Genomic DNA, 55,475 nt, shown 5'->3' on the forward strand with positions numbered 1-55,475 from the left:
CATCGTGTCCGGCCGCACCGAGGACGTGGAACGCTTCGCCGAGCTGTAGGTCCTGCCCCCACGGGGATCCGGAAAGAAATCCGACCACAGATGGTTGGGTCCCCCTGAGGCGGGAAGGGCAGGCAATTCATGTACGTCGACCGTGAGGAGGAGCCGTAGTGCTCACCCTGACCGCCAACGCAGCCCAGGCCATCCGTGACCTGACCGCGTCCGCACCTGAGCCTGAGCAGGGCGGCATCCGCATCTCGTCGCAGGGAGAGGGCTCGGGTTCGCTCACCCTTTCGCTGGCGACGCAGCCGGAGCCCGCCGACGAAGTGGTCGAGACCGAAGGCGCCCGCGTCTATCTCGACCCTGTGGCCGCCACCGTCCTGGAGGACAAGTCCCTGGACGCCGGCGCCGACGACAAGGGGGCCGTGTCCTTCCTGGTGACCGACCAGAACGTCTGACCGCCGATCGCCGGGCCCGGTGCGGCGGGGGGCCGTGCCGGGCCGGCGGCGACCGGCTTCCGGATCAGCCGTCCGCGAGCAGCTCGCGCAGATGGCGCAGCTGCTTCTCGCGCTGGAATCCCGCCCCGCCCTCGTGGCCGTTCCACGGCCAGACCGTGATCTCCTTCGGCCCCTGCCAGTGGTTGTAGGCGCCGAAGACCGTCGACGGCGGGCACACGTCGTCCATCAGCGCCACCGAGTACAACGCGGGCACCCGGCCTCGGGCGGCGAAGTTGAGCCCGTCGAAGTAGGCCAGCGTGGCGAACACCCGCTCGGCGCCGTCCCTGCGCGAGGCCAGGAACCGCACGATCTCCTGGTACGGGTCGCGATCGGTGATCTCGACGGCCCGCCTGAAGTCGGTCAGGAAGGGCACATCGATGAGCGCCCCCTTGACCGAGGGGCGCAGCGCGGCCGTGGCCTGCGCGATGCCGCCGCCCTGGCTGCCGCCCGACACCACGATGCGCGCCGCGTCGACGGCCGGATGCGCGGCGGCCGCGTCGACCGCCCGGACCGCGTCGGTGAAGACCCGCCGGTAGTAATAGGTCTCGGGGTCGAGGATGCCGCGGGTCATCATGCCCGGCGCCTGGGCGTGGTCGCCGCCGTGGGGGTCGCCCGTCACGCCGGGATGCTGCGGGCTGGCGCCGCCGTGACCGCGCGTCTCCATGACGAACACCGCGTAGCCCGCGGCCGGCCAGAGCAGGTGGTCGTGCGGGAAGCCGCGGCCGCCGCTGTAGCCGATGTAGTGCATGACGCAGGGCAGCGGCCGATCGGCGCCGCGCGGGGTCAGGAACCAGCCGTTGACGCGGTGGCCGCCCCATCCGGCGAACGACACGTCGTACACGTCGACCGCGGCCAGCGGCAGGTCGTACGGGGTGAACGTGGCGGCCAGGTCGAACTCGCCCGCCTCGGCCAGGGTGCGTGACCAGAAGGCATCGAAGTCGGCGGGCTCGTCCCGTTCGGGACGGTAGGAACGGAGCCGCTCGATCGGCAGGTCGAAAAGCGCCACGACAAACTCCCAGTCAGTAGATGAATTGCTGATATTTCATCGCATGTCCGGTGCAGGTGCCATCCAGTGCTCTGAGGCGCCCGCTCAAGGCCGGCGCGTACATGACGCCCGACGGCGAGGTGGTCGACGCGTGCGTGTGGAGCGTGCGGGAGACCGTGCGGCGGGGCGGGCGGGTCACCCTGCGGTTGGGCCGCCCGCTGACGTGATATCGCCCCTCGGGGAGAGCTTTGTACTAGTTTCGCCGTGTGCGTGTTCTCGCCCGGTGGGTCGTCCGGCTGCTGACCGGGCTCGGGGTGCTGGCGCTGGCGCCGGTCCTGGGCCTGGCGGCGCTGGCCGGGACGGCGATGCTCGGCACCGGCCCGGACGTCTTCGCAGCGGCCGGGCTGGCCGTGTTCGGCGCGGTGTTCTTCGTCGGCCTGCTGCGCTGCGTGCCGCGGCCCCAGGTCGCCTGGGGGCGCTGGGCGCGCGCCGGGGCCGTCCTGGCCGTGGAGGCGCTGGTGGTCTGGCAGGTCACGTCCGCCCTCATCCACCCTCCCCCGCCGGACGCCGCGCCGTCCCGGGTGTCCGGGCAGAAGGAGTGGCGGCTGGACACGGGGTCCCGGCTGGCGTACGTGCGGGTGGCGCCCAAGCGGGTGACCCGGGCCGAGCCGGTCGTGTTCCTGCACGGCGGCCCCGGGCGGGCCGACCTGGCCCGCGACTCGGCCTTCTACGGCGGGCTCGCCGCCGACGGCTACCAGGTGTACGTCTACGACCAGCTCGGAGCCGGCCGGTCGGCGCGGCTGGCCGACCCGCGAGGCTACGGCCTGGAGCGTGACACGGCCGACCTGGAGGCGGCCCGCCGCGCCATCGGGGCCGAGCGGCTCGTCCTGATCGGCCACGGCCACGGGGCCCGGCTCGCCGCCGCCTACCTGGCCGCGCATCCGGACCGGGTGAGCCGGGTGGTCCTCACCGACCCGGCGAGCCTCGACTCCCCCGCCGCCGACCGGGCCACCGCCCTGCTCGGCTCGGCCGGGTCCGGGGCCGGGCCGCCCACGACGCGCATGCTCGCCGTCTACACGCTGCTGCGCGTCGATCCGGCCGCCGCGCACGCCTTCGCGGGGGACGACGAGCTGGACGCCCGGCTTCCCCGGCCCGCCGGTCCGCCCTGTCGCGCCGCCTCACCGGCACCTCGGGGATCGCGCCCGACGGCGACTCCGGCGCCGCCCGCGACCGCGCGCCCGGCCGCACGCCCGTCTTCGTCCTCGTCCTCGCCTTCGTCTTCGGCTCCGTCTTCGGATTCGCCCTCGCCCTCGTCTGCGGCCTCGCCACCGCCCGGCGAGCTCGGTGGGTACGCGCACCTGGCCGCGCGGCCCCTGCCCCGGGGCGTGCGGCCGGGTATCGCCGGGCTGTCCGTGCCCGCCCTGGTCGTCAAGGGCGGCTGCGACGAGCAGAACTGGTCGTCGGCCGTGGACTACCGGAAGGCGCTGCCCGGCGCGCGGCTCGTCCACCTGGACGCGGCCGGCCGGGACCGGCCGTACCTGAACGTCCTGCGATCGTTCCTGAGGGGCGAGCCGGTGCGGGAGTACACCGCCGACACCCCGCCGCCCGGCTATCGCGGCCCGCACTGACCGAGCCCGCCCGGACCGGACCCGCACCGCCCGGACCCGCACTGATCAGACCCGCACTGATCGGACCCGCACTGATCAGACCACTGACCAGACCCGCACCGGCCAGGGCGGCCGGGAGCCCGGGTCAGCCGGCGGAGGTGGCGATCTTTTGAAGCGGTGGGTGGCCCGCTGGTGTCCCGCCGCCGCGCCACGTTCGTCGGCGACGGCCGCCGGGCCCTGGAGACCTGCGCCGACCACGTGGTGGACGGCCTGGTGTTCGCGGTCAAGGCGATGGGCATCGTGCTGCCGATCGCGGGCTACTTCTTCATCGGCAACGCCGACTTCGCCGGCCGCATCATGGGCCTGCCGGAGGGAGCCCAGGCGCCCAACTTCCTGTTCGACCTGGTCAGCGGGGCCCAGCAGGGCATCCCGCAGAACGGCTTCCTGATGACGTTCGCGATCCTGATCGTGGGCATCATCACCGGCCTGGACGGCTCGGGCTTCTCGGGCCTGCCGCTGACCGGTTCGCTGTCCGGCGCGCTCGGCCCGGCCGTCGGGATGGACCCGGCGACGCTGGCCGCCGTGGGCCAGATGGGCGCCATCTGGTCCGGCGGCGGGGTGCTCGTCGCCTGGTCGTCGCTGATCGCGGTGGCCGGGTTCGCCCGGGTGCCGGTGCTGGACCTGGCCCGCAAGGCGTTCATCCCGGTGATGGCGGGGGTTCGTGGCGGCCGTCTTCGCGGTCGTCGTCTACTAGCCGGGTCGATGATCCGGCGCGGGCGCCGGTGCGTGTGACGCGTCCGCGGGCCGGCCGGGCGGCTGTGCCAGCCGCTCCGGCCGGGTCCAACCGGCCCAGCCACGCTCGCGCAGCAGGGCCAGCAGCCGCTCCGACCTCGGGTCGGCCTCGACGAGAAGGGCGTCGACCAGGTCGTACGCCAGATCGTCGGGCAGCAGCTCGCCGGAGGCGTGCGCCTGCTCGGCCAGGCCGGCCAGGATGTCGGCGATCTCCTCCAGACGCGGGTCGTCGCCTGTGCCGCTTTCCAGGAGCGCCGACCCGACCTGGTAGAGCCGAACGATGTGCGGGTCCTCGAGCTGCGCGAGTTTGCCGGGCATGATGTCGCGGACGTAGCCGGGCCAGCGGGCCGCGACCAGGATCCACCCGTCCCGCTCAGCCTCGACCATCCGCTCTGACGCGCCGATCTCCCGAAGCCGGTCCAGAAAGAAGGTCACCTCCGGCGGGAGCGCCAGACTGTCCCCGGTGGCGAGCCGCGCGATCTGCGCGCGGCTGGTCTCCAGCCGTTCGATCTCCTCGCGCAGACGGCCGTCGATCCTCCGGACCGCTTCGGCGAAGGCCGGCGGATCGGCGTCGAGCATCTGACCGATCTGGGACAGCGGCACGCCGGCGCCGGCGAGGCTGCGGATCTTGATGAGGGACACGACCGCCGTCGCGCCGTATCGCCGGTAGCCCGAGGCATCCCGCTCCGGCTCGGGCAGGAGGCCGATCTGGTGATAGTGCCGCACCGCCCGCACCGTGACACCCGCGTACGCCGCCAGTTGACCGATCGTCAGCATGCTCTGATTCTGCTCTCGACTCGCCCGGACCCGGTCGACGCCGGCTCAGGAGATCCTGCGCCGGTAGGTGAGGCCGGCGAAGAGGTAGGCCACGACGAGGATGCCGGCGCACCAGGCGAGGGCGGTCCAGACGTCGGCGCCGACCGGCCGCTGGGCGAGCAGGTCGCGGATGGCGTTGACGATGGAGGTCACCGGCTGGTGTTCGGCGAAGGCGCGCAGCGGGCCGGGCATGGTGTCGGTGGGGACGAAGGCCGAGCTGATGAACGGCAGGAAGATGAGCGGGTAGGAGAACGCGCTCGCGCCGTCCACGCTCTTCGCGGTGAGGCCGGGGATGACGGCGATCCAGGTCAAGGCCAGGATGAACAGGATGAGGATGCCGGCGACCGCGAGCCAGGCCGGCACTCCGGCGCCCGAGCGGAAGCCGATGAGCAGGGCGGCGAGCACGACGAGCGCGAGCGAGATCAGGTTGGCGGCCAGTGAGGTCAGCACGTGCGCCCACAGGACGGACGAGCGGGCGATCGGCATGGACTGGAATCTCTCGAAGATCCCGCCCTGCATGTCGGTGAAGAGGCGTAACGCGGTGTAGGCGATGCCCGAGGCGATCGTGATGACCAGGATGCCGGGCAGCAGGTAGTTCACGTACGAGACCGTCCCGGTGTCGATCGCGCCGCCGAACACGTAGACGAACAGCAGCAGCATGGCGATCGGCGTGATCGCGGTCGTGATGATGGTGTCCAGGCTGCGTGTGACGTGGCGCAGGGTCCGTCCGGTGAGGACGGCGGTGTCACCCAGGAAACGCGTGGCCATTGTCGTTCCTCACTTCTCGGTCGACCGGATTTCGTGGTGTGTGCGGCCCCTGCCGGCGGCACCGTCCGTGTCGCCTTCGCCGGCATGGCCGACGACCGCGAAGAAGACGTCTTCGAGGGAGGGCTGCTTCTCGACGTACTCCGCCTTGGCGGGCGGCAGCAGCCCTCTGAGCTCGGCCAGGGTGCCGTTGACGATGATCCGGCCCTGGTGGAGGATCGCGATCCGGTCGGCGAGGTGTTCCGCCTCCTCCAGGTGCTGGGTGGTGAGCAGCACGGTCGTGCCGCCCTCGGCGAGCTCCTTGACGGCCCGCCACACCTCGACGCGCGCCTCGGGGTCCAGCCCGGCCGTCGGCTCGTCGAGGAAGATGACCGGCGGACTCCCGGCGAGACTCATCGCGAGGTCCAGGCGGCGGCGCATGCCACCGGAGTACGTCGCCACCCTCCGGGCGCCCGCCTCGGTCAGCGAGAAGCGCCTCAGCAGGTCGTCCGCGACCGCGCCAGGGTCCTCGACATGCCACAGTCTGGCGACCAGGACGAGGTTCTCCCGCCCGCTGAGGATCCCGTCGACCGCCCGAACTGCCCGGTGAGACTGATGGACCCGCGTACGCCGGCGGCCTGCGTCACGACATCGAAGCCGTTCACGCGGGCGGTCCCCGCGTCGGCCCTGAGCAGCGTGGACAGGATCCTCACCACCGTGGTCTTGCCCGCCCCGTTCGAGCCGAGCAGGGCGAAGACGCTGCCCCGCGCCACCTCGAAGTCCACGCCGCGCAGCACCCGCAGCTCCTTGTACGCCTTCTCCAGGCCCCGCGCGTGGATCGCCGGCCCCTGAACCTCATCGGTTGTCGGAAGGATGCTCATGACGGCCAGCATGGAGGGTTGACGCAGCGTCATGGTCAAGCCCCCGGCGCGGATTCGACGCGGCCACCCGAACGGAGGCCACGGCCGGCGACGGCGGTCCCGGGCAGGACGCCGAGAGTACGGTGGTGCCCGGAGTCCCCGCATTCGGCCCCAGGAGTTCATCGCGGTGAAGAACCGGCCCGAGGTGCTCGTCGTCATGGCGGGCGAGACGTACCAGCAGCTGTTCGACGAGCCTCGCCGGGACCGGCTCACGCGGCTGGCGGCGGTGCGTGACCCGGTCCAGGTGGCCGAGCTCGGCTCGGCGGCGGCGCGCGAGCGGCTGGCCGAGGCCGAGGTGCTCATCACCGGATGGGGCTGCCCGCCTGTGACGGCGGAGGTGCTGGCCCGCGCGCCGCGGCTGCGGGCGGTCCTGCACGCGGCCGGCAGCGTCAAGGGGCACGTCACGTCCGCCTGCTGGGACCGGGGCCTCATCGTGACGTCGGCGGCGGCGGCCAACGCGATCCCCGTCGCCGAGTACACGCTGGCGGCCGTGCTGATGGCCGGCAAGCGCGCCCACCGCTTCGCCGCGCTCTACACCGGCCACCCGGGCGTCTGGGGGCCGTGGCGCGACTCGCCGCCGAACCCGTCCAACTACCGGCGCACCGTCGGCATCGTCGGCCTGTCCCGCGTGGGCAGGAGGGTCGCCGAGCTGCTCCGCCCGTTCGACGTCCGCGTGCTCGCCACCGATCCGTACGCCTCGGCCGCCGACGCGTCGGCTCTGGGCGTCACGCTGGTGGGGCTGGAGACGCTCCTCGGCGGCAGCGACACCGTCACCCTGCACGCTCCAGAACTGCCGGAGACGCGCCATCTGCTGGACGGCGGGCGGCTGGCCCTGCTGCCGGACGGCGCGACCGTGATCAACACCGCCCGCGGCAGCCTGGTCGACACCGCCGCGCTGACCGCCGAGTGCGCCGCCGGGCGGCTGGACGCGGTCCTCGACGTCACCGACCCGGAGCCGCTGCCCGCCGGCTCGCCGCTGTACACGCTGCCCAACGTCGTGCTGACCCCGCACATCGCGGGCGCGATGGGCACCGAGACGCACCGGCTGGCCGACGCCGCGCTCGACGAGCTGGAGAGCTTCGCCGGCGGGCTCCCGCAGCGGCACCCGGTCGGCGGCGGCGACCTGGCCCGCATCGCCTGACGGCGCCCGCGCCCCGGGCCGGCCACCGGCTGTGGCCGATCAGCCCAACCACCGGCGGCCCGTTGGGCTGATTCGACGATGCACCGCCGGGGGCGCGGACGGACACTCGCGGCATGATCAGACGCCTGTTAGGCGCGCTGGCCCTGGTGGCGGTGGGCGTGGTGGCACCCGCCTCGACCGCCCAGGCCACGGGCTACACCGCGACCATCCGCTACACCGAGTACGGCGTGCCGCACATCACGGCCACCGGCTACGGCGACGCCGGATTCGGCCAGGGCTACGCCATGGCCAAGGACAACCTCTGCACCCTCGCCAACGGGTACGTGACCGTGCGCGGCGAGCGGTCGCTGTTCTTCGGCCCCGACGGCGACGCGTCCGGCGTGAACTCCGAGCCGCTGCGCGTGCCCGCCTCCAACGTCTACTCCACGGCGAGCAAGAACATCGACAGTGACGTCTTCTTCCGCGGCCTGTTCGCCACCGGGAAGCTGGAGGAACTGCTGGCCAAGCCGTACCCGCTGGGCCCCAGGGCCGAGGTGCGGGAGATCATCCGGGGCTACGTCGCCGGCTACAACAAGCTGCTCTCGCAGGGCGGTGTCACGGACGCGCGGTGCGCCGGCAAGCCGTGGCTGGGGCCGATCACCGAGAACGACGCCTGGAAGTTCGTCTACGCGCGGCTCATGTACGGCGGCCTCGGCCAGTCGGCGGCGGGCATCGCGCGGGCCGACGCGGCACGCGGCACCTCGACCGAGCAGACGACCGAGCAGGAGGCCGTCGCCGCCGCCCAGAAGATGGTCTCCGAGCGGCAACTCGGCAGCAACGCGGTCGCCGCCGGCTCCGCCCTGTCGGCGAACGGCCGCGGCCTGCTGCTGGGCAACCCGCACTTCCCCTGGCACGACGGCCTGCGCTTCTGGCAGTCGCACCTGACCATCCCCGGCACGCTCGACGTGTCGGGCGGCTCGCTGCTCGGCCTGCCGGGCGTTCAGATCGGCTACACCTCCGGCGTGGCCTGGAGCCACACGGTGAGCGCGGCCTACCCGTTCGTCGTCCACAACCTCAAGACCGTGCCCGGCTCGCCCACCTCCTACCTGGTCGACGGGCGGATCGAGCAGATGACCAGCCGGTCCTTCGCGGTGCCCGTGCTGGGCGGCGGCGCCGTGACCCGCAGGCTCTGGTACAGCCGCTACGGGCCGGTCACCACCCAGGTGGGGCCGCTGCCGCTGCCGTGGGGCGCGATGCTGGCCTTCTCCGTCGCCGACGCCAACCTCGACAACCTGCGGGCGGTCGTGCGTGCCGGGCGACGACCCGGACGCCCTGGTGCCGGGCACGTTCGGCCCGGCCAACCAGCCGTCGAAGACGGTCCGGACGTACGTGCAGAACTCCAACGACAGCCCGTGGCTGGTCAACCACCACGCCTCCGACTGGTTCACCACCCTGCCCCGGGCCATGGTGAAGACGAACATCGCGCAGGACCTGCGCACCAGGCACGGGCTGACGGCGATCCCGGCCCTGGGCGCCTCGCTGACCCGGGCGTCGATGGAGGGGCTGGTCTTCTCCAACAGGTCGCACGCCGCCACCCTGACCCTCGCCGACACGGTCGCGATGTGCCGCAGCATGCCGCTGGGCTTCGCCCCGTCCGACGCCGGCCCGATCGCGGTGGGCGACTCCTGCGACGTGCTGGCGAACTGGGACGGGCGCAACGACGTCAACAGCCGCGGGGCGCTGCTGTTCCAGCGCTTCTGGGAGCGGGCCACGCTCGGCGCGACCCTGGTCGAGCAGGCCACGAAGAACCCGTGGAAGAACCCGTTCACGGCCACCGACCCGATCGGCACCCCCAACGGCATGGCGGCGGCGGCCGGGCACCGCATCGACTTCGGCAACGCCCTGCGGGACCTGGCGTCGGCCGGGATCGCGTACAACGCCAGGTTCGGCGACCACCACTACGCCACGCGCAACGGCACCCGGATCCCGATCCACGGCGGCGGCTCGACCGGCGGCATCTACAACGTGAACATCGCCCAGTGGGACCCGGCCAAGGGCTACACCGAGATGCTGCACGGCTCCAGCTACGTCCAGGCGGTGTCGTTCGACGGCGACGCCTGCCCTGACGTGCGCGGGTTCCTGACGTACTCGCAGTCGGAGAACCCGAACTCGCCGCACTACGCGGACCAGACCGTGGAGTTCTCCGCCAAGCGCTGGATCACGCAGCGCTTCTGCGAGGCCGACATCCTGGCCTCACCGGCCCTCACGACCGTGACCGTCACCGGCTGACCCGGCCGGGGGCCGGAGCCGTGCCACCTCCGGCCCCTTGCGGCACGGCTGGTCAGTCCTTGTTGAGGACGTACGCCCGCGCCGGGTCGATGGTGACCGTGACATTGGTGCCCTCGGCGGGGAACCGGGACACGACTCGGAACAACCTGCCTGGGAGGGATGCTGATGTGATCTCCATGTCGCCTCGCAGCGAACATATCAGCACACTTCACCCAGCCAGCGGAACCTGAGACCGACGCAGGTCGTGGACCTACACCCTTAGGTATGAGTGTCATGCGTGAAGAGCTACATGACCTGGTGGACCGCCTGCCGGAGTCGGAGCTGCGGCCCGCGCTGGAACTGATCCGTGGGCGCCTGGACGATTCCGTTACCGCAGAGCGTGATCTTCCGTTCTTCGCATCGTTTGAGGCCGAGTCGACCCTCGCTGAGCGGCATGAGGAGATTCTCCGTTCAGAGCTGGGGCGCTGACGTGCTCCTATGCGACACGGGTGTCCTTCTTGCTGCGGGCAACATCAAGGACCAGCATCACCACGCCTGCCTAAAGCTACTTCGCCATGCAGAGGGACCACTGCTCGTGCCGTCTCCCGTGATGGGTGAGGTCGGTTATCTGCTCGAATCGCGCGTTGGCCCGCAGGCAGAGGTGACGGACCCGCGTGCACTTTCAGCGCCGAAGTGCACGCGGGTCCGTCACCTGCCTGCTCGCCCACGCTGGAGCCGTCTATGACGGCTGATGCTGGAGCCTGCCGTAGCCGAAGCCGCTGCTATCCGCCGACGCGTGGGTGGATCGTGGGCCACCAGCCGGGCACGGCCGCGCGGTAGCGCTCGTAGTCGGCGCCGAATCTGCGGCGCAGCGCCGGCTCCTCGTAGAAGCGGGCGAACAGCACCACGGGCACCGCCACGGCCACGGCGTAGAGCAGCAGCCTCCCGTCGCCGAACAGCATGGCCTGCCCGACGACGCAGCCGAGGACCGCCACGTACATCGGGTTGCGCACATATCTGTAGAGGCCGCCGACGACGAGCCGTTCGGGCGGCGCGATCGGGACAGGCGTGCCAAGGCCCTCGACCACGAACCGGGCGAACGCGTGGACCAGCACCGCCAGCCCCGCGACCACGAGCAGCGTCCCCAGCACGCGCAGCGGGACCATGACCCAGGACGCGAACGGCTCACGCGCCTGCCAGCCCGAGACCCACCACGGGCCGAGAAAGGCGGCAGTGCCGGGGGCGGCGGCGAAGAAGGCGGCGCTCACCACGGCCGCGGGTGTCCTGCGCATGACCGCACCTCCCGGCGCATAATTCATTATGCGATGAGTTTAACCACCGGGCCGGCCGAGGGTCAACGACAGGGACTCCGTCACGTCATGTACCGCACGATCGTGTCGCCCCCCACGCCCCACAGCAACGTCCCTCCTGCGGTCTGGGTCACCGCGGTGATGGGGCCAGGCGGCCGGACGGAACGCCATGGTCCGTCTCCCCGCGTCAACAGGCGATAGCCATCGGGGCCTTCAGGTGTCCAACGGGTGGTGGCTGCCCAGAGCGCTCCGCGGCTGTCGCGTGCCAGACCGGTTATCTGCCCGCCGCTCACGTTGACGGCCTGCCAACTACCGCCGTTCCACTGGTACAGCACTGGACGAAAGGCGCCGTCCGGGGTCGTGAAGCCGCCCGCGGCCCACACCTTGTCGCCGTCAACAGCCAGAACCGCTTTGAGTGTCGTGTCGAAGCTGACTGCCGACTCCGCCACGGAAAGCGGCGTCCGCCGCCAGGATCTCCCGTCGAAATACGCGGCGGCCGGGACACCGCAGGTCCCCCTGCCACATGGCGTGGAAACCTCACCCACCGCCCAGATGCTCTCCGGCGACAACGCCTGAGCGGCTTGCACGTTGATGGGGATCGGGTGGTCGGTCCAGCGACTCCCGTCGAAATAGCGCGCCTTGCGGCCGAACGTCCATGCACGACCGCCGGGCAGAGCCAGCACTTCCTCCTGCCGCATCCCAGGCGTGTGGGACCATCGCTGCCCGTCGAAGTGGAGCAGCCCGTCCTCGCCGCCTTCGGGATCGTGAGCGATGACCCACACGTTGCCGGGGTCGGAGGCATCCACCCTGGTGAGGTGACACATACGCACCTCCTTGGGCAGAGCGTCCATGACCTTGCGCCAGCGCCTGCCGTCCCATTCCGCCAGCAACGGCTCGTGCCCGGCAGTGCTGTAGGCCCGTTCGCCCACCGCCCAGGCTCTGTCTTCGCCCACCGCCGCGACGTCGGTGAACATCACCGACTGAAACACTTGCTCCCTGTCGTCGCCTTTTTGACGGTAGACGACCTTCCATCGGCCCGCTGACCGACTCGTCTGGGCAGGGACGGGAGTCTTCGTCGTCCCGTCCCTGCCGAGCTGTTCTCCAAGAGACGGGCGAGCCGAGGGCGGCTCATGGGGCGCGGCCGCAGAGCGACTCGGCGTGCCGGAGCCGGAGAGCTCACCGTTGGCCCCACACGCGGCGACCAGTGACATGATCACGCACACGGCGACACGCTTCATTTCCGTGATCTTAGACTGCCCCACTCACTGGCGCAGTCTCGGGATCGACTCCAGGAGGGTGCGGGTGTACGGGTCCTGAGGGTCGGACATGACGGCGTCGACCGGGCCCTGCTCGACGACGCGGCCCTGGCTCATGACCGCCACCCGGTCGCTCACGTACCTGACGACGGCCAGGTTGTGCGAGATGAACAGCAGGGTGAGACCCAGCTCGCGCTGGATCTCGCGCACCAGGTTGAGCACCATGCCCTGCACCGAGACGTCGAGCGACGAGGTGATCTCGTCGGCGATCACCACCTCGGGCCGCGCGGCGAGCGCCCGCGCCAGGGCCACCCGCTGGCGCTGCCCACCGGACAGGTGCCGGGGCAGCCGGGTGGCGTGCTCGCGCTCCAGGCCGACCAGTCCGAGCAGCCGGGCGACCTCACCGGCCGTCCGGCCGGACCGGGGCAGCGCCTCGGTGATGGCCGCGCCGATGCTCATGCGCGGGTCCAGCGAGGAGTACGGGTCCTGGAAGACGAGCTGGACGGCCCGCCTCCGGTCCGGCGTGATCCGGCCGGAGGCCAGCGGCACCAGCCCCACCGCCGCCCTGGCCAGCGTGGACTTGCCGCAGCCCGACTCCCCCACCAGGCCGGCGACCGTGCCCGAGGGCACCTCAAGGTCCACCCCGCGCACCACCTCGGCCGCGTGGCGGCCGCGGCCGAGCCGGACCCGCACGTCGTGGAACTCCAGCGCCGTCACGATCCCACCTCGTTCCCTCTCAGACCGTTCACCCTCGGATCGTTGTCCCTCGGATCGTTCACCCTGAGATCGTCCCGGCCGGACTCCCCGGCCCGCATCGCGTCGCTCGCCACCGGCCGGTCCACCGGGTGCCAGCAGCGCACGCCCGCCTCCAGGGCGGGCAGTTCGTTCCGGCAGCGTTCGTCCGCCCGCTCGCACCTCGGCGCGAACGGGCAGCCCGCCGCCGGGTCGGCCGGTGACGGCATCCGCCCGGGGATCGTGGCCAGCGGGAGCGAGCGGTCGGCGGCCATGTCCGGCACCGACGCCAGCAGCGCCCGCGTGTAGGGGTGGGCGGGCCCGGCGAGCAGCCGCTCGACGGTCAGGTCCTCCACGATCACTCCGGCGTACATGACGAGCACCCGCGAGCACAGCTGCGCCACCACGGCGAGGTCGTGCGAGATGAGCAGGATCGCCGCGCCGGTGGTGGAGCTGACCTCGCGCAGCAGGTCGAGGATCTGCTTCTGCACGGTGACGTCCAGCGCCGTGGTCGGCTCGTCGGCGATGATCACCCGCGGGCCGCCCATCAGGCCCATCGCGATCATCGCGCGCTGGCGCATGCCGCCCGACAGCTCGTGCGGGTACTGCGCGGCCACCCGCGCCGCCGCCGCGATGTGCACGTCGTCCAGCCGGGTCACCGCCCGCTCCCAGGCCGCCCGCCGGGCCAGCCGCCCGTGCGTCCGGGCCACCTCGGCGAGCTGGGTGCCGACCCGCAGGGCGGGGTTGAGCGAGGTCATCGGGTCCTGGAAGACCATCGCGGTCTCGCCGGCCGTGATCGAGCCGGACACCACGCCGGGTGGTTCGACCAGGCCGGAGACGGCCAGCGCGGTGAGCGACTTGCCGGAGCCCGACTCGCCGACGAGGCCGACGCGCTCGCCCGGCGCGACCGTGAACGACACGCCCTTGACCGCTGCGGCGTCGCCGTACGAGACGCGCAGGTCGGTGACCGTGAGGGCGTCGCCGGGCACGGGCCGGGCCGAGCGGCCGGACGGGCGCGTGACGGCGGCACGCCCGCCGAAGACCTGGGCGGCGAACTCGCCCAGCACGTTGAACGCCAGCCCGGCCAGCACGACCGCGACGCCGGGGGCGAGGGCGGCGGCCGGGTTGAGGTAGACGCGGTTGAGGCCCTCGTTGAGCAGCAGCCCCCAGTCGTAGTCGGGCGCCTGCACGCCGAGCCCGAGGAAGGACAGCGCGGCGAAGGCCAGCAGCGCGCCGCCCGCGCCGAGGGTGGCCTGCACGATCAGCGGCTCCCCGATGTTCGGCAGGATGTGCCGGACCAGCATCCGGACCCGGCCGACGCCGAGCACCCTGGCCGCGGCCACGAAGTCGCGTCCGGCGACGGAGGCGGCGAGCGTCTGCGTGAGCCGGGCGAACGCCGGCACGCTCGCCAGCCCGATCGCCAGCGCCGCCGACCGGCCGCCGGTGCCCAGCACCACCGCGAGCACCAGCGCGATCAGCAGCCCGGGGAAGGCGACGACCAGGCCGATGAATCCGTTGACGAGCCGCCCGGCGCGGCGGCCGAGCACGGCGGGCAGGCCGCCGAGCAGCAGCCCGCCGGCGACGGCGACGCCCGTGGCGAGCAGCGCCAGGCCGATGGTGGGGCGCGCGGCGACCATCACCCTGGCCAGCACGTCGCGGCCGAGGCCGTCGGTGCCCATCGGGTGGGCGGCCGACGCGCCCTGGGTGAGCGCCAGCGTGTCGGTCCTGACGGCGTCGTCGGCCCAGATGACGGGGCCGAGCACGACGGCGAACAGCAGGAACGCCAGCGACACGACCGCCGCGACGCCCAGCGGGCTGCGGAGCCTGCGCATTCAGTCCTCCCGGATCGTGGAGCGGGGGTCGAGCCTGCCCAGGGCCACGTCGACGGCGAGGTTCACCAGGAGCACGGCGCCGCCGTACACGAGCACGACGCCCTGCACGACGGGGTAGTCCTTGGCCTTGATCGCGTCGACCAGGGCACTGCCGAGGCCGGGCCAGGCGAAGACGTTCTCCACCAGGACGCTGCCGGCGATCAGCCCGGAGATCAGCAGGCCGCCGATGGTGAGGGCGCCGGTGAGCAGGTTGGGCAGGGCGTGCCGCAGGTGGATGAGCCGGGCGGGCAGCCGTTTGGCGCGGGCGGTGCGCATGTAGTCGGACGACAGCACGCCGAGCGCCTCGACCCGGACGATCCGGCCCAGCGCGGCGGCCGGGCCGACGGCCAGCGCCAGCGTGGGCAGCACGTAGAAGCGCGGCCCCATCTCGCCGGTGACGTCGGCGACCGGCAGCACCTCCAGCGTGATCGCGAACACCACGATCAGCGCGACCGCGAGCAGGAACTCGGGCACGACGGCCAGCAGGCCGCTGACCCCGGTGAAGAGCAGCTCCGCGCCGCGCCGCCGGCCGCCGCGGGTCCAGGCGGCCATCGCCATGCCGACCGGGATCGCGGTGATCATCACGACCGCGAAGGCGACGAGGGCGAGCAGGGCGGTGTACGGCAGGCGGTCGGCGATGGTCTGGGCCACCGGAAGGCCGGAGACCATGGACTCGCCCAGGTCGCCGGTGAACAGGCCGCCCAGGTGGCGCGCGTACTGCTCCCAGATCGGCAGGTCGAGGCCCAGCTCGTGGGTGCGGGCGGCGACCAGCTCGGGTGAGGCGGTGATGCCGAGCGCCGCCCTGACCGGGTCACCCGGGATGACGTGCACCATCGCGAACGTGGCCGTGATCAGTAAGGCCAGGGAGAGCAGGAAGCGGAGGAAGCGGCGGCCCAGGTACGCGGCCCAAGGGTGCCTCGGATGCACGGCCATGGCGGGCATCCTGCCATCCACCCCGCCGATCCGGAATCGTACGAATCGCCCAGTTAACGGGGCGAAGTATGTACGCCCCCACAAGGAGTGGTCCAGATATACGGCGAAATTTCGTGGCTTTGTCGGATCCCACGATGACCAGGTCAGCCACGGGGACCACGCTGGCCGATATCGCAACGGATGGATAGGAGATGATATGCGCGCTCGCCTGCTCGGGGTGCTCTGCGCGGTGGCCCTGGCGACCGCGGCGTGCGGGAACTCCGGCTCCGGCTCCGGTGACCCCGGTGGGGAGGCCAAGCCCGCGGGCTCCGGCCGCTACGCCACGGGTGCCACCTTCACCATGGCCATCATGGAGCCCGGCGACCTGAACCCGCTGATGACCGCCCTGTCCGACCCCCGGGGCGTCGACTTCTTCCTGTACGACACCCTGGTCTCCTACCAGGACGACGGCACGGTGCAGCCCGGCCTGGCCTCGGCCTGGAAGGACACGGCCACGTCGGTCGAGTTCACCCTGGCCAAGGGGGTGACGTGCGCCGACGGCTCGCCGCTGACGGCCGCGGACGTGGCCGGCAGCGTCAACTTCATCGCCGATCCGAAGAACAAGTCACAGTTGCTCGGCCTGTTCGTGCCCGCCGACCTCAAGGCCACGGCCGACGACGCGGCGGGCAAGGTGACGATGACGGTCGAGACGGCCGACCCGTTCCTGCTGCGCAGGCTGTCGTCGGTGTTCATCGTGTGCGGCAAGGGCCTGACCGACCCCGCCGGGCTCAAGGCCGGCAAGCACGGCACCGGCCTGTTCCAGATCACCGAGTCGGTGGCCGACGACCACTACACCCTGGCCAAGCGCCCCGAGTACGCCTGGGGTCCCGGCGGCGTGACCGGCGGGCAGGAGGGCCTGCCGGACAAGGTCGTGCTCAAGGTCGTCAAGAACGAGACGACGGCCGCCAACCTGCTGCTGTCCGGACAGCTCAACGCCGCCCACGTGATCGGCCCGGACCGGGCCCGGATGGAGGCCCAGAAGCTGTTCAAGAGCGAGATCCGGCTGATGTTCGGCGAGTTCACCTACAACCAGGCGCAGGGCCGGCCCACCCAGGACGAGCGGGTCCGTCAGGCGCTCACGATGGCGCTCGACCTGAACGAGCTCCAGCGGGTGGCGACCAGCGGCACGGGCGCGACACCGGAGGGCCTGAGCATGCAGCCCCGGGTCTGCCCCGGCGTCACCACCACCGCGCTGCCCCAGCACGACCCGGCGAAGGCGGCGGCCCTGCTCGACCAGGCGGGCTGGACCAAGGGCGCCGACGGCGTCCGGGCCAAGGACGGCAAGAAGCTGAAGCTGACGTACGTCTTCCTGACCGAGCACGGCGACCCCGGCAAGTCGGCGGCCGAGCTGATGAAGCAGAAGTGGACGGAGCTGGGCGTCGACACCGAGCTGAAGCAGATCCCCGGCACCCAGCTGGCCAGCGTGAGCGACGGTTCGATGGACTGGGACGCGGGCTGGATCCAGGTCAACGTGCCGCTGCCGAGCATGATGGTGCCGTTCCTGTCCGGTGAGGGCCCGCCGAAGGGCGCCAACTGGTCGACCATCAAGAACGCCGACTACGACCGCCTGATCGGCGAGGCGGCCAAGGCCACCGGCGAGGAGAGCTGCGCCAAGTGGAACGAGGCCGAGAAGGCCCTGTACCAGAAGGCGGACATCGTGCCGTTCGCGGACACGACCACGCCGCTCTACGGCAACGGCGCGGAGTTCGCCCGGCTGGGCGGCTCCTTCGCCCCGAGCACCATCCGGATGCTGGCCAAGTGATCGCCTGACGAGTGCCGCGCCCGGCCTGACGGGCGCGGCACTCGCGCCCGGTGCCAGGGGGCTCGCCGTCAGGAGTGCAGCCGCATCTGCAGACTGACGGCGAGACGGGCGTCGGGGTCGTCGAGGTCGAGCCCGGAGATCGTGGCGAGCCTGCGCAGCCGGTAGCGGAAGGTGTTCTGGTGCACCTGCACCGCCTTGGCCGCGGCGTGCACGTTGCCGAGCGCGTCGAGGTACGCCTTCAGGGTGCCGACCAGGTCCGTGCCGTGTTCGGCGTCGTAGGCGACCAGCTTCTCGTACGGCCCCGCCGGCGGCTGCTCCTCGGCCGCGACCAGGTCGCCCAGCTGCAGCAGGAGCGACTCGAAGTACACGTCGGCGTAGGCGGCGGCCACCCCCGACACCCCGCGGGCCCGCAGCACGCGCAGCGTCCGGGCGGCGTCGGACCGCGACCTGCCCACTTCGGCGAGCGTGCCGACCTGCCGTCCGACCCCGATCGCGGCCGGGAAGCGGCGCCCGGTCCTGGCCAGGAAGCTCTCCGCGACCCGCACCGCCCGCTGCTCGGCGTCGGCGGCCTGGGCGTGCAGGGGCAGCACCGCGTAGGCGACGCTGCCGATCAGCGCGGCGGCGGCGTGCGGGTGGATGGCGCCGACGTGCAGCGCGAGCGCGTCGCAGAACCGCTGCCGCTCCCCCTCGCGGCCGGCCACGTCGGCGAACGCGCTCTCGTCCAGCCCGGCGGCCAGCACGCAGACCCGCTCGGTGGCGATGCCGAGCCGGGCCGCCGCGTCGGCGGCGTCCCGGCCGCCCTCCAGCACCGTGGAGAGCAGGTCCGCGCGCAGGCGGCGTTGCGCGTCGGCTCCGGCGCGCTGCCGTAACAGGTGCAGCGCCACGATCTTGGCGGCGTCGCCGAACGCCCGGCGCCGGTGCTCCGGCAGCGGTCCCGGCACGGTCGCCCACATCGAGCCGAGGATCTCGTCCCCGGCGCGCACCGCGATGGCGGTCCTGGGCAGCATGCCGCCGCCGAGGTCGAAGAAGATCGGCTCGCGGTTCTGGTACAGCTCGCGGTAGATGCCGCGCTCCTCCTGCAGCCGCTGGTACTTCTCCGGCACCTTGCGCCCGAGCACGGTCTCCACCCGGGCCTGGTCGGCCTCGTCCTGCCGGCCGGAGAACGCCAGCACCCGCGACGACCGGTCCTCGATCGTGATGGGCGCGTCCAGCAGCTCGCAGACGGCGTTGGCCAGCGTGAACAGGTCGTCGCCGGACCCGGCCGGCTCGCCGGGCGAGCCCACGTCGCCCTCGGCCAGGATCGACCGGAGCAGCGCCGCCACCTGCGCCCACGACGCGGCCCTGGTCAGGCCGAGCAGCACCACCCCGGTCTCCAGGACCTTCGCGCGCACCGTCTCGTCCACCGCGACGGGCGACTTCACCACCAGGCCGGCCGCCCCCATCGGGCCGAGCGTGGTGAGCAGCTCGCGGATGCGGTCGGCGCCCTCCACGCCCACGCCCAGCAGGATCGTGCCCGGCGGCACGATCTGGTCGTCCAGCGGGTCGTAGATCTGCACGGTCGCCACCTCGACGTCCATCTCGCCCGGCGAGGCCACGATGTCGAGAAAGGTGGAGCCGAGATCGTCCAGAATGCGGCCAAGGGTGCTCAACCTAAGTCTCATCTCCCAGGAGATACCAGCCCTCGCGGGCGACGTCGACGATCACAATGCCCAGTTCACGTGCTGTGAGGAGCGCCTCCCGTACGCATGCGCGCCAGCGCTGGGCGGTGCCGGGCGCCATCGTGCGCAGCCGCTCGATGTCGTGCGGCATCGCGACCGCCAGCCGGGTCCCGTGCTCGGGGGTCCGGCCGGTGCGGACGGGCTCGTCGCCGTCGCGCCCGACCAGCACGAGCGCGTCGCGCGGATCGGCCTCGGGACGCGGGACGGGCGGGGCCGACAGGTCCCACACGACGTAGATCCGGTCGGTCGCCTCGCCCGCGTTGATCGCGTCGCGCATGGTGCCGTAGAAGTCCGGCAGGTAGGAGCCGGCGCGGGCGCCCAGCTTGTGGAAGTTCAGGTAGGCGTTCCGGCTGACCAGCGGGTCGAACGTCCACGACACCAGGCTCACGCCCCTGGCCAGCGCCCACTCCCGCTGGTGGCGTTTGAGCGCGTAGCCCGCTCCCCCGCGAGCCCCCGGCAGCACGCCGGTGATGTGCGAGTGCAGGTGGCCGTCCTGGGCGAAGAAGCCGATGGAGACGCCGATCAGCTCGTCCCCCGCCCAGGCGCCCGCGACGTACCCACCGACGTGCGCGATCGTCCGGATCAGGCCCGGTTCCAGCAGCTCCCTGCCCCAGATCTTGGTGATCAGGTCGGCGGCCCGGTGGTGCTCGGCGACGGTGGTCAGCTCGGTGATGGTGAGGGTCACGGGATCTTCGGGGTGGAACGCACACCGAAGTACAGGTACGGCGAGCCGTCCGCCAGGGTGTGGAACACCGCCTTGGTCCACAGCCGGTCGCCGGAGCGGCGGGCGAGGAAGACGGAGTCCCCGGCCGGCACGAGCTCGAACTCCAGCGGCGACTGGAGGTCGGCGTACTCGCCGGTCGACTCGTAGGTGAGCCGCAGGTCGCGCACGGTGATCCGGGCGCCGGTGCGCTCGTACACGCCGTCGTGCCGGCCCGCCTCCACCGCCACCGGGGTCTCGGGCGGCCGCGGCGGCGCCGGCGGCCGGACCCCGCACAGCGCGGGGAAGAGCTGCTCGGCCACCGCCTGGATGAGGCCGTCGGTGTCACCACCGTTGCACAGCAGCGCGACGACGACGTCCTGGTCCGGCAGCACCCAGAGCATCGCCGCCTGGCCGATCGTGTTGCCGCCGTGCAGCCTCACGGGCGTGCCGTCCCACGTGTCGAGGATCCAGCCGAGCCCCCAGTGCGTGCCGTACACCCGGCCGGGCAGCTCGATCTGCGGCTCGGCCATGGCCTGGACGCTCGCCCGGCTGAGGACGGCGGGCTCGACGAAGGCGCGGCCGAAGCGGACCAGGTCGGCGGCCGTGGCGCAGATCTGCCCGGCGGGGCTGTTGGAGCGGGTGATGCCCCAGACCCCGGTCGGCTCGTTGGCGTCGCCGAGGTGGCCGGTGGCCGCGCGGAAGCGGATCACGTCCTCGGGCAGCGTCCAGGTGTGGGTCAGTCCGAGGGGGTCGATCAGCTGCTCGCGCAGCGCCGTGTCCCACACCTTGCCGGTCACCCGCTCGACGACCCGGCCCGCGACGGAGAAGGCGCCGTTGCTGTAGGAGTGGGTGGCGCCGACGGGGTGGGTGAGGGGCCGGCTCGCGATGGCCGTGACGTACTTCTCCAGGCAGTCGTCGCCCCGGCCCGTGTCGTGGAAGAAGTCGCCGTCGATCCCGCTGGTGTGCGAGAGCAGGTGCCTGACCAGCACGCCGCCGCCGATCTCGGGCAGCACCTCGGCCACCGGGGTGTCGAGCGTCAGCCTGCCCTCCTCGACCAGGAGCATGATCTGGGCCGTCGTCCAGACCTTGGTCACCGAACCGATCTGGAACAGGGAGTCGGGCGTGGCCGCCACACCGGTGTCCAGGTTGAGCAGACCCGCGACCTCGCGGTGGGTCTCGCCCTGGTGCCAGTAGGCCAGGGAGGCCCCGGGCACGCGGAACTCCTTGATCAGTTCTGCCAGCCGAATCGTCATGCTGGCACGCTAGGCGGTCCGTCGGCCGCCTCTCTTCGTCGCATCGGACCAACACGGGCCACCTTGTTAGGTCATTCACGACAAGAATTTCCGGCATGTCAGGTGTTGGGTGGATCGCATGATTGATCTGATCCTGCGCGGCGGCACAGTGCACGACGGGCTGGGCTCGGCCGCCGAGACGGCGGACGTGGCGATCTCCGGCGGCCGGGTGGTCGCCGTCGGCCCCGGCCTCTCGGGCGCCCGCCGGGAGCTGGACGTGGCCGGGCTGATCGTCGCGCCGGGGTTCGTGGACGCCCACGCGCATTCGGATCTGGTGCCGCTGATGGACGAGCCGCAGCCGTTCAAGCTGCTGCAGGGCGTGACGACCGAGATCAACGGCAACTGCGGCTACTCCTACGCGCCCGACGCCTCCCGGCTGGAGGAGCTGACCGGGGTCTGCGTGCCCGACTGGACCTTCGCCGGCTACCTGTCGGCCGTCGCCGTCGCCGGGCCGTCGAACCACGTGGCGACCCTGGTCGGGCACTCGACGCTGCGGGGGGCGGTGGCGGGGTTCGCGCCGGACCTGGCCGAGGGCGACCTGGACCGGATGTGCGAGCTGGCCGCCGACGCCTTCGAGGCGGGCGCGTGCGGGCTGTCCAGCGGGCTGATCTATCCGCCCGGGAGCTACGCCGGCACCGGCGAGCTGGTCGCGCTGGCCCGGGTCGCGCACCGGTACGGCGTGCCGTACACGACGCATCTGCGCGACGAGGGCGCCGCGGTCGGTGAGGCCCTGGACGAGGCCGTCGAGATCGCCCGGCGGGCCCGGGTGCGGCTGCAGGTGTCGCACTGCAAGGTCGCCGGCCGGCCCAACCACGGGCGGGCGTCCCTGCTGCTGGACAGGCTGCGCGCCGCGCGGGCCGCCGGCGTGGACGTGCGCGGCGACCAGTACCCCTACCTGGCGGGCTCCACCGTGCTGGCGGCACTGCTCCCGCCGTCGGCGCTGGCGGGCGGCCGGCTGCGGGAGGTGCTCGCCTCCCCCGCCGAGCGCCTGCGGCTCCGCTCGGTGGCCGAGGCGGGCGGGACGGGTTCGGGGCTCTGGCGGGACGCCGTACCGGCCGGGATCCTCGTCACCTCGCACGCCGACGCCTCCTTCACCGGCCGCGCGCTGGCCGACATCGCCGGGGACCGCGACCCGTGGGAGGTCGCCTGCGACCTCGTCGCGGCGGACCCGGCCGCGCAGATGGTGATCGAGATGATGGCCGAGGAGGACGTGACCGAGATCATGGCCGATCCGCTCATCGCCATCGGCTCGGACAACGGGCCGCCCACCGGCCTGGAGCATCCGCGCACGTGGGGCTGCTTCCCGCGGTTCCTCGGCGGCTACGTACGGGAGCGGGGCGTGGTCGGCTGGGCCGAGGCGGTGCGCAAGATGACCTCCGCCACCGCCGACCAGTTCGGGCTGCGCGGCAGGGGGTGGCTCGGCGCCGGGGCGTACGCCGACGTCTGCGTCTTCGACCCGGCCACGGTCGGCCACGCGGGCACCTACACCGCTCCGTCCGCCCGTCCCACGGGCATCGTGCACGTGCTGCTGGAGGGGCGGGTCGTCGTGGAGTCGGGCGAGTTCACCGGCGGCCGCCACGGCCGCGTCCTGCACCCCTGACCCGCGTTAGCGTGGGGCCGGTGGAGATCTACTCAGAGACCGACCGCCTTATCCTGCGCCGGTTCACCGGAGCCGACGCCGACCTTCTGTTCGAGCTGCACAACGACCCCGACGTCATGCGCTTCCTCAACGGCGGCAAGCCGACCCCCCGTGACGTGATCGTGAACGAGACGCTGCCCCGCTACGTCTCCTCAGGCTTCTTCGCCGCGATCGAACGCTCCACCGGCGCCTTCCTCGGCTGGTTCCACCTGCGCCCGCCGGAGGGCGGCGACCCCGCCGAGCCGGAGCTGGGCTATCGCCTGCACAAGTCCGCGTGGGGCAGGGGCTACGGCACCGAGGGGTCGCTCGCGCTGATCGGCAAGGCCTTCGGCGAGCTGGGCGCCCGGCGCGTCTTCGCCACGACCATGGCCGTCAACCAGGGGTCGCGCCGCGTCATGGAGAAGTGCGGGCTGCGCCACGTGCGCACGCACTTCGACCACTGGCCCGAGCCCATCGAGGGGTCGGAGGAGGGGGAGGTGGAGTACGAGATCCTCCGCTCCGACTGGGAGGCGCGCGGCGAAGCCCGGCCGGCCCGTGACGAGGCAGTGAGACGGTCGCGAGGGCAGGGGTGAGCGTGCGGCATGACGCCGAGCCCGGCGGGCCGGCCGGCGATGAGATGGGGGCGCTGGACGCGGGCGGCCCCCGGGCCGCAGGTGTCTCGGTGGCCGAGGTCGAGCAGGTGTTCCGGCGGGAGTACGCGCGGGCGGTGGCCGTGCTGGTGGGGCGGTTCGGCGACATCGACCTGGCCGAGGAGGCGGTCCAGGACGCGTTCGCCGTGGCCGTGGACCGCTGGCCGGCCACCGGGGCGCCGCCGAGCCCGGCCGGCTGGATCATCACCACGGCCCGCAACCGGGCGATCGACCGGTTGCGCCGCGAGGCGTCCCGCGACGACCGGCACGCCGCGGCGGCCCTGCTGCACGCCTCAGGCGAACCGGCCGAGCAGGGTGCCGTGCCCGACGACCGGCTGCGCCTGATCTTCACCTGCTGCCATCCCGCTCTCGCCGTCTCCGCCCAGGTGGCGCTGACCCTTCGCCTCCTCGGCGGCCTCGGCACCGGGGAGATCGCGCGGGCCTTCCTCGTGTCGGAGCCGACGATGGCGCAGCGGCTGGTCCGGGCCAAGGGCAAGATCCGTGACGCGCGGATCCCGTACCGCGTGCCGGCCGAGGCCGACCTCCCCGGCCGCGTGCGTGCCGTGCTGGCGGTCGTCTACCTCATCTTCACCGAGGGCCACACCGCGAGCTCCGGAGCCGACCTCGTCCGCGACGACCTGTGCGACGAGGCCATCCGGCTCGGCAGACTGCTGGCCGAGCTGCTGCCGGACGAGCCGGAGGTCGTCGGCCTGCTCGCGCTCATGCTGCTCCTGCACGCGCGCCGGGCGACCCGCGCCACGCCCGACGGGAGCCTCGTGCTGCTGGCCGCGCAGGACCGCCGTCTCTGGGACCACGACCTCATCGCCGAGGGCCAGGAGCTGGTCCGCGCGTGCCTGCGGCGCGACCGGCCGGGGCCGTACCAGATCCAGGCGGCGATCAACGCCGTGCACGCGGACGCGCCGCGCGCCGACGCCACGGACTGGGAGCAGATCCTGCGGCTGTACGACCAGCTTCTCGCGTGCGCCCCGACGCCGGTCGTGGCTCTGAACCGGGCGGTCGCGCTGGCCGAGGTGGCGGGCCCGGCCGAGGCGCTCGCCGTGGTCGACGGCCTCGGCCTGGACGCCTACCACCTGTTCCACGCGATCCGCGCCGACCTGCTGCGCCGCCTCGGTCGCACCGCCGAGGCGGCGCAGGCGTACGAGGAGGCCGTCGCCCGCACGGGCAACGCCGCCGAACGCGCCTTCCTCCAGGGCCGCCGCGACGCGCTCATCCCTGGTGAAGGGTGACCAACCTGGTGCACTGGTCAGACCAGTCGCTAGGGTGGCCCGCATGGGATATGACGCGTTGTTCCGCCTCGACGGGCGGCGGGCTGTGGTGATCGGCGCCGGGAGCGGCATCGGGCGGGAGTCGGCGCTGGCGCTGGCGGCCCACGGCGCGAACGTGGTGTGCGCGGACCGCGATCCGGAATCGGCCGAGGAGACGGCGTCGCGCTGCGGCGGCACGGCCCGGGAGCTGGACGTGCTCGACGGCGGCTCCATCCAGGCGCTCGCCGCCGAGGCCCCCGCGGACGTGCTGGTGTTCACCCCGGCGACCAACGTGCGCAAGCGGCTGCTCGACTACTCCGCCGAGGAGTTCGGCCGGGTCGTCGACCTCAACCTGCGCGCCTCCTTCGACCTGGTGCGAGCGTTCGGGGCGGGGATGGTGGAGCGCGGGCGCGGGTCCATCATCGGGTTCGCGTCGATCCGGGCCTCGGTGACGGAGCCCGGCCAGGGCGTCTACTCGGCCACCAAGGCGGGGCTGGTGCAGTTGCTGCGCACGGCCGCCGCCGAGTTCGGGCCGCGCGGGGTGCGGGTCAACGCCATCGCGCCCGGGGTGGTGGAGACGCCGCTGACCAGCCAGATCAAGGCCGACCCCGCCTGGTACGACGCCTACGCGGCCAAGAGCGCGCTCGGCCGGTGGGCCCGGGCCGACGAGATGGCCGGGGCCGTGGTCTACCTGGCCAGCGACGCGGCCGGCTTCGTGACCGGCTCGGTCCTCTACGTGGACGGCGGCTGGACCGCGATCGACGGCCGCTTCGACCCGCCCAACTAGCGGCGGCCCACCAGGCGAGCCCCCCGCTCACGCCTCCGTGGGTTCGTCATAGCCCTCGGCCTGTCCGTGGACCTCCTCGTCGGGGTCGCCCTCCGACTGGTTGGCCGGGTCGGTGGGCGAGGGGCTGAACTCGTCGGCGAACTCGGGTTCGCCGTGATCCTCTTCCGGGTCACGCCTGTCCGCCAAGGGTGCCGTCTCATCCGGCTGCGACATGCCGCTCCTCAGGTGATCGGGTCGGGTGCACGGGCCCCGTGTCTCGGCACCGGACCCGCATCTCGCCTGCCACAGAGAACGCCGGGCAAACCACACCGGCCATCGCCCCGGTCGCGCCGCCGCCCCTGCCGCACCCGGCGCGCCTCGCGCTCCACCAACGCGCGCCGGGCATCCCGGAGCGGGAGGCCACACGGGGAGATTATTTGGCGTTTGTGCAGGGTAGACGCCTGCAATGACTCGTCGAACGTCCGTCGTGGCAGCTCTGCTGACCGTCACCGCGGTCAGCGCCGGTTGCACCGGCCTGACCTACGACTCCGAGGACGTCACCCGCATCCACGCCCCGCAGAACGACGGCGCCAACGCGAGCGTCCGCACGATGCACCTGCGCAACGCCTTCCTGCTGGCCGGCGGACGCGACCTCGCGCTGTACGCCATCCTGGTCAACGACGGCAACCGGAGCGACACCCTGGAGCGGGTCACCGCGGGGCAGGGGGTGCGGGTACAGCTCCCCGCACCGGTGGACGTGCCGGCCAAGCGCCTCGTGGGCGCCGAGGGGCCGATCGCGACCGTCACCGGAGTGACCGGTTCACGCTGGGTGCCCATGACGTTCACGCTGAAACGCGCCGGCGAGATGCGCGTCATGGTGCCGGTCCAGGAGCGGAGAGGCCAGTACGCGACCCTGAGCCCCTCCGCGCCCGGCTCACCGACGCCCGCACCCGCACCCACCTCACCCGCTCCGTCCGCACCCCGCGGCCCCACCCCGCCCACCCGGACTCCCTGACCCCGGTCCGGCCGATGACGGCAACGCCGTGCGCTCGACGGCGCGGCGAGTCGTCCGGCTGCTCTCACGCGCCCGGACTGGCCCGCCTCGCTCCCTTGACCGAGCCGACTGGCTTAGAGTATTGCTTTAAAGTGCGACTCTAATCTAAAGCGTCGTCTCCCTGAGGTCATGGAGGTTTCCGATGGTCGTGCTGGGCGGATTCCATCACGTCAAGCTGCCCGTCTCCGACGTGCACAAGAGCCTTGAGTGGTACCGGCGGGTGCTCCGCCTCGACCTGGCGATCGAGTTCGTCGAGGACGGCGTGCTGCGCGGCGTGGCGCTGACCGACCCGGCACGGACGGTGACGCTGGCACTGCGCGAGGAGCCGCGGCTGGCCGCGCAGCTGAGCGGCTTCGACCCGGTCGCGCTCGGCGTGCCGACGCTGGAGGCGCTGCGGGCCTGGGCGGATCATCTCGACGTCCTGGGCGAACGACATGGCGAGATCGCCGAGGGCAGCGTCGGGTGGCTGATCCCCGGCCTCATCGATCCCGACGGCATCGAGATCCGCCTCTACACCCTGCAAGAGCAGTCAGCTTCTCGGCCGTGAACGACCAAGCTTGCAGCTCCTCGCCGTCGGTGGCTTCGACGGTCTGGTCCGCGTCAGGCAGCGTGACTCACTGCCCAGCCCGTCTCACCGCGTGCGGCGATGTTGCGGGCTGCGTTGACGTCGGCGTGCTCAGCGAAGCCGCACGACGTACAGGCGAAGGTTTCCTGGTCGGGCCGGTTGTTCTTGGCCACGTGCCCGCAGGCCGAGCAGGCTTGCGAGGTGTAGGCCGGGTCCACCCAGACCAGGGCGACACCGGCGCGGGCCGCCTTGTAGGCGAGGAAGTGGCCGAGCTGGTGAAAACTCCATGAATGCAGCGTGACCCGCTGGGGCTTGCGGAGCCGTACCCGGTCGCGGATCCCCTGGAGATCTTCCAGGGCGATCCCTCGCCCGGTGCGTGCAGCCTCGGTCACGATGCGTCTGGCGATGGTGTGGTTGATGTCGGCGGCGAAACGTGCTTCCTTGCGGCGGCGTCTCTTCAACAACCGTTTCGCGGACTTGGTGGCCTTGGCCTGCAGGCGGCGGCGCAGCTCGCGGTGGCGGTGACGGACCGCGTTCAGGGTCTTGCCGCTGTGACGGACACCATCGCCGGTGCCGGTGCCGGTGCCGGTGGCGGTGCCGGTGGCGGTGCCGGTGGCGGTGGCGGTGGCGGTGGTGGCGATGTTGGCGATCCCCAGATCCACCCCGACAAACCCGTCCGGAGCGCGCACCGGAACGTCCGGCAGGTCGCAGGTGGCGATGAGAAACCACCTGCCATCGCGGTACACCAGGTCTGATTCGCCCTTGCGGTGAGCGGCCAGCAGGGTGAGCTGATCGGGCGAGGCGGTGAACGCCACGCCCTTCATCCGCCCACCCGTGGTCCAGATCGACACCGTGCGGGCGTTCAGCTGCCAGGACAGGCAGCGGTCGTCGAACGGCTGGGCCGCGCCCGGGCGAAAGACGATCGGCCGGGCCAGCACCCGCTCACGCCGGACGGAGCCGGGCCTGCTCAGATTGCCGTTGCGGACATGGGCGTGCAGGGTGGCGTAGGCGTCGGCGACCTTCTTGATGACATGCTGCGCGGCCTGAGCCGCCAGCCCGTACCTGTCCTTGACCTGCCCGTAGACGTGCCTGCGCAGATCGTAATTGCGAAACACCCGCCGGTCGTGGGCGAGCTGCGAGACCCAGGTGGCCGCGTCGTTGACCACGCGCAACGTCGCCTCCAGCGCCGCCGCCTGCTCAGGCGTCGGCAGCAGCTTGACCTGCACCACCAGCTTCACCTCGAACACATTATCGCCAAGCCCACGCCACCGGGATGGAAACCGAACCCCGGCGTGAGAAGAGGGCGGACGCGTCGTCCGCGCGCTTCACGCGCATGTGATCTTCACCCTGAGCCGCTCCACGGCCTACCGGTCACCGCACCGCTCGGGCCTTGGCGGCCCTCCCGCGCTGTCGTTTCCTCCCGGGCGTAAACGCCCGGGGTTCCACGCCAGATCACGCTGAAGGGATCGCCGAGCCCGGCTCGTGCGTGCACGAGACGAGGCCGGCCCGATCACAGGCTGCGCGGCCCAGCGACCCTTCGCGTGCTCTCCGGGCCAGGTCAGGGGCGGATGACGGCCATCCGGGTGACGGTGAACTCCTCGATCGCGAAGCGCGGCCCCTCTCGGCCGATGCCGGAGTCCTTGACCCCGCCATAGGGCATGTTGTCCGCCCGGAACCCCGGCACGTCGTTGACCACCACTCCCCCGGCCTCGATCCGCTCGATCGCGGCGAACGCCGTGGCCAGCGACCGGGTGAACACCGAGGCGTGCAGGCCGTACCGTGAGGCGTTGACCGCCGCGAAGGCGGCGTCGAGGTCGGGCATCGAGCGCACGCAGACGACCGGCCCGAAGATCTCCTCGTCCCAGGCGGCGGCCCCCTCGGGCACGTCGGTGAGCACCGTCGGCCTGATGGCCCGCCCGTCGGCCGTGCCGCCCGCGACGAGGGTGCCGCCGGAGTCGCGCAGCCAGCCGAGCACCCGTTCGGTGGAGGCGGGGTCGATCAGCGGCGCGACCCGGGTGTCCGGCGAGCGAGGGTCGCCCACGACCACGTCCTTGACCCGGTCGGCGAGCAGCGCCAGGAACTCCTCGCGCACCGGCTCCTCGACCAGCACCCGCTGCACCGAGATGCACGCCTGGCCGGAGGCGTAGTAGCCGCCCCGCACGACCGCGTCGGCGGCCGCCGGCAGGTCGGCGTCGGCGGCCACCACGAGCGCGGCGTTGGACCCGAGCTCCAGCAGCACCTTGGTGGGCGCGGCGTTGCGGGCGATGACGTGGCCGGCGGCGGCCGAGCCGGTGAACGACACGGCCCCGATCCGCCGGTCCTCCACCAGGGTCCGGCCCACCTCGACGTCACCGGTGACGAGTTGCACCGCGGCCGGGGGCAGCGCGCCCGTCGCGCGCAGCAGGTGGACCAGCCAGAGCGTGGCCAGCGGCGTGGCGGGGGCGGGCTTGACGATCACCGGGCAGCCGGCGGCCACCGCCGGTGCGATCTTGTGCGCGGCGAGCAGCAGCGGATAGTTGTAGCCGGTGATCCCGACGACGATGCCGATCGGCCGGCGCGTCCAGAAGCCGACCAGCCCCTCCCCCGCCGGCAGCAGGTCGAGCGGCACGGTCTCGCCGTGCAGCCGGGCCACCTCCTCGGCGGCGGTGGCCAGCGTGACCAGCGTCCTGGCCACCTCGACCCGGCAGTCGGCCAGAGGCTTGCCGGTCTCCAGGACGAGCAGCCGCTCGAACTCCTCCCGCCGCCCGGCCAGCGCGTCGTGCACGCCCATGAGCGCGGCGCGGCGGGCGTGCGAGGGCAGCGCGGCCATGGCCGGGGCGACGGCGAGCGCCTCGTCGACGGCCCGCGCGGCCAGCTCGGCGGTGCCGACCGGCGCGGCCGCCACCACGGACCCGTCATAGGGAAAGATCACGTCGGACGTCTCGCCGGTCTCCACCCACTGGTCACCGACGGGGAGCCCGGCAGGCCACTCCCGGTCCGGCCACTCCCCGTCCGGCCGGCTCCCTCCCCGCGTGTCGGGTGCGGGTGCTCCATCCTCTGCCGGTCGTGTCATGAAATGTCCCCCAGTGCGCTCGGAAACACGTCGAGGTACGCGGGTGCGCCCTCGCGCCCGGTCGCAGCCAGCACGGCGTGCGCGACGGCCCGGCTGAACACGTCCGCCCCCGCCGCGAGCAGGTCGTGCAGCTGCGCCGCTCCGGGCCCGGCGCCGTCGTCGGTCACCGTACGGGAGCCGTACACCCGCTGCTCTCCCTCCGGCATGGGCAGGGCGCAGGTGGCGACCGCGAAGATCGTGTCGCCGTCGACCATGGTGTGCGCGGGCCTGATCGCCCTGGCCAGCCCGTCGTGGGCGACCCCGGCGAGCTTGCCGCACTGGGCCTTGGTCAGCGTCAGGTCGGTGGCGACGACCCCGATCGTGGTGTTGAACGAGGTCACCCCGACCGGGTTCCAGGCGGCGACCTCCTCCGGCAGCGGCTCGCGGAGATGGTCGAACTCCCCCGGCAGGCCGTACCTGGTGCCGGAGAGCCTGCCGCCGCCGGGGTCGAGCACGGACCCGGCGGCGTTGACCACGGCCAGCGCGGCCACGGTGACGCCCGAGGGCAACAGGACGCTGGCCGTGCCGACGCCGCCGGCCAGCCCGCCGGCGACCGCCCCGGCGCCCGCGCCCACGGACCCGTTCGCCGCTCCTCCGGCGCCGCCGTCGCCGCCCCCGCCGTGCGGCCACGGGGCCCCTGAGGCACCCTCGGCACCGATCACGCCGGGCGCGGCGGTGACCCCGATCGCGGCGTCGTAGGCCGCGGCGCCGAGGGCCGCGCCGGGCGTGGCGCGGAACCGGCCGCCGCGGCCCAGGTCGTAGATGACGGCGGCGGGGACGATGGGCACCACGCCGCCTTCGACGGGGTAGCCGACGCCCGCGTCGGCGAGCCGCTCCATCACGCCGCAGGCGGCGCTCAGCCCGTAGGCGCTGCCGCCGGTCAGCACGATGGCGTGCACGCGTTCGACCAGGTTGCGGGGGTCGAGCAGCTCGGTCTCGCGGGTGCCGGGCGCGGCGCCGCGCACGTCCACCCCGGCCACCATGCCGCCCTCGGGGGCGAGCACGACGGTGGTGCCGGTGCGGTGGCCGTCGTCCAGCCTCCGCGCGTGCCCGACCCGGAGCCCGGACACGTCGGCCAGCGCGTTGGCCGGCCCGGAGACCAGCCCCGCCCTCTGACCGGGGAGCGGCGAACTCCCGCCGACCGGCACGCGGGCACCGGGAAGCGCCGAACTTCCGGCCGGGCGGGGAGTCACGCGGATGTCCCGGTCAGGAAGCGGCGGGCGGCCTCGGCGAAGACGCGGGTGCACTGGACGATCTCGGCCACCTCGACGTACTCGTCGGCCTGGTGCGCGATCCACTTGCCGCCCGGCCCGTACACCACGGACGGGACGCCGCCCCAGTGCGTGAGGACGGTGCCGTCGGTGGAGCCGGGCACGCCGCCGTAGACCGGTTCGGCGCCGGTGACCGCGCGGTGCGCGCCGGCCAGGGCGACGACGACGGGATCGTCCACGGGCACCTCGACCGGCGGCCGGTCGACCAGGCTCGTCACCTGGGCGGCGATGCCGTCGGCGGCGGCCAGCACGGCCACCCGGTCGGCGATCTCCTTGTGGTCCACCCCCGGGATGGTGCGCACGTCGACGAAGACGGACGCGACGGCGGGGATGACGTTGACCTGCTCCTCGGTGCCGGCCTGGACGACGGTCGGCGTCACGTACACCTCGCCGAGGTGCTCGTGCGCGGGGTGGCGCCGTTGCAGCTCCCGCTCCAGGTCGCGCAGCGCGACGAGCAGGGAGCCGACGGCCTGGACGGGGTTGCGGCCGTGCTGCGGCATCGCGCCGTGGGCCATCTTGCCGGTGAGGTCGACGCGCAGCCGCAGCGCGCCCTTGGCGACCGCGCAGATCTCGCCGGCCTCGGGTTCCGCCACGATGGCGCCGTCGACGCCGGCGGCCAGCCCTTCGGCGACGAAGTGGTGGGCGCCGAGCATCAGGCCCTCCTCGTCGGCCAGCGCGCACACCTTGATCCGCCCCGGGAACGGTCCAGCGAGCTGCAGCGCTCGGGTGGCGTAGAGGGTCGCGGCCAGGCCCGACTTCATGTCGGCGCTGCCCCGCCCCCACAGCCTGCCGTCGCGGATCTCGCCGCCGAACGGGTCGACGGTCCAGGTCGACAGGTCGCCCTCGGTCACCACGTCGGTGTGGCCCTCGAACATCAGCGTCGGCCCGTCACCGCCGCCGCCCTCGACGACGGCCACCACATTCGGCCGGCCGGGCGCGGCCTCGGAGACGACCGGCCGCCAGCCCCACTCGCGCATCTTCGCGGCGACCAGCTCGGCGGCGGGCCGCTCGCTGCGGCCGAGCGCCGGGTCGTTGGTGCTCGGGACGCGGACCAGCGCCTGGGTGAACTCCACCACTCCCTGTGCGTCGACGTCGATCACAACACATCCTCCAAAGTCGGTACGGCCTCCAGCAGCGTCCTCGTGTAGGGGTGACGCGGCGCGGCCCACACGTCGTCGACCGGGCCCGTCTCGACGATCTCACCACCGTTCATCACCGCCACGGTCTCGCAGACGTGCCGGACCACGGACAGGTCGTGCGAGACGAAGACCAGGGTGAGGCCGAGCTCGTCGACGAGGTCGGCCAGCAGGTTGAGGATCTGGCCGCGTACGGACACGTCGAGCGCGCTGACCGGCTCGTCCGCGACCAGCACCTTGGGGCGGGGCGCGAGCGCGCGGGCGATCGCGATGCGCTGGCGCTGGCCGCCGGAGAACTGGTGCGGGTAACGGTCGGCGGCCGAGGCGGGCAGGCCGACCTCGTCGAGCAGATCGGCGACCCGGCCGCCGACGGGCTCGCCGAGGGCGACGAGCGGCTCGGCGACGAGGTCGCGCACCCGCATGCGGGGGTCGAGCGAGCTCATCGGGTCCTGGAAGACGATCTGCAGGCTGCGGCGCAGGAACCGCAGCCGCCGTTCGGACCTGCCGGCCAGGTCCTGCCCGTCGAACCGGATGACGCCGCTGGTGGGCTGGTCGAGCGCGCACAGCAGGCGCAGCAGGGTCGACTTGCCGGAGCCCGACTCGCCGACGATGCCGAACCGCTCGCCCCGGCGGACGGTGAGCGACACGCCGTTCAGCGCGTGCACGGCCTCGCCGGGCCTGGTGAGCGAGGTGCGGGGGCGGCGGTAGACGCGGGTGACGTCGCGGGCCTCGATCAGCGGCCCGGTCTCGGGGGAGCCGGCGAGGCCGGAGTCAGCGTCAGGCACCGCGTCAGGCGCCGGGGTGCCAGCATGCGAAGGCATGGCCGTCTCCTGTCAGCGTCGGCTCGGTCTCGCAGGCGGGGCCGGCCTGCGGGCAGCGGTTGCGGAAGACGCACCCGTCGGGGAACCGTCCCGCCGGCGGGACGCTGCCCTGGATCGTGGGCAGCCGGGTGCCGCGCGGGGTCAGCCGGGAGGCGGCCAGCAGGCCCTCGGTGTAGCGGTGGCGGGGCCGGGCGAACACCTCGCGGATGGGGCCGGTCTCGACGACCCGGCCGCCGTACATGACCAGGACGCGCTCGCAGATCGAGGCGACCACGGCCAGGTCGTGCGTGATGAACAGCAGCGCGGGCGCGACCTCGGCGATCAGCTCCAGCATCTGCTTCTGCACGGTGACGTCGAGCGCGGTGGTGGGTTCGTCGCAGATGAGCAGGTCGGGCTCGTTCGCCAGGGCGATCGCGAGCATGACGCGCTGGCGCTGGCCGCCGGAGAGCTGGTGGGGGTAGGCGCGGGCGATCTGGCCGGGCCGCGGCAGGCGTACCCGGTCGAGGAGCTCGACGGCGCGCTCACGGGCCCGCGCGGCGGGCTCGCCGTGCAGGGTCATGACCTCGGCGACCTGCGCGCCGACCCGCATGAGCGGGTTGAGCGCGGTCATCGGCTCCTGGAACACCATGGAGACGTCCCGGCCGCGCAGCCGCTTGAGCCGGCCTTCGGGCACGCCGAGGAGGTCGTGCTCGCGCAGCCTGGCCGTGCCGGTGGCGGTCACGCCCTCCGGGAGCAGGCCCATCAGCGCCAGCGCGGTCAGCGACTTGCCGGAGCCGGACTCGCCGATCAGGCCGACGCGTTCGCCCGGCGCGATGGCGAACGACACCTCGCGCACCAGCCGTACCGACTCGGCGCTGACGCTGAGACCCTCAACGCTCAGCACGGATCCTCCTGAGCTTGGGGTCGAGATGGTCGCGCAGGCCGTCGCCCAGCAGGTTGAACCCGAGGACGGCCAGCGCGATCGCCAGACCGGGCCACAGCGCCAGGCGCGGCGTGGAGAACAGCAGCTCCTGCGACTCCTGCAGCATGCGGCCCCAGGAGGGGGTCGGCGGGCGGGTGCCGAAGCCGAGGAACGACAGCGCCGCCTCGGCCAGGATGGCGATCGCGAAGGACACCGACGCCTGGACGATCAGCATGGAGCCGATGTTCGGCAGCACGTGCCGGAACGCGATGGCGGTGCCGCGCCGGCCCGCCGCCCGGGCGGCGAGGATGTAGTCGGTCACCATGACCTGCAGGGTGGCCGCCCTGGCCACGCGGGCGAACGCCGGCACGGTGGCCACGCCGATGGCAATCATGGCGGTGAGCGTGCCGGCCCCGTAGACGGCGCCGAGCATGACGGCGAGCAGCAGCGCGGGAAAGGCGAACACGAGGTCGTTGACCCGCATGACGAGCTCGGACAGCCAGCCGTACGGGGTCATCCCGGCGATCACGCCGAGCGGGGTGCCGAGCAGCGCGGCGATGCCGACGGCCACGATGCCGACGTAGAGCGTGGTGCGCGCGCCGACCATGAGCTGGCTGAGGGTGTCGCGGCCGAACTTGTCGGCGCCCAGGAGGTAGCCGTCGCCGGGGTCGCGCAGCTTGCCCGCCGCGTCGACGAGCGTGGGGTCGTGCGGCGTCCACACGAACGACACCAGCGCCGCCAGCACGACGAGCCCGACGAGGACGGCTCCGGCGACCAGACCGGCGTTGACCCGGAGTCTCATCGCGCCCCCCTGAGCCGGGGGTCGAGCGCCGCGTAGGCCACGTCCACCACGAAGTTGATCAGCAGCACGGCCACCACCAGCACCATCACCACCCCCTGGACGAGCAGCAGGTCGCGCCCGGCGACGCCGTTGAGCAGCAGGTCGCCCAGGCCGGGGATGACGAACACCCGCTCGACCACGACCGCGCCGATGAGCAGGGTGGCCAGTTGCAGGCCGAGCACGGTGACCACGGGGACGGAGGCGTTGCGCAGGCCGTGACGCCACAGGGCGCCCATCCGGCCCCTGCCCTTGGCCCGGGCGGTGCGCAGGTAGTCCTCGCGCATCACGTCGAGGACGGCGGAGCGGACGTACCTGGTCAGGACGGCTCCCTGGACGAGGCCGAGCGACAGCCACGGCAGCAGCAGGCCGCGCAGCCACTCGCCCGGGCTCTCGGTGAAGGGCACGTACCCGCCCGACGGGAGCGCCTGGGCCTGCACCGCGAACACGAAGACGAGCAGGATGCCCGCCAGGAAGGCGGGGATCGCGATGCCGACCTGGCTGGCGGCGCTGATCGCCACGCCGAGCGGGTCGCGGTGGTGGACGGCGGCGAAGACGCCGAGCGGGACCGCGATGAGCAGCGCGATCACCATGCCGCCGAGCACGAGCGTCACCGTGACGCCGAGCCGGTCGGCGACCTGCGGCCCGATGGGCGAACTGGTCACGTAGGAGGTGCCGAAGTCGCCCTGGGCGAGACCGCCGAACCAGTCGGCGAACTGCGCCGCGGCCGGCCGGTCGGTGCCGAACTGCCGCCGCAGCTCCTCCAGCGCCTCGGGAGTGGCGTTGACGCCCAGCGCGATCTCGGCCGGGTCGCCGGGCAGCAGGGCCATGAACGCGAAGACCACCACACCGGCGACGGCGGTGCTCACGACGAGCACCGCCAGCCGCTTGACGAGGTAGAGGATCACTGCTTGGCGAGCGCCGTGAAGTCGAAGGCCTCCGCGATGCCGTTCTTCGGCAGCCCGGTGACGCCCTTCTTGGCCACGATCAGGTTGGGGAACAGGAACAGCCAGTCGGCCGCGGCGTCGTCGGAGAGCATCCGGGCGGCCTTCTTCAGGTCGTCGATCCGCTGCTGCTCGCTGCCCTGGTCGGCGGAGGTGAGCAGCTTGCCGAACTCCGGATTGTCGTACCGGAAGTAGTAGGACTTGTCGGCGAAGATGCTCATGTCGTGAGGTTCGACGTGGTTGATGATGGACAGATGGTAGTCGGCCTTGGTGAACACCAGGTCCAGCCAGCGAGCCGGGAACTCCAGGGGCTCGATCTCCGCGTTGATGCCCACCTGGGCCAGCTGCGACTTGACCACCTGGGCGCTCGCCACCGCGTAGGGCAGGTTGGGGATGCGCATCTTGACGTCGTACGTCTTGCCGCCGAGCAGTTCCTTGGCCTTGGCGACGTCGTAGGGGTAGTCGCCGGTGCGGTCCTCGTACCAGGGGTCGGTGGGCGGCACCATGGAGCCGATCAGCCCGCCGCGGCCGGCCCAGGCGGTGTCGAGCAGCGCCTTGTGGTCGATCGCGTGGCGCACCGCCTGTCGCACCTTCTTGTCGTTGAACGGCGCGCGGTCGTTGTTCATCGACAGCACGACCTCGCCGTTGGTGGTGCCCTCGACCGTCTCGAAGCGGCCGGGATCGGCGAACTGCCGCAGCGACTCGGGCGCCTGGACGCTGGAGATGACGTCGATGCCGCCGGTCAGCAGCGCGTTGTTCATCGCCGTGGCGTCCTTGAAGTACTTCAGCGTGACGGCCGTGACCTTGGGCTTGGCGCCCCAGTAGGCGTCGTTGCCGTTCAGCTGGATGGAGTCGCCGCGCTTCCAGGAGGCCAGCGTGTAGGGGCCGGTGCCGACGGGCTTGTTGGCCAGGTCGTCGACGCCGGTGCGGCTGAACATCGCGCCCAGCCGGGTCGTCAGCGTGTAGAGGAAGCCGTTGCTCGGCTGCTTGAGCGTCACGACGACCGTCGACTCGTCGTCCTTCTCGACCCGGTCCACCGAGTCGAGCTGCGACTTGATCTTCAGCTTCCAGTCGGACTTGACGCGGTCGAACGAGAAGATCACGTCGTCGGCGGTGAACGGGGCGCCGTTGCTGAACGTGACGCCCTTGCGCAGCGAGAAGGTGTAGGTCTTGCGGTCGGGCGAGACCTCCCACCTCTCGGCGAGCAGCGGCTGGATCGAGCCGTCCTGGCCGAGCTTGACGAGCCCCTCGTAGACGTTGACGAGCAGCGCCTGCGGGATCGCGGCGCCCTCGGTCGAGGTGAAGTCGAGGTTGGCCGGCTCGGCCACGAACCCGACGGACAACGTCTGGCTCCCGGCCGCCTGCCCTGCGGGCTCGCCTCCGCCCCCGCCGCCGCAGGCGGTCGTGCCCAGCAGGAGACCGCCCACGGCGATCCAGATGCCGATGCGCCTCATGTCCAACAGCCTCCTGGATAGTGCACTGGTCCGACCAGTAGGCTGCACATTGCCAGTCGGTGACGGCTCGGGTCAAGGGGGCGAAATGGGTGGTCCACGGTTCGAGCCGGTGCGAACCGTACGTGCCTACGAGCGCATCGTCGAGCAGGTCGAGGAGGCCATCGAGAGCGGCACGCTCTGCCCCGGGCAGCGGCTGCCCAGCGAGCGTGACCTGATGGGACAGTTCTCGGTGAGCCGCTCCACGGTCCGCGAGGCGCTGCGCGTGCTGCAGGCCCGCGGCCTGGTCAGGTCCCGGCCGGGCGACCCCCATGGCGCCGAGGTCCAGCCGTTCACCCCCACCGAGCTGCGCAAGTCGATGACCATGCTGGCGCGGGTCGACGGGCTGTCGCTCGGCGAGCTGGTGCAGTTCCGCATGGTGCTCGACTCCTCGGCCAACCTGCTGGCGGCCCGGCTGCGCACCGACGAGCAACTGGCCGAGATGGACACGGCCATCGCCGCGATGCGGGCCGCCGTCGAGGTGGGCTACGACGAGTTCAGCACCGCCGACGTGGCCTTCCACGACACGGTGGCGCAGGCCAGCGGCAACAAGCTCATCCAGATCTGCACCGAGGTGGTCCGCTCGATCGTGCTGGGCCTGATCGCCGACAAGATCGCCGCCGCGCCCGACCGCGTGGCGCTGATGCGCCAGAGCATCCGCCACCACGAGGAGGTCCTGGCCGCCGTCCGAGCCGGCGACGGCCCGCTGGCCGCCCGGCTTTCCCGGCGGACCATGTACGACTACTACGTGGGATACGTCCCCACCAGCGAACGTCCGGCGCTCCGGGCCCTACTGGAGTAGCCATAACACCCGCTTTGGCGGTGTATGTTGCAGCCGTGGCCCGCGAGGAACACGACGGGCTTGCGGAGGCGTTCCTGCGTGAGCCCCGTCGCTACACCAGCCACCAGGTCGCCGAGATGGCCGGGGTGCCGGTCTACCGTGCGCGCCGGTTCTGGCGCGCGCTGGGCTTCCCGAACGTCGCCGACGACGCCGTCGAGTTCACCGACTCCGACGTGGAAGCGCTCAGGACCCTGCTCGGCATGGTGAGCGACGGCGTCTACGACGAGGAGCACGTCCTGCTCATCGCCCGCTCGCTGGGCCGGGCCTCCACCCGGCTGGCCGAGTCGCAGGCGCAGCTCGGCGCCGAGGCGCTCGACCAGGCGGGCGTGCCGCTGGCCGAGCGGCCCAGGGCGTGGCGCAGGCGGGCCGAGCGGGTGGTGCCCGACCTGGCGAAGCTGCTCGTCTACTCCTGGCAGCGCCAGCTCGCCGCCGCGGCCGGCCGGATGGCCGTCCAGGAGCGGAGCGCGGCCCGGCTGGCCGTCGGCTTCGCCGACCTCGTCGGGTTCACCAGGCTGAGCAGGCAGATCACCGAGTGGGAGCTGGCCGAGCTGGTCGACGGCTTCGAGGGGCGCTCCTCCGACATCATCACCTCCTCCGGCGGGCGCGTGGTCAAGACGCTCGGCGACTCGGTGCTGTTCGTCGCCGGCAAGGCGCACGAGGCGGCCGAGATCGCGTTGCGGCTGGTCGAGATCCACGCCAGGGTCAGGGGCATGCCGGAGCTGCGCGTCGGCCTGGCGGCCGGGCCGGTGATCTGGCGGATGGGCGACGTGTTCGGCACCACGGTCAACCTGGCCAGCCGGCTGACCGCGCTGGCACTGCCCGGCACGATCCTGGCCGATCCGGAGATGGCCGAGGAACTGGAGGGCGACCGGGCCTTCCACCTGCGCGCGGTCGACCGGCTGTCGGTGCGCGGCCTGGGCGAGCTGGCCCCCTTCACGGTGATCCGCGCCGGCCGGGCAACCTGAGGCGTCGCCCATCGCGTCACAACCGTCGGAAACCTGACGGGAGGCTGTTCAGTGGTGGATCGGGCGTTGTTTCAGGACTTCGTGGTGTCACGGTCCGACCGGCTGTTACGCACCGCCTACCTGCTGACCCGGGACTGGGCCCTGGCCGAGGACCTGCTGCAGGAGGCGCTGGCCAAGACGTGGTTCGCCTGGGCGCGAGTGGACGACCCCGAGTCGTACGTGCGCAGGGTGCTGGTGACCACGTACACCTCGTGGTGGCGCCGGAAGTGGCGGGCGGAGCGACCCGCCGGCGACCTGCCCGACATGCCCGTCCTCGACGCGACGGGCGGGCTGGGCGAGCGCGACACCCTCTGGGAGGCCGTGGGCAGGCTCCCGGCCAAGCAACGCGCCGTCGTGGTGCTGCGCTTCTACGAGGACCTGCCGGTGACCGAGGTGGCCCGGCTGCTGGGCTGCGAGCCCGGCACGGTCAAGAGCCAGACCGCCAAGGCCCTGGCGAAACTGCGCGTCGACGACCTGATCGCGAAGGAGCTGCACCGATGACCGTACAAGACCTGCGAGACGTTCTCCACGCGCACGGCGAGGGCCCGGCTCCCGCCAACCCGGTGCGCAACGAGCAGATTCAGGTCCGCATCCGCCGAATCCGCCTCCGCAGGCGGCTCGGCGCCGGGACCGCCGTGCTGGCGATCGCCGCACTGGGCTTCCCCTTGCTGTCCGGTACGGCGGAGCCGGGACCCCAGATCACGACCGCCACCCAGCCGTCCGGGCCATCCGCCGCGTCCGGGGCCGCCGAGCTGCCCGAGAGGTTCACCTCCCCGGACGGCACCGAGTACCGGCGCCTCGCCCTGACCGCCATCAAGAGGACGGGCAGCGAGACGGCCAAGGTGACGATCCCGGTCACGGGCAGGCCGCTGGACGTGGCCGGAATCTGCACGTCCGGCGGCACTACGGGCGGCAGCCCGAGGGTGAGGATCGACGGAATCAACATGGGGGGTTACTTCGGCCCCTGTGACAAGGAGATGAGGCTCCTGCCGTTGACCCTGCCGCCTGGCGCCCGCGACCGAATCACGCTCACCTTCGACGCGAAGCGCAGCGGTACGGCCTGTGTGCGGGCCGACGGCAAGGGCCCCTGCGAGCCGGTGAAGCCCGAGCGGGCCGCCTGGACGCTGGGCGTCTACGAGTGGACGCCGCCGGAGCGGCCGGTCGAGCCGAAGGCGCCCAGGGCCCTGCCCCGCCGCATCGACGGCTACTCGCTGGCCGACTCCTCGACGGGCACCTGGCCCCGGGAGAAGTCGGCTACCTTCCGGGTCCTGGGCGACGGCCGCCCGCTCGGCGTCGACCAGATCTGCACCGGCGACCTGGCCGACCGACTGTGGTTCGCCTACCGGGTGAACGGGAAGGACAGCTCGTCCAGCGGTTCGTGCGGCGTATGGAAGAAGGGCTCGTTCCCGATGGCCATGACCACGTTCACGGTGCCGAAGGGCAAGCAGGTGACCATCACGGTGACGTTGCGCATGAGGGGCGAAGCCACGAACCGCCCGGTCCGCTGGTCGGTCGGCCTCTTCCGGAGGTAGGGAGCGCCGGTGAGGGCGCCCGCCGGCATACGGCGGGCGCCCTCTTCGTGAAACGCGCCGTCAGTGGGGCCCTATGGCGAGCGCCACCTGCGCGATGATCGCGACGGCCACCGCGCCCAGGGCCGCGAGGGCGAGGAGCACGAGCAGCGCGCGGAGCAGGGCGGTGACGACTTTGGACACCTGGCGGACGGCCAGGATGAGGGCCCAGAACGAGACCACGGCGAAGAGGTAGAGGGCGCCGCGCGCCGCGGCGACGCCCTCGGGGCTGGCGACGACGGTTGCCAGGCCGGTGGGGAAGACTATGGTTGCGAGCATCGAGGTTCCCGGTGTGTGACGCGCCGATGGGGCCTGTACGAGTGCGGGCACTCCTGGTGATCGTTTGCGCCGACCCGGGGGTGCCTGCCTGTTCGTGGGTGCTAGCCCGCGCCTCCAGGCATGCTCGGCGGATCCCTGATGCTCACGGTAAATCCTCCGCAATTAACTTCAGTTAACCTTCAGCAGACGTGCGACAAGTCCTGAATATGAGATGCCCACCACCGCTTTCCCCTAATCACCTGCCTAAGACTCGGCCACTGTCCTACAATGAAGCATTCGTCGCGACGTGATCCGTCTGGCGACGCTGGCCTGGCCAAATATGCTCGCATCTGAGCATCAGTAGAGGTTTACTGAAGACACTGAAGCTCAGATGAGGAGTGCCATCATGGTGGATTCCGGCCGGGCCTTAGCACGACGGCTACGCTCGCTGCGCGATCGGCAGTGGCCGGACACCCGCGTCACGCAGCCACAGCTGGCACGCGCCCTCGACGTGAGTGTCCCGCTCATCTCGTCCTGGGAGTCTCCGAACGCGCCCAAGGTCCCGCCGGTCAACCGGCTGGAAGCCTACGCGACCCTCTTCTGCACCATCCGCTCGCTGCGCGACGGCTCGCTCGCCCCGCTGCCGGACGACGAGCTCGACCCCGATGAGCTGCGGACGCGGGAGGACCTCCGGCAGGAGCTGCTGGCCCTGCGCGCCGCCGCGCTCGGCCAGGTCGTCTCCGATCCGGAGACGGTCCGCAATCCGTGGGACTTCGGCGACGACAAGCCGGTCACGCTCGTCTGCGCCCGTCTGCCGCAGGAGCTGCTGGACCGCATGCCGTACGTCAAGCCCCACGATCCCGACTACATCGAGCTCTACACCTATGCCGACCTGGACGCGCTCTTCGAGCTGCACGGCCACATCCGGGCCTTCAACCCGTCGAGCGAGGTCCGCCGCCACACACCCAACGAGCTGGTGCCCGACGATCTCACCACGCACCTCGTGCTGCTCGGCGGGGTCGACTGGAACGACCTCACCGCCGACGTCATCCATCACCTCGGCCTGCCCGTCAGACAGATCAACGACTGGGACGGCTCGGCCGGCCCCTACTTCGAGGCCGGATCCGAGCGCCACCATCCCAGGCTGCGCGACGACGGCGTGCTCCTCGAGGATGTCGCGCTCTTCTACCGGGGGCCCAACCCGCTCAACCGCAAACGCACGCTCACGATCTGCAACGGCATGTACGGCCGCGGCACCCTGGGCGCGGTCCGGACGCTGACCGACAGCCGTTTCCGCGACAGAAACGCCGCCTACGTAAATGACCGGTTCGGCGACAGCGAGTCGTTCGCCATTCTCACCCGCGTCTCCATCCTCAACGGCTTGGTGATGACTCCCGACTGGACACAGGAGGAGTCAAGGCTGCACGAGTGGCCCGGCCATCCATGAACGACCACCCGGCCGAACGTCCTGAGGACCAAGAGATCAGCGACTGTCGAATGACGGATGCACAGGAGGCAACGCGCGGCGTCCACGTCAGCGCCCCATTCCCCACCCCGGGGACCGGCTTGGATCGTCACCTTTCTTCGGATCCGGATTCCGCTGGCGGTTCGCCCGTGTCTCCCCTGAGATCCAGCGATCACCACGGAACCCACAGGCATCTGCTTCTGGCGCCGGACGCGCCCGTTGACCAAGCGGCCACGATCGACGCGATCGTGGTGCCCACGGTCCGTCATCGCCGCCGCCTGCTCCACGCGGCCGACCTTTCGAGGAGGCTCCGGTGCCCGCTGCTCGTGATCTGCAGTGGGCCCTACACCGGGACCGAACATGTCAAAGCGCTCGGCAGCCATGGGGCCGAAGTGATCGCCATCGACTTCACCCACAGTCACGCGCTCGCCTTGCCCCGGTTCGAGACCTCGTCAGTCCTGCCACACAGGTTTCGCCGCAGGACCGACACGGCGGCGAAACGCAACCTCGCCCTCGCCCTCGCCAGGATGCGGGGATGGCGGCGCATCGTGTTCCTCGACGACGACATCGAGGTCAGCGCGCCTGATGACCTTCGCAGAGCGGCAGGGCTGCTCCACACCTACAGCGCCGTCGGCCTGTCAGTGGGTGGGTTCCCTGACAATTCGGTTGTCTGCCACGCCTTCCGCGCGGTCGGCGGCGCTCAGGATTCGTTCGTCGGCGGCGGCGCACTCGCGGTGGAGACCACCCGTTGCGTCTCCTACTTTCCCGATATCTACAACGAGGACTGGTTCTACCTGCTCGAAGCGGATGGGCTACGACCGCTCGCCGTGACGGGCACGGTGAAACAGGCTCCGTACGAGCCTTTCCGCACACCCGCCCGGGCCAGAAACGAGGAGCTGGGAGACGTACTCGCCGAGGGGATCTTCTGGCTGCTCGATGAGGGCAGGACCATCCGCGACGCGCATCAGGGCCACTGGAAGGACTTCCTCGCCAGACGCCACCGCTTCATTCTGAGCGTGTTGCGGCATATTCCGGACTCGAACGTGGAGTCCGGGGAGCGGCGTCGCATGGAGGAGGCACTCAAGGCGTCGCTGGGGCGCCTCGCTCTGATCACACCGGACATGTGCCTGACCTACCTCGACGCCTGGCGGGCCGACCTGAAGTCGTGGCGTGACTTCGTGGAGTGCCTGCCCGTCGCCGAGTCCGTCGGCGAGGCGCTGAGACGGCTGTCGGCCCCCACCCATCCCCCCTTCACCTCGATACACCTGCGGCCGTGAACTTCTGCCCAAAGGCGCCGGATCCTTCGTGGTCACCTAACAGAACTCGCCTCACCAGCTTGTAAGGCAGCGATTTATCCCCCGATCGTAGATGTCATGCGACATGTCCGGATCCGGGCTGCTTGTCAGACCGACCTGCCCTCGCTGGTCGGCGCGCTGGGGCAGGAACCGTACTTCGTCACCCAGCTCGCCCGGCAGCGGGCCGGGCACGGCGTGCTGCTGGTCGCGTGGCAGGCGTTCACCCCGGTCGGCGACGTGTACCTGTGGCTGGACTCGGCCGAGGAGCCCGAGCTTCGCGACCGGCTGCCGGGCGTGCCGCTCCTGACGCACCTCGAGGTCACGCCCGAGCAGCGCAACCACCGGATCGGCACCCAGTTGATGGACGCGGCCGAGGCGCGGCTGCGCGATCTCGGCCACTCCCGGGTGGCGCTCGGCGTGGACCTGGACAACCACCGCGCACGCTCGTTGTACCGGCGGCTGGGCTACCGCGAGTGGCCGCACCCGCCGGTCCCGACCACCCGCCAGGTGTATCGCGCGGACGGCCGGGTCGAACAGGTGGCCGACGTGTGCCACATCCTGGTCAAGGACCTGCGCGAGGCCCAGGCCCGTTGAGAGCTCCGGGGTCCACCCGTCCAGGCGGCGATCTCCCGGACCACGACGCGCTGGATCTTGCCTGTGGCCGGGTTTGGGCGGCTCGTCCAGCATCAGCACCTCACGTGGGCGGAACCCGGCCAGCCCGTCGCGGCAGAACGCGATCAGCTCCGCGGCGGTCCGGGCGTGGAAAGGCCCCGGCCGACAGGGCGACCGGGGCCTCGTGGTGCCGGACGTCAGTCGGCGCAGATGGCGAAGACGCTGATGCCGACGTCACGGTAGGCGTTCTGGCGGCCGATGCCGATCCAGCCGCGCCCGTCATCGGTGGGGAACGAGCCGACCAGGATCGCGTCGTTGCCCCGGGCCTCGGCCCCGCCGCCCAGGACCCTCTTCGAGCCGGGGCAGTAGAGGGTGCGGCGCTGGAAGTTCGGCACGTTCGCGTTGGGCAGGGTGACGAGCTGGTAGCCGGGAGGCAGCGCGCCGGCGCGCTGGACCACGGCCGCCGGCGCGGTGTCGGCGGACGTGGCGTTGGCGGACGTGGCGCTGGCCGCGGCCGTCGTCAGGCACGCGCCGCCGAGAAGGACGGCGAGGGTGAGCGCGGTGGACCTCTTCGAATGCATCGCTCTCCTTACGGTGTTCCCTGACCTCTGCCGGCCTGCGGACGGCACGCGACCGCCGTTGGTACGGAAGTGATCAGAGAAGCGGGGGTTACACGAAGAGTATCCATGCCATCACTCTCCGTGTCGATAGGCAATCTCGTGGCCCCGGCGCGGCGGTCGGTCATCCCTGCCCTGGCCGTCGGCGCCCACGGCCTCGTGATCCCGCGCGCGAGCGGTCAGTCTTCGCCGGGCCACTCGTGCAGCGTGAACGGCACCTGTCCGAGCACCTCGGCGACAGCGGCCGCGGCGTAGCCGACGGTGTCGACGGGCAGCCGGTCGAGCGGCCACCAGCGCACCTCGGAGCACTTGTGCGGCTCCGCGTTGCGCGGCTCGCCCTGCCACTCGCGGGCGACGAAGAACAGGTCGACCCGGTCGGGCGCGCGGTGCATGATGTGCGCGAAGGTCAGGTCGCGCGGCTCGATGCCGACGCCGAGCTCCTCCCGCGCCTCCCGCACGGCGGCGCGCACGACCGACTCGCCCGGCTCCAGATGGCCCGACGGCAGGTGCCACCTCCCGTCGGCCCAGCCGGTGCCGGCCCTCCTGCCGAGCAGCACCTCCTCGCCCCGCACGACCAGCACGTGCACGGCCACGACGGCCCGGAACCGCTCCTCGCCCGCCGGGACCGTCCCACCCACCGGACCGGCCGGAGGTGGCTGATCCAGCAGACCGACCGGACATGGTTGATCCGCTGGACCGGCCGGAGGTGGCTGATCCACCAGACCGGCAAGGTCGGTCCGGCACGCCAGGTCGGGAGGTGAGGTCTGGCGGCGGTCGAGGGCCTGAGCCCACTTGACGGCCACGGCGGCCACCTGGATCAGCTCCTCGCGCAACCGCGCGGCCTCGTCCTCGGCGAACGCCTCCAGGACCTCCTCGTGCAGGATGTGCCGCCAGGTCAGCCGCCCCGCCGCAACGGCTTCGGCGACCGCCCGCTTGGCCTGGTCGGCGGCGGCCACCGCACCCGCGCGCCCGCCTCCCGCTCCGCCCGGCCCAGCACCGTCAACCCCAGCACCGTCAACCCCAGCGCCATCGACCCCTGTACCGTCAATCCCAGGGCCGTCAATCCCAGGGCCGTCAATCCGAAGGCCAGGAGACCCGGCACCGTCAGGGCCGGTGCCGTCGGGGAACTCCTGGACGCCCCATCGTGCGTCCTGCGCGACCCGCTCCGCCCTCACCTCGGCCAGCACCCTGGCCAGCGAGCCCGGCACTCCCGCGTCACCGTCGTGTGTCATGGGCCCCCAGTGTGCCCGACGCCACCGACGGATGCGGGGCCCGGAAGGAGCGCACACGTAACCGGCCGACCCGAGGCGAACGGGACGCCCCGAGCCGGCCGGCTCGCATCGCGGGTCGGTCAGAACGGCTGGTTGTCCAGCGTGTTGACCTTGATCGCGGTGATCTTCACCTGCTGCATCCGGACGGCGGGGGTCCCAACCGGCTTGGTGCACGCGAAGGTCAGCTGCCCTGTGCTCGTGAAGTTGTGCACGACGTTCAGGACGACCGACTGGGTCGCGTTCGGCGCCAGCGTCACGGCGGCGACGTCGGTGTCGGCGCCGCCTTGGGCGCTGAGGATGCAGGAATAGTTGATCGTCGAGCTCCCCTGGTTCGCCGCGGAGAGCTTCGCGCTGATCGTGTACGCCCCGCTGGAGAGGAACATGCTGAAGCCGGGGCTGACGGAGTTGGAGTGGACCAGCTCGTTGTTCCAGCGGCTGATCACCTCCGGTGGTGCCGCCTCGGCCTGGGTCACGTTCCCCGCGAGCAGCGCGCCGGCGGTCACCGCCACCGCCAGCGCGGACAGGCGCAGGCGGCGTGACCTCGACGGAGCCTTGGAGGGCATGGACATGTGATTCTCCTGTTTTCGGTGGATTGGTCCGCGCGATCACGCGGACGAGTGGCACGCCCTGCGCCGGCCGAGGCGGCTGGCCACCGCAGCGCGTGCACCCCGGCACGTTAACCCGCCGTGTCCGGCCACTTCCGCGCACAAGTGCACGCACTCACCGTGCCGTTCACCCTTCCGCGCGCGGATCCTGTCGCGTACGCCGCGCGGACCGTTGATTTCCGCACAGACGCTCGATCGGGGGCTTCCTATATTTGGCCCTATGAGCACCGACCAGCACGACCTGGCCATGACCGGGGCCGGCGACGCCGCCACCCGTCACTATGACCAGGCGATCGACGACCTGCTGCACTTCAGGGTGGAGGTGGACGCCGAGACGACGGCCGCCCTCGCCGAGGCGCCGGACTTCCCGATGGGCAACGTCCTGGCCGCCTACCTCGGGCTGCTCACCACCGAGGCCGAGGACGCGCGGACGGCCAGGCGGCGGTTCGCCGCCTTCCGGGCCCGGATCGACCACTCCACCCTGCTCCCCCGCGAGCGCGCCCATGTGGAGGCCGTGCAGGCGCTGCTCGACGGCGACTTCCTCACCTGCGGGAGGCGGCTGGGCATGATCACGGAGCAGCATCCCCGTGACGCGCTGGCCCTGGCCGCGGGTCACCAGATCGACTTCTTCACCGGCGACGCCCGCTCGCTGCGCGACCGGATCGGCGGCGCCCTCTCCGCCTGGCGCGAGGACGACCGGCACTTCGGCCACGTGCTCGGCATGTACGCCTTCGGGCTGGAGGAGGCGGGGCACTACGACAGGTCCGAGGAGGTCGGGCTGCGCGCGGTCGAGCTGAACGCGCGCGACGTGTGGGGCATCCACGCCGTCGTGCACACGTACGAGATGCAGGGCAGGTTCGGCGAGGGCATCCGCTACCTCGACGCCAGGGTGGACGACTGGTCGACCGGCACGTTCTTCAACGTGCACAACTGGTGGCACTACGCGCTGTACGCGCTGGAGGCCGGTGACGTGGCGAGGGCGCTGGCGATCTACGACGCGGTCCTGGCCGCCGGGCGGTCGTCCATGGAGCTGCTCGACGCCGCCGCCCTGCTCTGGCGGCTGTACCTGGAGGGCTCGGGTCAGCACGAGCGGTGGAGCGCGCTGGCCGAGGGCTGGCCCGCGCTGGTGGCGGAGCCGTTCTACGCGTTCAACGACATGCACGCGGTCATGTCGTACGTGGGCGCGGGCCGCCTCGCCGACGCCGGCAGGCTGATCGCCGCCCGCGAGACCTACCTGGCCGAGCCGCGGCCGGGAGTCACCAACCAGGACATGACGGCCCGGGTCGGTCTGCCGGTGTGCCGGGCGCTGGTGGCGTTCGGGCAGGGCGACCACGACCGGGTCGTGGACCTGCTCTGGCCGATCAGGCACCGGGTCAACGAGTTCGGCGGCAGCCACGCGCAGCGCGACGCGGTCCAGAGGACGCTGCTGGAGGCGGCGCTCAGGGGTGGCCGCCACGACCTCGCGCGGGTGCTGGTCAGCGAGCGGATCAACGTCCGGCCGTGCAGCCCGTTCAACTGGCTCAAGCAGGGCGCGCTGGCCGAGGCCGTCGGCGACCGCGCGGCCGCGGCGGCCGCCCGCCTGAGGGCCGGGGAGCTGGTCCGCCAGGCTGGGCCGGGATCTGTCGGAACCGGCGGGTAGTGTTCTCGGACATGGATCGCCAACTCACTCTCATGGCCGTGCACGCCCACCCCGACGACGAGTGCCTGAGCACCGGCGGCATCCTGGCGCGCTACACCGGCGAGGGCATCCGCACGGTGCTGGTCACCTGCACCAACGGCGAGCAGGGTGACGGTCCCGGCGGCGTCAAACCCGGCGACCCGGGCCACGACGACAAGGCGGTGGCCGAGCTGCGGCTGGCCGAGCTGCGCGCGTCGGTGCGGCATCTGGGCATCGACCACCTCGAGCTGCTCGGCTACCGCGACTCCGGCATGGACGGCTGGGAGACCAACCACCATCCCGACGCCTTCGCCAACGTGCCCGTCGACACGGCCGCCGCCCGGCTCGGCGCGTTGATGGAGCGCTACCGGCCCCAGGTGGTGGTGACCTACGACGAGACGGGCGGCAGCGGCTACGGTCACCCCGACCACGTGCAGACCCACCGCGTCGCCGTGGCGGCGGCCGAGGCGACGGGCATCCCCGACAAGCTCTACTACACCGCCATCCCCCGGTCGGCGATCAAGCGGATGTTCGAGCACATGCGCGACAGCGGCGTCGACCTCGGCGTCGACTTCGAGCCGTCCGACGACTTCGGCACCCCTGACGAGCTGGTGACCACCCTGGTCGACGTCGCCCCCTACGTCGATCACAAGCTCGAGGCGCTGCGGGCCCACGCCAGCCAGGGCGACAACATCTTCCTGCTGCGCCTGCCCAAGGAGGCCCAGCACCAGGCGTTCGCCAACGAGGCGTTCACCCGGGTCCGGTCCCGGGTCGACGCCCCGGCCCACGAGCACGACCTGTTCGCGGGGCTGCGCGGCTGAGGGCAGAGCGGGGCGCGGTGGCGGGCGGTCTCGTCGTTCAGGCGACCGTCATCGTGACGCTGCCCGGGATCGCGGCGAACGCGTCGCGGAGGCGGGCGGTGAGATCGTCGCGGCTCACGGGGCCGGGCTGGAACGCCCACTCCTCCAGCGCGCAGTGGAAGGCCGCGACCATCATGTCGAGGGCCAGCCGGGGCCGCAGGTCGTGCGGGTCGGTCAGGCCGAAGCGCTCCCGCAGGATCGTGATCGCGCCGCGGGTGGTGCGGTCGCAGAACTGCAGCCCGTGCGCGTTCATCGACGGTGTCCGGGCGGCCAGCCGGCGGGTGAGCAGAACACGCTCCGCCCAGCCCTCGGCGGGCATCCGGTCGAGCGCCGCGAGCAGGGTGTCCTGGAGCAGCGTCAAGAGCGGGCCGCCAGTCGGCCGCCGGGTCTGGAGATCGTCCAGGAAGGCCGCCCAGAGGTCCTGGGTGGGCGCCATCGCGACGTCTTCCTTGCTGTCGAAGTAACGGAAGAAGGTGCGCTTGGACACCTCGACGGCGGCGCAGAGATCGTCGAGGGTCGTGCCGTCGAAACCGCGGTCGGTGAAGTGCTCCAGCGCGGTGTCGATCAGCGCCTCGCGGGTGCGGAGCTTCTTGCGCTCGCGCAGTGGCAGCCTCGCGGGCGGCGTCACGATACTCACGAACCAGAGTGTAGCCGGTACGCGAATGCCTCCTGTAGGTTTATGCCACTCAGTGGCATAAGCTCCTCGGTAAAGGTGGACCCCATGCGTGCTCTGCTCGTCGACCGTTCCGTTCCAGGCGGCCTGCGGCTCGGTGAGGCACCGGACCCCGTCCCCGCTCCGAACCAGGCCCTGGTACGGGTGACGGCGACCTCGCTCAACTACGGCGAGGTCGCGTTCGGCATCCGGAACGCCCCGCAGGGGACCATCCTCGGCTGGGACGCCGCGGGGATCGTCGAACGCGCCGCCGCGGACGGGTCCGGCCCGGCCCCCGGCACACGGGTGGTCACGCTGGCCGCCGACGGAGCCTGGGCCGAACTCCGCGCCGTCGACACCGATCTCATGGGCGCCGTGCCCCAGGAGGCCGACCTCGGCGCGATCAGCACCGTTCCGGTGGCGGGCGCCAGCGCGCTCCGCGCGCTCCACCGGCTCGGTCCGATCCTCGGCAGACGCGTGCTGGTCACGGGCGCGACCGGCGGAGTCGGGCGGTACGCCGTGCAGCTCGCCCACCTCGGCGGAGCCCAGGTGGTGGCCTCCACCGGCGACCCGGCCGCGCACGGTGAGAGCCTGCGAGAGCTCGGCGCGGACGAGGTCGTGTCCGGGCCGCACGCGGTCACCGAGCCCGTGGACGGCGTGCTGGACCTGGTCGGCGGTGACCAGCTGGTGTCGGCGTACGACCGGCTGGCCGGGGGCGGCACCCTGGTCACCGTCGGGCACGCGGCCGACAGCGGCGAGAGCTTCCCGGCCGGGGCCTTCTCCGGTGGCCATGAGCGGCACGATCGCTCGATCGTCACCTTCTTCCTGCTCGCCTGCCGGAACCTGGCGCCCGACCTGACCTGGCTGGCGGGTGGCGTCGCCGCCGGTCGGCTGACCCCGCGCATCTCATGGCGGGGCTCCTGGCGTGAGGCCGCCAAGGCGACCGAGGCCCTGCTCGGCCGCCGCCTGCACGGCAAGGCGGTCTTGGAGATCGAGTCCGATCCCAAGATCGCCTAGTGATATCGACGGTGGGGGACCAGTAAACTCACGCCTCATGCGTGTCCTATTTCTCACCTTTGGGTGCATCATGCTGGCTGTGAGCCTCTATTACTGCGCAGGGGGAATCGACACCATTGAGGAAGACCTTCAGCGGGCGCAGATCTTCGCGATGGTCGGCATCGGGCTGATGGTCGGCGGGGCGGCGTGCGCATCCGCCGAGCGCCGGAGCGCGGTGGCTCTCCCACCTCCCCAGCCCCCCTTTCCTTATCACCAGGCCCCGCAGAACTACCCCAATCCCCCTTATCCTCCGGCCTAGACGGCGGCGACCGGCGGAGAGGCGGGCGATGATCGCGGTCCTGGGCGAGTGCGTGGCGGACGCCTTCGCCGATCGACGGCCGGGCGTGGACGACTCACGACCCGCCGCGCGGCCCTCACGAGTCGGCGTGGAGGCGCCCGGCCCCGGCGGTGACGCGGCGCGCTCCGCCGGGCTGGGGTTGCGGGTGTTTCCAGGGGGCGGGCCGGCGAACACGGCGGTGGCCCTGGCGCGGCTCGGCGGCCAGGCGCGGTTCTTCGGGCGGATCTCGGGTGACGTGTTCGGCGGGTTGTTCCGCGGGCATCTGGCCTCGTCGGGGGTGGACCTGTCGGGCTGTGTGGACGCCGAGGAGCCGAGTGCGCTCGCGGTGGCGTCGCTCGACGAGCACGGGCAGGCCGGATACCGCTTCTACGCCGAGGGCGCCGCCGACTGGCGATGGTCGCCGGAGGAGCTGGGCTCACGTGACCTGGCCGGGGTGTCGTGCCTGCACACGGGCTCCCTGGCGCTGGTGAGGGAGCCGGGGCGGGACGCGGTGGAGTCGTTCGCGGCCGCCGCCGCGGAGCGCCTGACCGTCTCGATCGACCCCAACGTCCGGCCCAGCCTGGCGAGACGCGAGGACTACCAGATGGCGCGCTGGTGCGGCGTGGCCGACGTCCTCAAGCTGAGCGAGGAGGATCTGGCCTTCCTGTCGCCCGGGGAGCCGGTGGAGCGGGTCTGCGACGCCTGGCACGAGGCGGGCGCTCGCCTGATCGTGGTCACCAGGGGCGCGTCCGGGGCGCTGGTGTCGCTGGCCGGAGCACGGGCGGAGGTGGCGGCGCCCGAGGTGACCGTCGTGGACACGGTCGGCGCGGGTGACGCGTTCACCGCGGGGCTGCTGCACCGGCTGGACGAGCGCGGGCTGCTCGGCGGGCGGCTGGATCGGCTCGACCTGGCCACGGCCGCCGAGGCCGCCTCGTTCGCCGCCCGGGTCGCCGCGCTGACCTGCGCGGTGGCCGGCGCCGACCCGCCGTGGGCGCACCAGCTCATCGAGCCCCCGGCTCGCTGAACCGGGTGGCGGGTCAGGCGGGTGCGGCCGCGTCGCCGACGTGCAGGCGGCGTTGTTCCTCTTCGACGATCTGCCGGGCCAGCGTCTGCTCGGAGACGTCGATCGCGTCCGGCGTCGACTCGGCGAGGTCGCTGCGCCTGGCGAAGGCGTCGAACAGGGCGCTCTTGGCGTGCAGGAGGCGCAGCATCCGCTCGTCCACGCTGTCGGGCGAGAGCAGCCGGTGCACCTGCACCCTGCGGACCTGACCCATGCGGTGGGCGCGGGCCACCGCCTGGCTCTCCATCGTCGGCTTCACCTGCGGCTCGCAGATGATCACGACGGAGGCGGCCTGCAGGTTGAGGCCGACCCCACCCGCCTGGATCTGGGCGAGTAACACCGCGTGGCCGGGCGCGGCCGTGAAGGCGTCCACGACCTGCTGGCGGCGTTCGGGCGCCAGGTCGCCGGAGATCGGCCCGTGGTGGTCGCCGAGCTCCTCGCCCACGGTGGCGAGCACGTCGCGGAAGTAGGAGAACACCACGACCTTGAGCTCGCTCTGGGCCGCCTCCTCGACCAGCTCGCGCAGCCGTTCCAGCTTGGCCGACTTCTCCGGCACGGCGTAGGCGGCGCGGCGCATGGCCATGAACCGGCCGGCCGCCACCGCCTCCCGGTAGACGTCGGCGTCGGCCGCGCTGAGCTCCTCCCACTCGTCCACGTGGACGAGGTCGGGCAGCTCGGTCAGCACGTCCTCCTGGTTGCGGCGCAGGTAGACGGGGGCGACGGCGCGGCGGAACGCCCCGGCGCCGGCCGCCGCGTCGCTGCTCCTGACCTCGGCGAGCAGGCCGGGCTGGACGTGGCGGACGAGGTTGCGGAACTCCTCGACCCGGTTCTCCATCGGGGTGCCGGTCATGAACAGCACCCGGTCGACCCGGCCGCACCAGCGGGCCACCTCCCTGGACCGGCGGGCCTCGGGGTTCTTGGCGTAGTGGGCCTCGTCCACGACGAGCATCGCGACCTCGTGCGCGGCCTCGACCTTGGCCAGCCCGTCGAACGTGGTCACCGCGACGCCGCCGTGCTCCGGCCACTCGGCCTGGGCGGTGGCGCGCTCGGCGCCGTGCAGCCGGTAGACCCGCAGCGTGCTGCGGGTCTCGATCTCGCGGATCCAGTTGACCAGCACGCTCGCCGGGCAGACGACCAGGAAGTGCGTGGCGCCCTCGGCGCGCAGGTGGGCCATGGCGGCGATGGCCTGGACGGTCTTGCCCAGCCCCATCTCGTCACCGAGGATCACCCGCCGCTGGGCCAGCGCGAACCTGGCCCCGAACGCCTGGTAGCCGCGCAGAGAGACGCGCCGGTGGGTGTCGTCGAGCCGCTGGGACCTGACGCGTTCGGCCAGCTCGTCGGGCAGGAACCCCTCGGCGGCAACCCGGTCGTCGGGCTCCAGGGCGGCGAGCTCGGCCAGCAGGTTGTAGTAGTCGGCCGAGCGGATCTCGAAGTCGATCCACGCCTCGTCGTCGTCGGGCGGCGGGCGCAGCAGATCGGCGGTGGCCTGGGCGAGGAGCAGCCGGGTCTCGGTCTCCCGGGCGAGCACGTCGCCGAGCTCCGCCACGGCCCGGGCGGCGTGGTCACGGCGTTCCGCGCCGGACAGCAGCGTGCGCCACCAACTGGCGGCGGGGCGCGCGGCGGGGAGGAGCGTGCCGAGCCGCCGCCCGACGGTCTCGGCCGCGCGGCGGGCGCGCGGCAGGTCGGGACCGGCGGCCACCAGCCGGTGCAGGGTGACGAGCAGCGCGGTGGTCTCGGGATCCTGGTGCTCGACGTCGATCTGGACGGCGGTGGACCCGCGGGCGGCGAGCGCGATCTGCCGGGCCGCCGCGTGCGCCTGCCGCTGCGTCTGCGGCCCGATGCCCGGCACCCGCTGCAGTTCGTACGGCGTCGCCTCCAGCACGCTGAGCACGGTGGTGTATCCGGCGCTCTCCAGCGACCCGAGCCGCAGCCGCCCGCCGGTGACGTCCTTCAGCCGGGCCAGCGGGATGGCGCCCAGCCCGGCCCTGGACAGCCGATCGCGCACCGCGTCGAGGGCGGCGCGGACCTCGGCCAGCGCCCTGTCGTGCTCGTGGCCGAGACGTCGGGTGTCGTCGAGCAGCCGCCCCGCGCGGCGCAGCAGGCTCCGCACCTCTTTGCCGCTTATCGGGCACCTCTTGCCGGGCAAGTTACTGGACGCACCGTCCTACAGTGCCACAGAACGCCGCCTGCGGGTGTCCCGTCCGCCTGAGCGGGGGGCACGCGCCTGATCATGTGCGGGTGTGCGGGTGGTGAGGTTCCGGTCAACACCCGTCGCGCCTCGGCGCGCGGTCGCGGGCTTCGCGAGAGGTTCGATCGGACGTGCCCGGTCATTCCCGTCCGAGGAGCCCATGGAGTCGCTGCTGATCCTGCACGCGGTGGCGGCGATCTGCGCTCCGTGGCTGGCGAGGCGCCTTGGGCGGGGCTCGTTCGCCGTGCTGGCCGTGCCTCCCGCCTGCGGGTTCGGATACACGGTCTGGGCCGCGGCGAACGAGCCGGTCACGTCGGCCCGCCCGTGGGCGCCGGCGCTCGGCATGGAGCTGGCCTTCCGCGCCGACTCGCTGGCGGTGCTGATGATGGCGCTGGTCACCGGGGTGGGCGCGCTCGTCCTGATCTA

Annotated in this window: 57 protein-coding genes and 2 pseudogenes (2 of these 59 running past the window's edge); 29 read left to right on the plus strand and 30 right to left on the minus strand. The window is 72.3% G+C overall.

All coding sequences use genetic code 11. From position 1 onward, the window contains the following. A protein-coding gene (locus IEY82_RS06220) for a potassium channel family protein (RefSeq protein ID WP_189122995.1) crosses the window boundary here: on the plus strand, positions 1-49 show its final stretch. The gene continues 611 nt to the left of window position 1, outside the view; only the last 49 of its 660 coding nucleotides appear in the window; the start codon falls outside the window, past its left edge; the stop codon is at positions 47-49. Positions 50-158: 109 nt separating this feature from the next. Further along, entirely contained in the window at positions 159-446 is a 288-nt protein-coding gene (locus IEY82_RS06225; protein WP_189122996.1) for a HesB/IscA family protein, read from the plus strand. Between the two features lie 64 nt (positions 447-510). On the opposite strand, the gene IEY82_RS06230 is transcribed toward IEY82_RS06225, so the two are convergent. Beyond that, a complete protein-coding gene (locus tag IEY82_RS06230; protein WP_189122997.1) occupies positions 511-1,491 on the minus strand; it encodes an acetylxylan esterase in 981 nt (326 codons plus the stop codon). A gap of 50 nt (positions 1,492-1,541) precedes the next feature. On the opposite strand from IEY82_RS06230, the gene IEY82_RS06235 reads away from it, so the two are divergent. The 3 genes from IEY82_RS06235 (at position 1,542) to IEY82_RS06245 (ending at position 3,869) form a co-directional block, all read left to right on the plus strand. Then, on the plus strand, positions 1,542-1,697 hold the full coding sequence (locus IEY82_RS06235; protein WP_189122998.1) for a hypothetical protein: 156 nt from the start codon (positions 1,542-1,544) through the stop codon (positions 1,695-1,697). Between the two features lie 39 nt (positions 1,698-1,736). Further along, positions 1,737-3,098, plus strand: a complete 1,362-nt coding sequence (locus IEY82_RS06240) for an alpha/beta fold hydrolase (RefSeq protein ID WP_189122999.1) — start codon at positions 1,737-1,739, stop codon at positions 3,096-3,098. A gap of 156 nt (positions 3,099-3,254) precedes the next feature. After that, positions 3,255-3,869, plus strand: coding sequence for a hypothetical protein (locus IEY82_RS06245; protein ID WP_225262211.1), 615 nt, complete (start codon positions 3,255-3,257; stop codon positions 3,867-3,869). Here IEY82_RS06245 and IEY82_RS06250 read toward each other — a convergent pair. From IEY82_RS06250 to IEY82_RS40105, 4 genes are read right to left on the minus strand one after another with little or no spacing between them, the layout of a single operon-like run. Next, entirely contained in the window at positions 3,828-4,646 is an 819-nt protein-coding gene (locus IEY82_RS06250; protein WP_189123000.1) for a MerR family transcriptional regulator, read from the minus strand. The two genes, IEY82_RS06245 and IEY82_RS06250, sit on opposite strands and share 42 nt — an antisense overlap. Positions 4,647-4,691: 45 nt before the next feature. Then, positions 4,692-5,453, minus strand: coding sequence for an ABC transporter permease (locus tag IEY82_RS06255; protein ID WP_189123001.1), 762 nt, complete (start codon positions 5,451-5,453; stop codon positions 4,692-4,694). A gap of 9 nt (positions 5,454-5,462) precedes the next feature. Beyond that, positions 5,463-6,011 (minus strand): ABC transporter ATP-binding protein, encoded by a 549-nt coding sequence (locus tag IEY82_RS40100; protein WP_308015924.1) that lies wholly within the window; start codon positions 6,009-6,011, stop codon positions 5,463-5,465. Then, a complete protein-coding gene (locus IEY82_RS40105) occupies positions 5,927-6,310 on the minus strand; it encodes an ATP-binding cassette domain-containing protein (protein WP_308015914.1) in 384 nt (127 codons plus the stop codon). Before IEY82_RS40105 ends, IEY82_RS40100 begins: the two co-directional genes overlap by 85 nt. A 166-nt stretch (positions 6,311-6,476) precedes the next feature. On the opposite strand from IEY82_RS40105, the gene IEY82_RS06265 reads away from it, so the two are divergent. The 3 genes and pseudogenes from IEY82_RS06265 to IEY82_RS38905 all read left to right on the plus strand — a co-directional run. After that, positions 6,477-7,490 carry a hydroxyacid dehydrogenase gene (locus IEY82_RS06265; RefSeq protein WP_225262210.1) on the plus strand — a complete coding sequence of 338 codons (1,014 nt, stop codon included), beginning with the start codon at positions 6,477-6,479 and terminating at the stop codon, positions 7,488-7,490. Between the two features lie 113 nt (positions 7,491-7,603). Next, positions 7,604-8,624 (plus strand): annotated as a pseudogene (locus IEY82_RS40250) (penicillin acylase family protein); the annotation flags it as partial. 72 nt (positions 8,625-8,696) lie between these two features. Beyond that, positions 8,697-9,758, plus strand: a pseudogene (locus IEY82_RS38905) (penicillin acylase family protein); the annotation flags it as partial. A 52-nt stretch (positions 9,759-9,810) separates the two neighbouring features. On the opposite strand, the gene IEY82_RS39795 reads toward IEY82_RS38905, so the two are convergent. Continuing rightward, positions 9,811-9,936, minus strand: a complete 126-nt coding sequence (locus IEY82_RS39795) for a hypothetical protein (protein WP_268241125.1) — start codon at positions 9,934-9,936, stop codon at positions 9,811-9,813. Positions 9,937-10,022: 86 nt separating this feature from the next. On the opposite strand from IEY82_RS39795, the gene IEY82_RS06280 reads away from it, so the two are divergent. Further along, complete coding sequence (locus IEY82_RS06280) at positions 10,023-10,226, plus strand: hypothetical protein (RefSeq protein ID WP_189123004.1); 204 nt, start codon at positions 10,023-10,025, stop codon at positions 10,224-10,226. 293 nt (positions 10,227-10,519) lie between these two features. On the opposite strand, the gene IEY82_RS06285 is transcribed toward IEY82_RS06280, so the two are convergent. The 5 genes from IEY82_RS06285 to IEY82_RS06305 form a co-directional block, all read right to left on the minus strand. After that, the gene (locus IEY82_RS06285) at positions 10,520-11,029 is read right to left on the minus strand and encodes a methyltransferase family protein (RefSeq protein ID WP_189123005.1); all 510 of its coding nucleotides are present in this window, start codon (positions 11,027-11,029) and stop codon (positions 10,520-10,522) included. 80 nt (positions 11,030-11,109) lie between these two features. Continuing rightward, complete coding sequence (locus IEY82_RS06290; protein ID WP_189123006.1) at positions 11,110-12,285, minus strand: hypothetical protein; 1,176 nt, start codon at positions 12,283-12,285, stop codon at positions 11,110-11,112. A 24-nt stretch (positions 12,286-12,309) separates the two neighbouring features. Next, positions 12,310-13,020, minus strand: a complete 711-nt coding sequence (locus IEY82_RS06295; protein ID WP_189123007.1) for an ABC transporter ATP-binding protein — start codon at positions 13,018-13,020, stop codon at positions 12,310-12,312. Then, positions 13,017-14,867, minus strand: a complete 1,851-nt coding sequence (locus IEY82_RS06300) for a dipeptide/oligopeptide/nickel ABC transporter permease/ATP-binding protein (RefSeq protein WP_189123008.1) — start codon at positions 14,865-14,867, stop codon at positions 13,017-13,019. Before IEY82_RS06300 ends, IEY82_RS06295 begins: the two co-directional genes overlap by 4 nt. After that, positions 14,868-15,839 carry an ABC transporter permease gene (locus IEY82_RS06305; protein ID WP_225262208.1) on the minus strand — a complete coding sequence of 324 codons (972 nt, stop codon included), beginning with the start codon at positions 15,837-15,839 and terminating at the stop codon, positions 14,868-14,870. Between the two features lie 196 nt (positions 15,840-16,035). Between IEY82_RS06305 and IEY82_RS06310 the strand changes: the two genes are divergently transcribed. Beyond that, positions 16,036-17,640, plus strand: coding sequence for an ABC transporter substrate-binding protein (locus IEY82_RS06310; RefSeq protein ID WP_189123010.1), 1,605 nt, complete (start codon positions 16,036-16,038; stop codon positions 17,638-17,640). A 68-nt stretch (positions 17,641-17,708) separates the two neighbouring features. Here IEY82_RS06310 and IEY82_RS06315 read toward each other — a convergent pair whose 3' ends face one another. From IEY82_RS06315 to IEY82_RS06325, 3 genes are read right to left on the minus strand one after another with little or no spacing between them, the layout of a single operon-like run. Then, positions 17,709-19,301, minus strand: coding sequence for a PucR family transcriptional regulator (locus tag IEY82_RS06315; protein WP_189123011.1), 1,593 nt, complete (start codon positions 19,299-19,301; stop codon positions 17,709-17,711). Continuing rightward, complete coding sequence (locus IEY82_RS06320; protein ID WP_189123012.1) at positions 19,291-20,043, minus strand: GNAT family N-acetyltransferase; 753 nt, start codon at positions 20,041-20,043, stop codon at positions 19,291-19,293. The genes IEY82_RS06315 and IEY82_RS06320 overlap by 11 nt, the downstream gene beginning before the upstream one ends. Beyond that, positions 20,040-21,314 (minus strand): serine hydrolase domain-containing protein, encoded by a 1,275-nt coding sequence (locus IEY82_RS06325; protein WP_189123013.1) that lies wholly within the window; start codon positions 21,312-21,314, stop codon positions 20,040-20,042. Before IEY82_RS06325 ends, IEY82_RS06320 begins: the two co-directional genes overlap by 4 nt. A 118-nt stretch (positions 21,315-21,432) precedes the next feature. Between IEY82_RS06325 and IEY82_RS06330 the strand changes: the two genes are divergently transcribed. Genes IEY82_RS06330 through IEY82_RS06345 form a run of 4 tightly spaced genes read left to right on the plus strand, consistent with a single transcriptional unit; the run spans position 21,433 to position 25,673 of the window. Continuing rightward, positions 21,433-22,953 (plus strand): N-acyl-D-amino-acid deacylase family protein, encoded by a 1,521-nt coding sequence (locus IEY82_RS06330; RefSeq protein WP_189123014.1) that lies wholly within the window; start codon positions 21,433-21,435, stop codon positions 22,951-22,953. Positions 22,954-22,973: 20 nt separating this feature from the next. After that, positions 22,974-23,564, plus strand: a complete 591-nt coding sequence (locus tag IEY82_RS06335) for a GNAT family N-acetyltransferase (RefSeq protein ID WP_189123015.1) — start codon at positions 22,974-22,976, stop codon at positions 23,562-23,564. Positions 23,565-23,566: 2 nt separating this feature from the next. Further along, complete coding sequence (locus IEY82_RS06340) at positions 23,567-24,868, plus strand: RNA polymerase sigma factor (protein WP_268241126.1); 1,302 nt, start codon at positions 23,567-23,569, stop codon at positions 24,866-24,868. A gap of 43 nt (positions 24,869-24,911) precedes the next feature. After that, positions 24,912-25,673, plus strand: a complete 762-nt coding sequence (locus tag IEY82_RS06345) for an SDR family NAD(P)-dependent oxidoreductase (RefSeq protein WP_189123016.1) — start codon at positions 24,912-24,914, stop codon at positions 25,671-25,673. 27 nt (positions 25,674-25,700) lie between these two features. Here IEY82_RS06345 and IEY82_RS06350 read toward each other — a convergent pair whose 3' ends face one another. Further along, positions 25,701-25,886 (minus strand): hypothetical protein, encoded by a 186-nt coding sequence (locus IEY82_RS06350; protein WP_189123017.1) that lies wholly within the window; start codon positions 25,884-25,886, stop codon positions 25,701-25,703. Between the two features lie 253 nt (positions 25,887-26,139). Here IEY82_RS06350 and IEY82_RS06355 point away from each other — a divergent pair, with 253 nt between their 5' ends. Both IEY82_RS06355 and IEY82_RS06360 read left to right on the plus strand, forming a co-directional pair. Further along, positions 26,140-26,667, plus strand: coding sequence for a hypothetical protein (locus IEY82_RS06355; protein WP_189123018.1), 528 nt, complete (start codon positions 26,140-26,142; stop codon positions 26,665-26,667). Positions 26,668-26,848: 181 nt separating this feature from the next. Next, positions 26,849-27,253 (plus strand): VOC family protein, encoded by a 405-nt coding sequence (locus IEY82_RS06360; RefSeq protein ID WP_189123019.1) that lies wholly within the window; start codon positions 26,849-26,851, stop codon positions 27,251-27,253. Positions 27,254-27,306: 53 nt separating this feature from the next. Here the strand turns inward: IEY82_RS06360 and IEY82_RS06365 are convergent, their stop codons facing one another. The 9 genes from IEY82_RS06365 to IEY82_RS06405 all read right to left on the minus strand — a co-directional run bounded on the left by IEY82_RS06365 (position 27,307) and on the right by IEY82_RS06405 (position 37,727). Then, entirely contained in the window at positions 27,307-28,509 is a 1,203-nt protein-coding gene (locus tag IEY82_RS06365) for an RNA-guided endonuclease InsQ/TnpB family protein (RefSeq protein WP_189123020.1), read from the minus strand. A gap of 320 nt (positions 28,510-28,829) precedes the next feature. After that, complete coding sequence (locus tag IEY82_RS06370; RefSeq protein ID WP_189123021.1) at positions 28,830-30,323, minus strand: aldehyde dehydrogenase family protein; 1,494 nt, start codon at positions 30,321-30,323, stop codon at positions 28,830-28,832. After that, positions 30,320-31,555: a P1 family peptidase gene (locus IEY82_RS06375; RefSeq protein ID WP_225262203.1), complete on the minus strand. Its 1,236-nt coding sequence runs from the start codon at positions 31,553-31,555 to the stop codon at positions 30,320-30,322. The genes IEY82_RS06370 and IEY82_RS06375 overlap by 4 nt, the downstream gene beginning before the upstream one ends. Continuing rightward, positions 31,552-32,733, minus strand: a complete 1,182-nt coding sequence (locus tag IEY82_RS06380; protein ID WP_189123022.1) for a M20 family metallopeptidase — start codon at positions 32,731-32,733, stop codon at positions 31,552-31,554. Before IEY82_RS06380 ends, IEY82_RS06375 begins: the two co-directional genes overlap by 4 nt. Further along, positions 32,730-33,590 carry an ATP-binding cassette domain-containing protein gene (locus IEY82_RS06385; protein WP_189123023.1) on the minus strand — a complete coding sequence of 287 codons (861 nt, stop codon included), beginning with the start codon at positions 33,588-33,590 and terminating at the stop codon, positions 32,730-32,732. Before IEY82_RS06385 ends, IEY82_RS06380 begins: the two co-directional genes overlap by 4 nt. After that, positions 33,559-34,473 (minus strand): ABC transporter ATP-binding protein, encoded by a 915-nt coding sequence (locus IEY82_RS06390; protein ID WP_189123024.1) that lies wholly within the window; start codon positions 34,471-34,473, stop codon positions 33,559-33,561. Before IEY82_RS06390 ends, IEY82_RS06385 begins: the two co-directional genes overlap by 32 nt. Continuing rightward, a complete protein-coding gene (locus IEY82_RS06395; RefSeq protein WP_189123025.1) occupies positions 34,460-35,293 on the minus strand; it encodes an ABC transporter permease in 834 nt (277 codons plus the stop codon). Before IEY82_RS06395 ends, IEY82_RS06390 begins: the two co-directional genes overlap by 14 nt. Next, positions 35,290-36,237 (minus strand): ABC transporter permease, encoded by a 948-nt coding sequence (locus tag IEY82_RS06400; protein WP_189123026.1) that lies wholly within the window; start codon positions 36,235-36,237, stop codon positions 35,290-35,292. Before IEY82_RS06400 ends, IEY82_RS06395 begins: the two co-directional genes overlap by 4 nt. Beyond that, a complete protein-coding gene (locus tag IEY82_RS06405; RefSeq protein ID WP_189123027.1) occupies positions 36,234-37,727 on the minus strand; it encodes an ABC transporter substrate-binding protein in 1,494 nt (497 codons plus the stop codon). The genes IEY82_RS06400 and IEY82_RS06405 overlap by 4 nt, the downstream gene beginning before the upstream one ends. 85 nt (positions 37,728-37,812) lie before the next feature. Here IEY82_RS06405 and IEY82_RS06410 point away from each other — a divergent pair, with 85 nt between their 5' ends. The 4 genes from IEY82_RS06410 to IEY82_RS06425 are packed head-to-tail and all read left to right on the plus strand — an operon-like array spanning position 37,813 to position 41,140. Then, on the plus strand, positions 37,813-38,565 hold the full coding sequence (locus tag IEY82_RS06410) for a FadR/GntR family transcriptional regulator (RefSeq protein ID WP_189123028.1): 753 nt from the start codon (positions 37,813-37,815) through the stop codon (positions 38,563-38,565). A 35-nt stretch (positions 38,566-38,600) separates the two neighbouring features. Next, positions 38,601-39,569: an adenylate/guanylate cyclase domain-containing protein gene (locus tag IEY82_RS06415; protein ID WP_189123029.1), complete on the plus strand. Its 969-nt coding sequence runs from the start codon at positions 38,601-38,603 to the stop codon at positions 39,567-39,569. Positions 39,570-39,623: 54 nt separating this feature from the next. Continuing rightward, complete coding sequence (locus tag IEY82_RS06420; RefSeq protein ID WP_189123030.1) at positions 39,624-40,109, plus strand: SigE family RNA polymerase sigma factor; 486 nt, start codon at positions 39,624-39,626, stop codon at positions 40,107-40,109. Next, on the plus strand, positions 40,106-41,140 hold the full coding sequence (locus IEY82_RS06425; RefSeq protein ID WP_189123031.1) for a hypothetical protein: 1,035 nt from the start codon (positions 40,106-40,108) through the stop codon (positions 41,138-41,140). Before IEY82_RS06420 ends, IEY82_RS06425 begins: the two co-directional genes overlap by 4 nt. 60 nt (positions 41,141-41,200) lie before the next feature. On the opposite strand, the gene IEY82_RS06430 is transcribed toward IEY82_RS06425, so the two are convergent. Further along, positions 41,201-41,455: a hypothetical protein gene (locus IEY82_RS06430; protein ID WP_189123032.1), complete on the minus strand. Its 255-nt coding sequence runs from the start codon at positions 41,453-41,455 to the stop codon at positions 41,201-41,203. 385 nt (positions 41,456-41,840) lie between these two features. Between IEY82_RS06430 and IEY82_RS06435 the strand changes: the two genes are divergently transcribed. The 3 genes from IEY82_RS06435 to IEY82_RS06445 all read left to right on the plus strand — a co-directional run bounded on the left by IEY82_RS06435 (position 41,841) and on the right by IEY82_RS06445 (position 44,788). After that, entirely contained in the window at positions 41,841-42,881 is a 1,041-nt protein-coding gene (locus IEY82_RS06435) for a helix-turn-helix domain-containing protein (RefSeq protein WP_189123033.1), read from the plus strand. After that, a complete protein-coding gene (locus IEY82_RS06440) occupies positions 42,878-44,176 on the plus strand; it encodes a hypothetical protein (protein ID WP_189123034.1) in 1,299 nt (432 codons plus the stop codon). Before IEY82_RS06435 ends, IEY82_RS06440 begins: the two co-directional genes overlap by 4 nt. Before the next feature lie 96 nt (positions 44,177-44,272). Then, on the plus strand, positions 44,273-44,788 hold the full coding sequence (locus tag IEY82_RS06445; protein WP_189123035.1) for a GNAT family N-acetyltransferase: 516 nt from the start codon (positions 44,273-44,275) through the stop codon (positions 44,786-44,788). 215 nt (positions 44,789-45,003) lie between these two features. Here IEY82_RS06445 and IEY82_RS06450 read toward each other — a convergent pair whose 3' ends face one another. The 3 genes from IEY82_RS06450 to IEY82_RS06460 form a co-directional block, all read right to left on the minus strand. Further along, the gene (locus IEY82_RS06450; RefSeq protein WP_189123036.1) at positions 45,004-45,387 is read right to left on the minus strand and encodes a hypothetical protein; all 384 of its coding nucleotides are present in this window, start codon (positions 45,385-45,387) and stop codon (positions 45,004-45,006) included. Between the two features lie 215 nt (positions 45,388-45,602). After that, positions 45,603-46,379, minus strand: coding sequence for an NUDIX hydrolase (locus IEY82_RS38910; RefSeq protein ID WP_225262199.1), 777 nt, complete (start codon positions 46,377-46,379; stop codon positions 45,603-45,605). Positions 46,380-46,774: 395 nt separating this feature from the next. Next, on the minus strand, positions 46,775-47,263 hold the full coding sequence (locus IEY82_RS06460) for a hypothetical protein (RefSeq protein WP_189123037.1): 489 nt from the start codon (positions 47,261-47,263) through the stop codon (positions 46,775-46,777). A gap of 256 nt (positions 47,264-47,519) precedes the next feature. Here IEY82_RS06460 and IEY82_RS06465 point away from each other — a divergent pair, with 256 nt between their 5' ends. Then, positions 47,520-48,938, plus strand: a complete 1,419-nt coding sequence (locus tag IEY82_RS06465; protein ID WP_189123038.1) for a tetratricopeptide repeat protein — start codon at positions 47,520-47,522, stop codon at positions 48,936-48,938. Positions 48,939-48,949: 11 nt separating this feature from the next. Then, positions 48,950-49,777: a PIG-L family deacetylase gene (locus IEY82_RS06470; protein WP_189123039.1), complete on the plus strand. Its 828-nt coding sequence runs from the start codon at positions 48,950-48,952 to the stop codon at positions 49,775-49,777. Positions 49,778-49,814: 37 nt separating this feature from the next. Here the strand turns inward: IEY82_RS06470 and IEY82_RS06475 are convergent, their stop codons facing one another. Further along, positions 49,815-50,453 carry a TetR/AcrR family transcriptional regulator gene (locus IEY82_RS06475; protein WP_225262197.1) on the minus strand — a complete coding sequence of 213 codons (639 nt, stop codon included), beginning with the start codon at positions 50,451-50,453 and terminating at the stop codon, positions 49,815-49,817. Positions 50,454-50,537: 84 nt separating this feature from the next. Between IEY82_RS06475 and IEY82_RS06480 the strand changes: the two genes are divergently transcribed. The 3 genes from IEY82_RS06480 (at position 50,538) to IEY82_RS06490 (ending at position 52,825) form a co-directional block, all read left to right on the plus strand. Beyond that, positions 50,538-51,485: a zinc-binding dehydrogenase gene (locus IEY82_RS06480; RefSeq protein ID WP_189123040.1), complete on the plus strand. Its 948-nt coding sequence runs from the start codon at positions 50,538-50,540 to the stop codon at positions 51,483-51,485. Between the two features lie 79 nt (positions 51,486-51,564). Further along, positions 51,565-51,783, plus strand: coding sequence for a hypothetical protein (locus tag IEY82_RS06485; RefSeq protein WP_189123041.1), 219 nt, complete (start codon positions 51,565-51,567; stop codon positions 51,781-51,783). Positions 51,784-51,811: 28 nt separating this feature from the next. Further along, positions 51,812-52,825, plus strand: a complete 1,014-nt coding sequence (locus IEY82_RS06490) for a carbohydrate kinase family protein (RefSeq protein ID WP_189123042.1) — start codon at positions 51,812-51,814, stop codon at positions 52,823-52,825. A 13-nt stretch (positions 52,826-52,838) separates the two neighbouring features. On the opposite strand, the gene IEY82_RS06495 is transcribed toward IEY82_RS06490, so the two are convergent. After that, entirely contained in the window at positions 52,839-54,971 is a 2,133-nt protein-coding gene (locus tag IEY82_RS06495) for a DEAD/DEAH box helicase (RefSeq protein WP_225262195.1), read from the minus strand. A 238-nt stretch (positions 54,972-55,209) separates the two neighbouring features. On the opposite strand from IEY82_RS06495, the gene IEY82_RS06500 reads away from it, so the two are divergent. After that, positions 55,210-55,475: the 5' portion of a Na+/H+ antiporter subunit A gene (locus tag IEY82_RS06500; protein WP_189123043.1), read on the plus strand. Its footprint extends 2,500 nt past the window's final position; 266 of the gene's 2,766 nt are visible here — the first part of the coding sequence; it begins with the start codon at positions 55,210-55,212; its stop codon lies off the right edge, out of view.

It is taken from the genome of Nonomuraea cavernae, from assembly GCF_014646355.1.
GTDB lineage: Bacteria > Actinomycetota > Actinomycetes > Streptosporangiales > Streptosporangiaceae > Nonomuraea > Nonomuraea cavernae.

Bases quoted from the DNA above. Each gene is read 5' to 3' on its own strand.
- IEY82_RS06385 (WP_189123023.1), bottom strand. From the start codon at position 33,590: ATGCCTTCGCATGCTGGCACCCCGGCGCCTGACGCGGTGCCTGACGCT.
- IEY82_RS06310 (WP_189123010.1), top strand. From the start codon at position 16,036: ATGCGCGCTCGCCTGCTCGGGGTGCTCTGCGCGGTGGCCCTGGCGACC.
- IEY82_RS06465 (WP_189123038.1), top strand. From the start codon at position 47,520: ATGAGCACCGACCAGCACGACCTGGCCATGACCGGGGCCGGCGACGCC.
- IEY82_RS06300 (WP_189123008.1), bottom strand. From the start codon at position 14,867: ATGCGCAGGCTCCGCAGCCCGCTGGGCGTCGCGGCGGTCGTGTCGCTG.
- IEY82_RS06450 (WP_189123036.1), bottom strand. From the start codon at position 45,387: ATGCATTCGAAGAGGTCCACCGCGCTCACCCTCGCCGTCCTTCTCGGC.
- IEY82_RS06405 (WP_189123027.1), bottom strand. From the start codon at position 37,727: ATGAGGCGCATCGGCATCTGGATCGCCGTGGGCGGTCTCCTGCTGGGC.
- IEY82_RS06280 (WP_189123004.1), top strand. From the start codon at position 10,023: ATGAGTGTCATGCGTGAAGAGCTACATGACCTGGTGGACCGCCTGCCG.
- IEY82_RS40105 (WP_308015914.1), bottom strand. From the start codon at position 6,310: ATGAGCATCCTTCCGACAACCGATGAGGTTCAGGGGCCGGCGATCCAC.
- IEY82_RS06470 (WP_189123039.1), top strand. From the start codon at position 48,950: ATGGATCGCCAACTCACTCTCATGGCCGTGCACGCCCACCCCGACGAC.
- IEY82_RS39795 (WP_268241125.1), bottom strand. From the start codon at position 9,936: ATGGAGATCACATCAGCATCCCTCCCAGGCAGGTTGTTCCGAGTCGTG.
- IEY82_RS06345 (WP_189123016.1), top strand. From the start codon at position 24,912: ATGGGATATGACGCGTTGTTCCGCCTCGACGGGCGGCGGGCTGTGGTG.
- IEY82_RS06370 (WP_189123021.1), bottom strand. From the start codon at position 30,323: ATGACACGACCGGCAGAGGATGGAGCACCCGCACCCGACACGCGGGGA.
- IEY82_RS06360 (WP_189123019.1), top strand. From the start codon at position 26,849: ATGGTCGTGCTGGGCGGATTCCATCACGTCAAGCTGCCCGTCTCCGAC.
- IEY82_RS06350 (WP_189123017.1), bottom strand. From the start codon at position 25,886: ATGTCGCAGCCGGATGAGACGGCACCCTTGGCGGACAGGCGTGACCCG.
- IEY82_RS06305 (WP_225262208.1), bottom strand. From the start codon at position 15,839: ATGGCCGTGCATCCGAGGCACCCTTGGGCCGCGTACCTGGGCCGCCGC.
- IEY82_RS06435 (WP_189123033.1), top strand. From the start codon at position 41,841: ATGGTGGATTCCGGCCGGGCCTTAGCACGACGGCTACGCTCGCTGCGC.
- IEY82_RS06430 (WP_189123032.1), bottom strand. From the start codon at position 41,455: ATGCTCGCAACCATAGTCTTCCCCACCGGCCTGGCAACCGTCGTCGCC.
- IEY82_RS06440 (WP_189123034.1), top strand. From the start codon at position 42,878: ATGAACGACCACCCGGCCGAACGTCCTGAGGACCAAGAGATCAGCGAC.
- IEY82_RS06290 (WP_189123006.1), bottom strand. From the start codon at position 12,285: ATGAAGCGTGTCGCCGTGTGCGTGATCATGTCACTGGTCGCCGCGTGT.
- IEY82_RS06395 (WP_189123025.1), bottom strand. From the start codon at position 35,293: ATGAGACTCCGGGTCAACGCCGGTCTGGTCGCCGGAGCCGTCCTCGTC.
- IEY82_RS06255 (WP_189123001.1), bottom strand. From the start codon at position 5,453: ATGGCCACGCGTTTCCTGGGTGACACCGCCGTCCTCACCGGACGGACC.
- IEY82_RS06250 (WP_189123000.1), bottom strand. From the start codon at position 4,646: ATGCTGACGATCGGTCAACTGGCGGCGTACGCGGGTGTCACGGTGCGG.
- IEY82_RS06315 (WP_189123011.1), bottom strand. From the start codon at position 19,301: ATGAGACTTAGGTTGAGCACCCTTGGCCGCATTCTGGACGATCTCGGC.
- IEY82_RS06445 (WP_189123035.1), top strand. From the start codon at position 44,273: ATGCGACATGTCCGGATCCGGGCTGCTTGTCAGACCGACCTGCCCTCG.
- IEY82_RS06325 (WP_189123013.1), bottom strand. From the start codon at position 21,314: ATGACGATTCGGCTGGCAGAACTGATCAAGGAGTTCCGCGTGCCCGGG.
- IEY82_RS06285 (WP_189123005.1), bottom strand. From the start codon at position 11,029: ATGCGCAGGACACCCGCGGCCGTGGTGAGCGCCGCCTTCTTCGCCGCC.
- IEY82_RS06480 (WP_189123040.1), top strand. From the start codon at position 50,538: ATGCGTGCTCTGCTCGTCGACCGTTCCGTTCCAGGCGGCCTGCGGCTC.
- IEY82_RS06330 (WP_189123014.1), top strand. From the start codon at position 21,433: ATGATTGATCTGATCCTGCGCGGCGGCACAGTGCACGACGGGCTGGGC.
- IEY82_RS06410 (WP_189123028.1), top strand. From the start codon at position 37,813: ATGGGTGGTCCACGGTTCGAGCCGGTGCGAACCGTACGTGCCTACGAG.
- IEY82_RS06490 (WP_189123042.1), top strand. From the start codon at position 51,812: ATGATCGCGGTCCTGGGCGAGTGCGTGGCGGACGCCTTCGCCGATCGA.
- IEY82_RS06460 (WP_189123037.1), bottom strand. From the start codon at position 47,263: ATGTCCATGCCCTCCAAGGCTCCGTCGAGGTCACGCCGCCTGCGCCTG.
- IEY82_RS06425 (WP_189123031.1), top strand. From the start codon at position 40,106: ATGACCGTACAAGACCTGCGAGACGTTCTCCACGCGCACGGCGAGGGC.